Here is a 55,577-nt window from a genome sequence, read left to right as displayed (position 1 = left end):
GCAGCCGGACGATCTCCGTCTCGTCGTCCCGCGCTGTGGCGATGATCACCGGTACGTCGGTGATCCCGCGCAGCATCTTCAGCGCCTCGGCCCCGTCGAGATCGGGCAGACCGAGATCGAGGATGACCACGTCGAACGGGAAATGGGCGACCTCACGCAGCGCCTCCAGGGCCGTACCGACGCTCCGGACGGTGTGGGAGGCCTCGGTGAGATGCCTGATGAGGGCGGAGCGTACGAACTGGTCGTCCTCGACCACGAGCACACTGGGCATGGGCGGCACCGTACGCCATTCGGGTGAGGGCGGCAGGTGTCCCCCAGGACCGGAGCGGTCCCTCGGGACCGGTGCGGTACCAGGATCCACGGGACAGGTGGGGCGTGAGTGGTGCACTATGGCCCGGATGCGCAGAGGACTCGTACATGGCCTGGCCTGGTCGCTCGCCACGGGCTCGGCGGTCACGCTGGCGTGGTGGGGTGTCCAGACGGTCATGGCGGGCACGGCCTACGACCCGCCGCGCACCCTCCGGCTCCCCACGGACAGCGCGACGAAGCAGCGGCCCGACCCCGTCGCCTCCTCGACCCGGCGGCCCGAGAGCCCTACGGCGAAGCCGAGTTCGCCCTCACGCACGCCTTCGGCGGAGCCGAGCGAGACCCGCCGGCCGTCGCCGCGGCCGTCGGACGAAGCGCCCCCACCGGCCCCGGGCACCGGCACGGACGTGTCCGACACGGGCCGGATCAAGGGCTATACGGTCGAAGGCGGCCGGGTCGTCTTCGACCTCGGCGAGACCTCGGCGGAGCTGGTCTCGGCGACGCCGGACTCGGGCTGGCAGATGCAGGTGTGGAAGCAACCGTCCTGGATCCGGGTGACGTTCACCCAGGAGGGCCGGGAGGTCTCGGTGTTCTGCACCTGGAACGGCCGTCCGCCGACGGTGGAGTTCGACGAACGCTGAGCGGTCGGACGCCGAGCCGGTCGGACGCCGAGCCGGTCGCGGTCACGTGTGGAGCGCACCCGCCGTCAGGTGTTGAACGCACCGGCCGTCAGGTGTTGAACGCACCGGCCGGGGGCGCCGGTGACGGCTTGGCACTCACGTCGGTGACGGCGGCGGCTCCGCCGGTGAAGTCGGCCAGCGCGCGCCCGTGTTCCACCCGCCCGGGGTGCGGGTCGCTCGCGATCCGGCGGGTCAGCTCGGCGATGGGCAGCTCGCGGTCCGAGGCGAGCAGTACGGCGTTGCCGAAGCGCCGGCCGCGCAGCACGGTCGGGTCGGCGGCGAGCGCGAGGTGCGCGAAGACGGTGGCGGCGGTGGCGATCTGGCCGCGCAGATGCCCGAGCGGAGGCCCGTCGGCGAGGTTGGCGGCATAAGCCCCGCCCGGCTTCAGCACCCGGCGTACGTCACCGAGGAACTCCGCGCTGGTGAGATGCGCCGGAGTGCGCGCCCCGCCGAACACATCGGCGATCACCAGATCCGCCCACCCGTCCGGCACTTTCCCGAGCCCGGCCCGCGCGTCGGTGGAGCGGACGCGTATCCGCGCGTGGGGGTCCAGCGGAAGCCACTTCCGTACGAACTGGACGAGGGCGGCGTCCAGTTCGACGATCTGCTGGGTGGAACGGGGCCGGGTGGCGGCGACATAACGGGCGAGCGTGAAGGCGCCGCCGCCGAGGTGCACTACATGGAGGGGCTGGTTCGCCGGGGCGACGAGGTCGGCGACATGGCCGAGCCTGCGCTGGTACTCGAAGGAGAGGTACCCGGGATCGTCGAGGTCCACATGCGACTGTGGCGCACCGTCGACGAGCAGCGTCCAGGCGCGGGCCCGCTCCCGGTCGGGCACGAGTTCGGCGACCCCGCGATCGACGGTCTCGGTCACGGCCGTGTTCGATGCCCGGCGCTTGTTCTTTGCCACCCACCCATTATCGGCCGGTCACGGGACCGGCCGGAGGGCGGGTACGTCCGGGCCGGCAGGATCGGCCGGACAGGCCCTAATGGCAGCGGTCCGCCGCCTCGATCAGCCGCGCCGCCTCCCCCAGCGCTCTGCGCAGCACCGCCGGATCCGTCACCGCTCCCGCGCTCTCCGGCGGCAGCAGCCACCCCGAGCCGATCACCGGCGGCTCCGCCGGAATCCGCAGGCCCCGGCCGTTCGTCTGCGTACAGGCGCTGCCCGGCATGTCCCAGGCCGCCGCCGTGCCCGGTGGCACCAGGAAACCCAGGGTGTCGCACGGGCCGTCGTGGAGCACCGGACCCACCACGGGCGCCGCACCGGCGGGCGTCACACCGCGCCGCAGGATGTCCACCGCCTCGAGTCCCTGGCGGGCCGGAACCGTCACCAGGTCGCAGGGTTCACCGGCGTCTCCGGGCGCCGTGCTGAACTCCTGACCTGGCGGGTGTTGAGCAGTCGTCCGCGAGCTACCGCTGATCTCCATACCGACCTCCGACTCCAACAAGGGAAACCCTCCGAGGGGACCCCTCCTCGCCGAGCGCAGACGCGTTGAGCGTCTCCATAGGGTTCAACGCGGTGCCGAGTCAACAGCTACGGCGGCACGCCGCCGCAAAGGATGGCAGTTCATGGCAGATCGTGGGTGAGATATCCGGTTTGTAGGCAAACCCTGCGTAAATGCACCGTCACAGCCGGTACGTTCTTGCTTCGCCGGAACAACCGGAGTTGGGCACCACGGGCACCGGATGACCGGCGGCACGAACGGCTGTACCAGGAGAGGGCTCGGCCATGGCGTCGTCTCGGTCAGTTCCCAGCCTCGCGGTTCCCAATCACGTCTTCCGCCGGCTGCGCGCCCAGCGTTCGCCGGGGGAGTTCGCCGCCGCCGTGCGCAGGGCCGCACGGGAGATCGGCGAACAAGTCGCCTGCGACGCACGTTATATCGGACGGGTGGAGGCAGGCGAGATCCGCTGTCCCAACTACGCGTACGAACGGGTCTTCCTCCATATGTTCCCCGGGCTGACCTTGAAGGACCTGGGTTTCCTGCCACGTGAGCAAGTACGGGGCAGGGCGGCACGGTTCACGCCGCACGACCCACCGGTACCCACGCCGGCCACGGTCCCGGCTCCGGCCACGGTCCCCACGTCCCACCCCGCATCACCCCCTGATCCCCGCACGAAGAACCACAGCGACACCGGCAAGGAGAGCGATGTGCTGCGTCGCGCATTCATGACAAGCGGCCCCGTCACCCTCGTGGCAGCCTCCCTCGGTCTCGGCTCCGCGCCTGCCGCGGCCGTCCCCGGGCCGCGCCGGGTCGGCGAGGCCGAGGTGAGCGCGGTCGAGGAGGCCGTACGGCGGATCCGGGTGCTCGACGACCGGCACGGCGCCGACGGGCTGTACCGGCAGGCCGCCCAGCCGCTGCGGGCCGCGTACGCGCTGCTCGACTCCGGTACGGCCACCCGCCAGTCCACCGTCGACCGGCTGCACTCGGGCGCGGGCGAACTGTCGATCTCGGTGGGCTGGCTCGCCCATGACTCCGGACGTTTCGACGACGCCCGCTCGCACTACGCGGAGGCGCTGGCGACCGCCCGGGTCGCGAACGATCCGGCCGTGGAGGCGCACGCCTTCGCCAACACCTCGTTCCTGGCGCGGGATTCGGGCCGGTACCGGGAGGCGGTGCGCGCCGCGCAGGCGGGTCTGCGCGCGGCGGTGCAACTGGCCTCGCCCCGGCTGCTGTCGCTGCTCGCTCTGCGGGAGGCGGCCGGCTGGGCCAGGCTCGGCGACCGTACGAGCTGCGAACAGGCCCTGACCCAGGCCCACCGCTTCTTCGAGAACGGGCCTTCGGAGGCCGACCCCGAGTGGATGTCCTTCTTCGGCGAGCCGGAGCTGGAGGCGCAGGAGGCGCTGTGCCACTCGGCGCTGGGCGACTGGCACCGGGCGGCCCGGCACGCGTACCGCGCGACGATCCTCCAGGATCCGCACTTCGCCCGTAATCTCGCGCTCTACCGCGCGGAGTTGGCCACCAACCTGGCCCGCGCGGGTTCGCCCGACGAGGCGGCGGCGGCGGGCCAGCAGGCACTCGATCTGCTGGACCAGGTCCAGTCGTCGCGGATCCACACGAGGCTCGCGGCGACGGTCCGGGTCCTGCTGCCGCAGCGGCGGCTGCCGGCGGTGGGCGCGTTCCTGGACCGCCACGCCGCGACGGATCCGCGGGTGTAGGGCCTGTCCCGCGGGCCCCGGCACCGGGGTCCTCAGCCCTCCAGGTGCGCCGTGTCGTTCCAGACCTCGATCGTCGGGAGCCCGTACGCCCAGCCGAGCACCGACACGGATGTCGGCGCGAGCCGGATGCGGGCGGCGAACGAGATGTCCTCGCCCAGCCAGCGCGCGCCGATCGTGCGCAGGATGTGGCCGTGGGCGAAGACCAGTACGTCCCGGTCGGCGGAGCGCGCCCAGGCGACGACCTCGTCCGCGCGGGCGGAGACCTCCGCCAGGCTCTCGCCGTCCGGGACGCCGTCGCGCCAGATGAACCAGTCGGGCCGGTCGGCCTTGATCCGCTCCGGCGTCAGGCCCTCGTACACGCCGTAGTCGAACTCCATCAGCGCGTCCCACTCCGCGGCCCGGTCGGCGAAGCCCGCGAGCGCGCAGGTCTCGCTCGCGCGGACCAGCGGGCTGGTGCGGATCTCGGTGTCCGCGAGACCGGACCAGGGCGCGCGGTGCAGCCGCTCCCCCAGCAGCTTGGCGCCCCTGCGGCCCTCGTCGAGCAGCGGGATGTCCGTCCTGCCGGTGTGCTGACCGGACAGCGACCAGGCTGTCTGGCCGTGCCGGGCGAGCAGGATGCGCGGTGCCATGGGGGCTCTCCCTGGAAGTTCACATCGGTGCCGTTTGGTGCCCATCCATCATCACGCACCTGAACGAAGGGCAACCTCCAGGGGGACATCGGCGTCCCCCTGTTCGTTGAGGGGTGAGGTTGTCGAACGCGCTTCCGGGGCACACCCGGCCGAATCGCCCGATCGCCTGCACCGTACGGTTGAACGTCGGCGGAAAGCCGCATGAACAGACGATGGAGATCGCCCGGATGCCGTTGCCGTTGCCGTCCAGCGCCGGCGTGACACTGAAGCCGCGCCCCCGCTCCCGCTGGTGGGCGGAGCTGATGCTGGTCCTGGGGGTCTATGCCGCGTATTCGGTGTGCCGTCTGATGGCCCAGGGCGGCACGTCGACTGCCGTCGAGAACGGACTGACGATCCTCCGTGTGGAGAAGGCGCTCTTCCTCAACGCGGAGCACCCGCTCAACCGGCTCTTCACCAGCACACCGGCCATCGGCATACCCGCCGACTTCCTCTACGCCTCGCTGCACTACCTCGTCACACCGGCGGTTCTGGTCTGGTTCTTCCTGCGCCGCCCCGAAGCCTTCCGGGCCGCCCGCACCTGGCTGTTGCTCGTCACCCTCCTCGGTTTGGTCGGCTTCGTCCTCGTGCCCACCTGCCCGCCCCGGCTGCTGGAGGCCGGTCACGGCTTCGTCGACACGATGGCGCAGTACAGCGCGTACGGCTGGTGGGGCACCGACGCGAGCGCGCCGCGCGGCATGGGCGCGCTGACCAACCAGTACGCGGCGATGCCGAGCCTGCATGTCGCCTGGGCCGTGTGGTCCGGGCTGCTGCTGTGGCGGCACGCCCGTACGCCGCTGGTGAAGTGGCTGGGCGTGATCTATCCGCTGGTCATCACCGTGGTGGTGATGGGGACCGCGAACCACTACTTCCTGGACGCGGTCGCGGGCGTCGGCGTGGTCGTCGGCGGTGCGCTGCTGACCGGGCCGGTGACCCGTGCCGCCGACCGGATACGGACCGCGGCGACGGCCCGCCTCGGCACGTCCCGCACGCCGTCGACGGAGTCGGCGACCTCCTCGACCACCGCCCCCGGGACCCGTTCACCCGCGATTGTCAGCGGTGGGTGCGAGACTTCGGCGGGTGAGCGATTCCCTGGGCAGCGGACCCGCACCAGCACCACCGGCACCACCTCCGCAGACGACACTCCGGCGACGGCTCGCTGAGCTGCGCGGCCCGGCCGTAGCGCCGCAGCCGCTCGACGCCCGCGCGCTGGCCGCCCTCGCCGCCAACCCCGGCTGCCGGCGGCGCGCCCTGCTGGACGGCGCCGGGGTCGACAAGGCGGCGCTCGCGACGGCGCTCGGCTCCCCCGCCCCGTTCGGCCAGTCCCAGTTCGCGTTCATGCGGGGCAACGCGTTCGAGGCGAAGGTCAAGGCCGACGGCGGTACGGAGCTGATGCGGCTGCTGTCGGACCGGCTCGGCGACGGATCACCGCCGCCGGTGCCCGGCGAGGTCTCCGTACCGGACCTGTCGGCGGCGGGCCCCGAGGGCCGCGTGGCCCGTACGGCGCTGGCGCTGCGCGAGGCGACGGAGGCCGGGTCCTGGACGCTGCTGGACCATCCGCTGCTCGCCCTGGAGGTGGCGGGCTCGCCCGCGTATCTGGAGCCGGACGCGGTGGTGGTGCGTCCCGACGGGCGGTGGACGGTGGTCGAGATCAAGTCCTTCCCGATGATGGACGGTTCGGCGGACCCGGCGAAGGTGGGCGCGGCGGCCCGGCAGTCGGCGGTGTACGTCCTGGCGCTGGAGCGGACCGCCGCCCGTACGGCGGGCGCCGAGGTCAGCCACCGCGTCCTGCTGGTCTGCCCCAAGGACTTCTCCAACCTGCCGGACGCGTCGGTCGTCGACGTGCGCAAGCAGCTGTCGGTGACGCGCCGCCAGCTGACCCGGCTGACCCGGATCGAGGAGATCGCGGACACGCTGCCCGAGGGCACCACCTTCGACGTGGACCGGTGCTCGGGCGAGGAGCTGACCGCAGCGGTGGAGTCGGTCTCCGCCGCCTACGCCCCCGAGTGCCTGGCCGCCTGCGAACTGGCCTTCCACTGCCGCTCCGCCGCCCGCACGGCGGACGCGGTGGAGACGCTGGGCCGCGGTGTACGGGGTGAACTGGGCGCTCTGACCACGGTGACGGCGGTGCTGGCGGCGGCCCACGGCGAGTCGGGCGATCCGGGGGACCCGACGGTCGTGGCGCTGCGGAGGGCGGCGGCATTGCGGGCTCAGGCGCTGGCGGAGGCCGGAATGACGGGCACAGGGGCCATGGGTACGGGGATGACGCACCGCACGGAAGGTCCGGTCTGATGTCGCTGATCAATACGCTCGCCCGGCTGGAGGCCGTCGAGAGCGGCCGGGCCAGGCCGCTGGCCACCGTCCGGCACCGGCGCCTCTCCGAGCGGCCGCTCGTGCTCGTACCGCTGACCACCGCGGGCGAGGCCGGTGCTCCGCTCGGCGCGCTCGTCGGGACGGACCGGGACGCGCCCCGGCTGCTGACCGTGGCGCAGCCGCGCGACCGTGATCTGCGGTTCGCGTTCCTCGCCGAGCTGGCCGAGACCGTTCTGCCGTATCTCGACGCGTACGCCGACGTGGTCGAGCCCGCCGAGCGGGCCGAGACCGATCCGGAGACCGGGAAGCGGATCAAGGTCGAGGTCGAACTGTGCGCGGAAGCACCGCAGTTGATCGTGCCGAGCCGGCCCGGTGTCGACTTCGTACGGCTGCTGGGGCGGTCGATGCGGTTCCGTCGCACCGCCGAGGACGACCCGGACACGCCGTATCCCGCGCCGCCGCGCGTGCCGCTGCTCGGCCGCTGGCTCACGCACTACGGCGAGCGGGCCCGGGTGCCGGGCTCCTCGCTGCTGCTCGCGGCGACCGATCTGCTGAACCGGCACTGGGCGACCGGGCAGTCCGGTCTGGAGGACCAGCACCTCGGCGCGCTGCTCGGCTGGATCGATCCGCCCGGGACCCTCACCGGCGCCGAGGCGGCGCTCCGGGCGGAGCTGGACCGGGATCGGGACGGGCAGTTGGTGTGTCCGCCCGCCGGTCCCGCGACGGACCCGGCGTTCGACAACAGGCTGCTGGCGCCCGCCATCGAGGGGTACGACCGGGCCCGCCAGGCGCTCGCCGCCGCCGAGGACGGGCCCGAGGCGGAGGAGCAGCTGGCCCGGCTGACAGCGGCCGAACGGGAGATCCGCGAGCGGCTGGCGGACGTCATGCGGCCGACCTGGGACGCGGTGTGGCGCGGCCTCGACCTGCTGCGCGAGCTGCCGGAGGGGCCGCGCGTCACCGACCGCTGGACGCGTGACCGCTGGTCGTTCACCGGCCACCGCGACCGGGTGCGGGCCGGGGAGCCGCCGCAGCCCCGGCGCGACGACGCGGTGACGGCCGCGCGGAAACTCGCCTCGCGCGAGACGGCCCAGGGGCAGCTGGAGGCGCAGGAGGCGCTGGACGACCCGCTGGTGCTCGCGGGGCGGCGGCTGTCCGGCGAGGCGTTCGTGAGCGAGGTGACGGAGGTGGTGATGGCGTACAGCGAGAGCAAGCGCCCGAGCCCCCGCCCGCTGGTCACCGTCCGCACGGACGACCGGCCGCATCTGGGCGAGCGTACGAAGGTGTACCGCTCGCTGGACGGCAAGCCGCAGTCGGCGGAGTTCGTGGGGTACGAGGAGGACGGTTCGCCGGTGCTGCGGCTGACCGACCGGATGGGGCGGGGCAAGGAGCCCGCGCCGGGGTCCGTACCGGACAAGGGCGACCGGATCGCCTGGACGCTGTTCGAACACGACCAGCGCGGCGGTCCGAAGCTGCCGGACCCGGAGGAGACCCCGTGGACCCATGGCGGCCCGCCGGGTGCGGAGGGCTCGCCGGGTCCGGCGGGCGCTCAGGGTACGGAGGGCGCGCAGGGTGTGGCGCCGGACCCGGTGACCGGGGAGGACTTCCTGTGACCGGCGGCTGACGGTCGCCCCCTGCGGCCACGCCCCCGAGAAGACTCAGCCCCTCTCCCTCGATCCCCCGATCCCCCGACCCTCTCCGGAGCCGTCCGATGAACCGACCCGCCTTCGACCCCGGCGCCGCCGCCACCCGCGCCACCGACGCGATCCTGCGCGACACGCTCCACGGCGCCCACCGGGGCGTCGTGGTGGACTCGCCGCCCGGGGCGGGCAAGTCGACACTCGTCGTCCGGGCCGCCCGGGAACTGGCCGCGGCCGGGCGCCCGTTGATGGTCGTCGCGCAGACCAACGCGCAGGTGGACGACCTGGTCGCCCGGCTCGCCGAGAAGGAGCCGGAGCTGCCCGTCGGCCGGCTGCACAGCAATGACCCCGATCCGTACGACAAGGCGCTGGACGAGCTGCCGAACGTCCGCAAGTCGGCGAAGGCCGCGGACCTGGCGGGACTCGACGTCGTCATCTCCACGGCCGCGAAGTGGGCGCATGTGCAGGGCGTCGAGCCCTGGCGGCATGCCATCGTCGACGAGGCGTACCAGATGCGCTCGGACGCCCTGCTCGCCGTCGCCGGACTCTTCGAGCACGCGCTGTTCGTCGGCGACCCCGGCCAGCTGGACCCGTTCAGCGTGGTGGGCGCCGACCAGTGGGCGGGGCTGTCGTACGACCCGTCCGCGAGCGCGGTCTCCACGCTCCTCGCGCACAACCCCGAGCTGCCCCAGCACCGGCTGCCGGTCTCCTGGCGGCTGCCGGCGTCCGCCGCGCCGCTGGTGTCGGACGCGTTCTATCCGTACACCCCGTTCCGCAGCGGCACGGACCACGGCGACCGGCGGCTCGCGTTCGGGACGCCGTCCGACGGTTCGGGGCCCGACCGGGTGCTGGACGAGGCGGCCGCGTCGGGCTGGGGACTGCTGGAGCTGCCCGCGCGGCGTACGCCCCGTACGGACCCGGAGGCGGTACGGGCCGTGGCCCTGGTCGTCCGGCGGCTGCTGGACCGAGGGGGCGCGGCGACCAGCGAGCGTGCGCCGGACCCGGTGCCGGTGACGGCCGACCGGGTCGCGGTCGGCACCGCGCACCGCGACCAGGCGGCGGCGGTCCGCGCGGCCCTCGCGGAGCTGGGCGTGAGCGGGGTCGCCGTGGACACCGCGAACCGCCTCCAGGGACGTGAGTTCGATGTCACGGTGGTGCTCCACCCGCTCTCCGGCCGGCCGGACGCGACGGCCTTCCATCTGGAGACGGGCCGGCTGTGCGTCCTGGCCTCCCGGCACCGGCACGCCTGCGTCGTGGTGTGCCGCGCTGGTGTCGCGGAGCTGCTGGACGAGCATCCGTCGACGGAGCCGGTGCAGCTGGGGGTGACCGTGAAGTTCCCGGACGGCTGGGAGGCGATGCAGTCCACCTGGGCACAGTGGTCGAACCACCGTGTCTCCTGGCGGCCATGAGCCCGGGGACGCGGTGGTTCGACCGCTGTGCCCGCGGACGGCGCGCGTGCGCCGCTGACGTCCCGGCGCACGCGGGGCCTCGCACGCCCCCGGAGGCGCACTTGCGTCGAGCGGGACAATGGACGGTGGCCCGAGAGGCCCGTACACGCACGAGCAGGAGGAATCAGATGCCGGATCCCCAGCGGAGCGAGCGGCGGCTACGGCCCGCGCCGCTGCTCTTCGAGCCCGCGGAGGCGGCCTCCGACCCCGAGCACTTCTTCGACCTCGAATCCCTCGAAGACCCCGCGGAACTGCTGGGCAGGGCAACGGAACTGACCCTCGCGTTCCGCGCGGCCACCGACCGGGCCGTCGAGTTCCAGGCGATCGCCGCCGCCCAGCTCGCCGATCCGCGCCGGTTCGACCGGCTGACGACGGCGGACATCGCACGGCGCGCGGAGTGGACCGAGGACTATGCGAAGAAGATGGTCGAGTTCGGGCGGGACCTGCTGTACGGCAACGGCCTGGCGAGCCAGTAGCCAGGTCCTGTCCGGCCGATCTTGCCGGGGCATGGTTCCGGCACCGTGCTCTCCCGCGCACGCGCCGGCGCGCGGCGTAGCAGTGCGCGGCGGGTGTGCGTCAGGTATGCCCGCCGTCTCCACCCGCATGGCATATGCCGGAGGGAGGGTACTCCTCCTCGCCTGTCCTGTCCCGATTTCCGGGAACTCTCGGGAGTGGGAGGGTGACTCCCGGTAGACCTGACGGTCATGAGCGCATGGTTACGAGACGAATCCACGCTGAGCCCCGGAACGAGCGACAACGAACGCCGCACCGACATCTTCGGCCTCCCGCGCGACGAGGGCCGCCACCACACCGCACGGGTCACCCCGGCCGGCGCGGACTGGCTGGCCTCCGCGGGACCGTATCCCCGCTCCACGCTCTCGCACTGGGCCACCCGCCCGACCGCACCCGGCGTCCTGCCCTGCGGTTCCGTCTTCGATGTGGTGAGCGCCCCCGCGATATTCGGCAGGCGCATGCTGAACCGGCTGTGGTCCGAGGGGCCCGGCTCCGGCCCGGTCGCCGCCCACCGCGGCCGTACGCTGCTCTTCGCCGCGCCCGGCACCGCCCAGCGGCTGCCGTCCCTGCTGTCCTGGGAGGAGTGGGGCGACCCGGGACCCGACGGGCGGGGCGCGGCCCTGCCGCCACTGCTCTGTCACGGCGCCGGCGACGCCGTGACCGTACCGCCGCTGAAGCCCGGCGCCCCGTCGGGGCCGCGCTGGGTGGTCGCTCCCGACACCCGCCACCCCTGGCTGCCCGGCCCGGACGTCCTGCTCTGGGCCTGCGTACGAGCGGCCCGCGCCGAAGCCCGAGCCCAGGCCGCGGCCCGACCGCACGACGGACCCCTGTCCCACGCCGGACGACCGCACGACGGACCCCTGCCCCCGGCCGGGAGCCGGTCCCGGAGTGAGGGGCGCTCCCGCGCGGCCGCACCGGTCGGCGCGGCCGCCGTGGGGACGGCGGCGGCCCTGCCCCGGCTGCCGCAGCTGAGCCCCTGACCACCTGAAACACCCCCGGATCCGGCCTCCGGACATCGATTTTTCTCCGTGCCGATCCGGGTGCTAAGGTCTACGACGTCAGCAGGCGCCGCTAGCTCAGTTGGTTAGAGCAGCTGACTCTTAATCAGCGGGTCCGGGGTTCGAGTCCCTGGCGGCGCACAGACACGAAGGAGCCCCTCGCGAGAGCGAGGGGCTCCTTCGTTTTCTCCTCACACGACACGTTCACACCGCACGTTCCGCGCGTCACGTGCGTCACATGCGTCACACGGACGGGGTGATCTTGACCGTCCAGGCGCCCGTGGGTGTCCGGTCCGCGACCTCCACCCTCGTCCGCTCCCCCGGCACCGTGAAGGTCTCGCCGACCCCCAGCGGGGCGTCGGCCAGCGGCGGGTACACCGACCGGTCCCAGCAGGCCTGGCTGCGCGGATGGGTGTCCACCACCTCGACCGGGCCGCCGCCGGACTCGGTCCCGCCCCGCACCCGGTAGATCAGCACGCCCTCGGTACAGGTGTGCCGGTCGTTGCCGGTCGCTGAGCGCGCCTCGATGGCCAGCGCGGTGTCCGCGCCGGTCCTGACGACCGCGAGCCTCGTGCCCGTACGGCCGCCGACGGCCGGGGCGGCGGCGATCGGCTCCAGCGTGAGCAGACTCGTGCCCGACGGCTCCACACAGCGCACCTGACGCCGGTCCAGCCAGCCCAGCTTCCATTTGTGCCAGCCGAAGAGATCGGGCGCCATCCCGAACTGACTGCCCATCACGTCCCAGTCGCCGACGTAGGTGTCCCAGTCGCCCTTGCCGTCCATGGGCCGGTGGTAGAGGTCGGCCAGGTCGAAGACGTGCCCGGTCTCGTGGGCCAGCACATTGCGGTCGGGCGGGTGCTGTTCGAAGACGGTGACGATGCGTTTGATGTCCGTACCGTCCGCCCTCATCGGCCGCTCGAAGTTCACCACCTTGGTGGCGTCGGAGTCGACGCCCGGGGCGTCCGGGTCGGCGACCAGATAGACGACGTCGTAGCGGGAGAAGTCGACCAGCGGATCGGCGGCGGCCAGCGCGTCCCGCAGGTAGGCCGTGCGCCGCGCGGGATCCCAGTCGCGCCGTATCCCGTACGAGGTGGAGGTGCGCGGCATCGGGAGCCACCGGAGTTCGGGGTGCGCGCGCAGGGTGAACTTCCCGTACGAGGCCTTCTCGTAGAAGCGGCTGGTGGCCGGGAAATGATCGGCCGCCAGCTCGGCCGGGCCGGTCCGCGGCACGGAGTCCGGGAAGGACAGGAAGATCATGACCGCGTCGAGGGAGCGGTTGGGGCGCGGATAAGCGCGGTTCCAGGTGTCGAGGCCGAGGGAGTGGTGCGCCGGGGTGCGGGGCAGGGCGCAGGGCCCCTCGGAGGTCGCTTCCGCGCCGTGCCCGGCCACCAGTGACGTGGCGGCGAGCGCCATGAGGGAGGTGAAGGCGGCCGCGGTCCTGCGCAGCAGGGGCCGTTCCACTACCCCGGACGGCTGCGGACGCTCCACATCGACCTCCGGCTACGGAAAGGGGACACCTCACCCACCCTGTGCGGTTTTTGGGTGATACGCCCTGTTCCGGTGCCCCACACGAGTGAGGCGCCCGACAACGCGCCGAGCCGGAGAAGGCTTTGACGCACGCTCGGCAGGAGCCCGACGAGAGCCCGGCCAGGGCCCGACGAGAGGCCCGGAGACCGCTCGATGAGGGCCCGGCGACCGCTCTATGGGGGCCCGGCGACGGCTCGATGAGGCTCCGGGCGGGCGCGATGCCGGCCCGACACCCCGGTGAATGACGGAAAGTCACCACCGATCGCGACAGGGCCATCCGGGGCCACATACGCGCAGAAACGATCGTGCGAGGGCTGCCCGCGACGGTCGCGCCCCGGTTCGGGGCGGAGGAGCTGGAATGGCCGCCCGGCCTGCCTCTATGATCGGCACACTTTCTCTGGCCGACCGTTCCGACCACCCTGTACGACCCTGTACGACACGACTGCACCGCGGGAGCGAGCCGTGAGCGGAACCTCCGAAAGGCCGCACCCTGGGGCAGTCGCGGCGCCCCGCACCGTACAGTCTCCGGCCCTGTCGGCCCCCCTGATCCCACCGGCACCTCTGCCCTCTCCGACCCCTTCGGTCGCGGAGCGTCATACCATCAGCGGATCCGTCGGCATCACGGATGCCGCCACGCACACCACCGACGCCGGAGCCGCCGGGCCTGCCGCCGGAGCCGCGGGGCCCGTCGCCGGAGCCGCTTCCCGAGCCCTCGACGCCGAGCCGCGCGACTACCGGGCCGCGTTCCAGATCGCCCAGCTCGCCATGGCCGTCCTCGACCACGAGGGCGCCATCGTCAGCGCCAACCACACGCTCGCCACCCTTCTCGGCACCGAGCCCGCCGCGCTGTTCGATCAGGACGCGGCCGATCTCGTCGACCTCACCTCGGACAGCCGCACCTGGCACTCCTATCGCGAGGTGCTCGACCACCGCAGCTCCCGCTTCCGCTGCACCCGCCGCCTCAAGCACGCCGACGGGCGCACCCTCTGGGCGGAGGTCACCGTCTCGCGGCTGCCGGAGAGCGGCGGCGCGCTCCTGTCGGTCGCGGACATCAGCGACCAGCGCGAACTCCAGGCCCGGCTGCGCCACCTCCAGATGCACGATCCGGTGACCCGGCTGCCCAACCGCACCCTGTTCTTCGAGCGGCTCGCCTCGGCGCTGGAGACCTCGTCGTACGACCTGGATCCGCGGTCGTACGGGAATGGCGGAACAGGGCGGATCGGTCTCTGCTACCTCGATCTCGACGGTTTCAAGGCCGTCAACGACACACTCGGCCACCGCACCGGCGACCGGCTGCTCGCCGCTGTCGCGACCCGGCTCACCGAGTGCGCCGACCACGACGGCTACACGCGCAGCGGCGGCCATCTGGTCGCCCGGCTCGGTGGCGACGAGTTCGCGATCCTGGTCGAGGACTCGACCGGCACGGAGCAGCTCGTCGGCCTCGCCCGCTCCGTGCTCACCGCGCTCCAGCGCCCCTTCGACCTCGCGGGGCAGCGGCTCGCGGTCTCGGCCTCGATCGGGGTCGTGGAGCGGGCGGCCGAGGGCACCACCCCGACCGGGCTGATGCAGGCCGCCGACACGACGCTGTACTGGGCGAAGGCCGACGGGAAGGCCCGCTGGACGCTCTTCGACCCGGAGCGCAACGCGCACCGGATGACTCGGCAGGCGCTCGCCTCGACCCTGCGGCCGGCCGTCGAGCGGGAGGAGTTCGTACTCCAGTACCAGCCCCTGGTGGGGATGGCCGACGGAGTCGTACGGGGGGTGGAGGCGCTGGTGCGCTGGAATCACCCGCAGTTCGGCACGCTCGCGCCGAATCGGTTCATCGGGATCGCCGAGGAGGACGGTTCGATCGTCCAGCTCGGCCGGTGGGCCCTGCGGACGGCCTGCCGCCAGGCCAGGCAGTGGCAGCGCGACCACCCGCGCGCCGCACCGCTCTTCGTGAGCGTCAATGTCGCCGTACGGCAGGTCTGGGACTCCGATCTGGTCGCGGACGTCGCCGAGATCCTCGCCGAGACCGGGCTCGCGCCGTACCTGCTGCAACTGGAGCTGACGGAGTCCGCGGTGATGGGCTCGGCGGGCCGGCCCCTCCAGGCTCTCCAGGCGCTGAGCGACATGGGCGTACGGATCGCCATCGACGACTTCGGGACCGGCTACTCGAACCTCGCGTATCTCAGCAGGCTGCCGGTCTCGGTCCTCAAGCTGGACGGTTCGTTCGTCCACGGTTTCCGGTACGACGAGGGGGTCCACCCGAGCCCGGCCGACGAGACGATCGTCGAGGCGCTGGTGCAGCTCGCGCACCGGCTGGGGCTGACGGTCACCGCGGAGTGCGTGGAGACCTCGGGGCAGGCGGCGCGGTTGCAGCGGATCGGTTGTGACACGGGGCAGGGCTGGCTGTTCTCGCGGCCGGTGGCGCCGGAGCGGATCGCGGAAATGATCGCGGCCACCCCGCCGGACGCCTGACTCGCCGTACCCGTCCCCCGTCACCCGTCTTACTCCGCCGTTCCCGTCACACGTATCGCCGCGCCTCCTGCCCGTCTCACCTCGCCGAGGACTGCCAGAGGGTGAGCGCCAGCGCGGCGCACGAGATCACCGCTGCCAGCGACGGCAGCGGCCAGCGCGTGCGCTCCAGCGCGTCGAGGCGTTCCTCGTGCTCCCCGAGCGCCTTGTCACTCTGGTCGACGCGCTGGAGCAGCAGCGCCAAGTCGCCCCGGGTGGTGGCGAATCCGACGTCGACGGAGCGGTGCAGCCGCTCCAGCTCCCGGGCGATGGACTCGGATTCGGACTGGGTCACGCGGGCCCCCCTCCTCGGCCACGGTCTTTCCGTGCGGTCAGTTCAGCGGTCAGGTAACCGGTCAGGTCAGTGGAGTCACGGTCACGAAACGGTTGGTGAAGGTCGCGGTGTTGGTGGTGGCGGCCGACTTGTGGGCGGCGGTCGCGGTGCAGACGGCGCCGACCGTGAGCCCGCCGACCTGGAACTGGGTGGACGCGGAGCACTGGTTCGTACCGCTGACGATCGCCGCGCGGACATCGGCCGCGGCCAGGGTGAGCGTCGTACCGGTACGGATGTTCGCGGACATCAGACAGGCCACGGCCGCGCTGCCGCTGATGCGCGCGCCCACCGAGACGAGGACCGAACCGGAGGGCGGCGCGGTGAAGGTGACCGCCGCGAGGTCGCCGGTGGAACCGGTGAGTGTCTCGGTGTAGGCGGTCGAAGTGGTCGTGCCGGTACTGGTGTTGGCCTTGTGCCCGGCGCCCGGCGCGATGGGGTGCCACTGGGTCCCCGTGTAGTGGAAGTAGCGCCCGGGGTTCGCGAGCCAGACGAGCATGCCGGCGACCGGGGCCGTCACCTTGGTGTCCCTGGTGGCGACGTCGGCGAAGCGCAGGACGGTGCGGCCGTCGACGGCTTCGGCGAGGGACTGGATGTGGAGCGGGACATCGGCGGCGTCGGTGGGCTGGGGGTAGGGCAGGTTGCCGAGCTTGGTGAGCAGGGCCATGACGAAACCTCCTGGTGGTGAGGAAGAAGGGGACGGTTCTCAGCCTTCGGTGGAGGGCGGGAGGGTTCCCGGGCGTGTGCCCACGTCGCCCTCGTCGGCGCCGGGGCTGTCGACCGGTACCGGCAACGACGGGGGCAGGGGCGGCTCGGGGCCTTCCGACGGTGCGTCCGCCGGGCCTTCCGACGGTGCGTCCGCCGGGCCTTCCGCCGGTGCGTCCGTCGGTGCATCCGTCGGGCCTTCCGCCGGTGCGTCCGTCGATGCGTCCAGTGGTGTTCGTACCGAGCTGTTCGCCGGATCGCCCACCGGGCCGTCCGCCGGTGCTTCCGCGGAAGCCTCCGCCGGAGATCCCGCGGGCGGATCCACCGGCGGATACGCCCCCTGCCCACTCGGGGCCCGCTCGTTCACGTACTGCTCGTTCACATATCGCTCGCTCACGTACCGCTCGCTCACAGCGTCACCCTCGCCTTCAGCAGCGTCCGGTAGTCGCCCTCGCCCGCCAGCAGCTCCGCGAGCGTCCCGTACTGGGCCGTGGCCTGCGCATACGTGCGACGCGTGCCGTACAGCGGGTCGAGGGGCGCGTCGGGTGTCAGCCCCACGTCCCTCGGCACGCCGTTGAACGACGTGCCGCGCAGCGTGAGTGTCTGCTGCGGCGCGCTTCCGGCGGTGTAGGTCGTACGCATGCCGACCACCCACGCGAGCGTGTCCAGCCGCGCCCCCGCCGTGTCCACCACCCGTACGGCGTCGCCGAGTTGAATGCGCGGATCGTGCAGCACCTCGACCTCGCCCAGCACGGGTACGGGGTAGCGTCCCGCGCTCAGCATGGCCTGGGCCAGAGCACTGGCGTCGATGCTGTTCTGCACCCAGTCGGAGGCGGGGGCCGTGTACTGCTGCCGGCCGTAATACCCCTGGCTGGTCGTGTTCCACCAGGCCACCTGGCGCTGTTTCGGATCGGCGCTCGCCTTCTGGGAGACGATCCGTACCGAGGGCTTGCCGTCCTTGGTGACGGTCCACAGGGGCGCGGTCCCGGTGTTGGTGAAGCGCGCGATGTACGTGGGGCCCTCGCGGCGGCAGCTGACCGTGACCGCGCCCTTGACCGCCGTACCGCCGGTCGCCAGGGAGCCGAAGCGCACCCGGTGCCCGTTGTTGTCGACCGAGTCGTCGGCGACCACCAGCGGGCCGATGTCGAACTCCTCCTCGGCGACGGCGTAGGAGACCTCCACCGTCTCGGCCGGGCCGATCCTGCGTATCACCGTGTCGTCCATGGCCGCCACGTTCTCGTTTCTGACGCCGCCCCAGTCCACGTACGGCTGTTCGCAGTGGTTGCGGCAGGCGTCGATCTCCTCGCTGACGGTGAGCGAGGCGATGTCCCTGCGGGTGGTGACGGTGAGATCGGGCTCGGCCGGCACCGTGGTGAAGCGCGACGGGCCCCTCCAGTGGAAGACGCCCTGCTCGTCGAACTCGGCGGTGGACATGCTGACGCGGGCGAGCTCGGTGATCACGTCCCACTGCGAACCCGACACCTTGGGCATGTTGTAGATCGGCAGCGCCTCGTCGTCGAGTACCGCGCCCTTGGTCCACCTGCCCTTCTGTTCCCACTCGTCGCGGGGGTATGAGGGGATGTCGGGCCAGACGCGGTCGGTCACCTGGAGGCATTCCACCGCCATGTCGGTGACCAGGTCGACGCGGAAGAGTTCGGCGCGCGGCTGGTTCGCCGCTGCCTCGACGTAGACGCCCGGGGTTCCGACGAAATGCGAACCGTCGGGGCCGGTCAGCAGGGGCGTCACGGTCGGCAGTACGCCGCTCCCGGTGGACCTGGTGTCGCACAGGAAGCCGAGGTGCCAACGGCCCCTGAGAGCCGCCAGCTTGCTGATTGTCCACTGGAAGTACCAGGCCGCGCCTCCTTGCGTCCCGGAGTAGATCTGGAACGTCCCCGCCGCGATGTCGACGACCCCGCTCAGATAGCCGTACGCCCCGCCGCTGCGGTCGAGCACGGCCTTGATCTCGATCTTGCTTCCCCTGGCCAGCGCGGTGTTGACCCAGCATTCGAGCAGGAAGACCTTGCCCGGCACGACGAACCGCGAGCGCGGCATCCAGGAGGCCGCCAGCCCGGCGGCCCTCGGCATCAGGGCCATCTCGAAGGGCGCGCCCTCGCGGATCCAGTCGTAGTCGCCGTTCCAGGGCACGGTCTCGGGCTGGCCGTAGGTGGAGTTGACGCCACCGTGCAGCGAGGCGTACAGCGTGGTGAAGGGGGCGGTGTCGTCTGTGTCGGCCTGCGGCGCGCGGGGCGGCGGGCAGCTGTGGATGCCGCCCTGGCGCAGCAGTTCGTCCACGCACCAGGGTGCGGAGGCGATCCGCCGGCCGGTCATGACGCCGTGGTAGGGGCGGGGCAGCGAGGCCGGTCCGCGCAGCCGCTCCGCGCCGTCCAGGGCCTGGACGGTGACGGTGTCGCTGCCGGAGGCGGCGGTACGGGAGCGTACGGTGCCGCGGAAGGCGGGCAGCGTACGGCCGTTGACGCCGGTGGCGTGGACGACGGACTGTCCGGGGCGTACGGCGTCGCCCGTGGCGCGGTCCGCCCAGGCGGAGTACTGGCGCGGGGCGGGCCGGCCGCCCGCTCCCGCGAGCAGTGCCTCGAACTGCGCCGAGGCGCTGCCGCTGAAGGCCCGCATGGCTTCGGGGAGGTCGGTGTTGTAGGCCCGCTCGACCTTCCAGGACTGGACCTGGTCGCCGACTTCCTTTCCGCCGAGGCGGGTCGAGTGCACGGGGGTGCGTTCGGGCGCGCCGAGCGCGGCTCCGAGCTGCTCGTCAGAGGGCTGCACCGGTCACCTCCACGAGATCGATGCTGACGTTGCGGTACGGGAGACGGGACGCGGGCGTGTCGGTGCAGCCGGTGACCGCCATGGCCGGGCAGCCCTCGCCGAGCGCCAGGGCCACGGGGTCCTCGCCGATGGTGAGGCAGGCTCCGGCGAGCCCGGTCAGTCCGGTGGCGCCGGGTCCGGCGACGGGGGTGACGAAGGCGGCGTTGGCGGGAGCCGTGCCGGTGACCGTCACGCCGTTGGCGAACGAGGTGGTCAGATAGCCGCCGTCCACGTCCTTCCAGTCCAGCTGGGCGCTGCACAGCCCGGCGTTCCAGTCGGGCGGCACCAGCCAGGACACCCGCATGCCCGGCATCACCGGCCAGCCGGGCCAGACCGGGTGCCGCCAGCCGATCCGGGTGGCCGGATCGTCACAGCTGCCGAGCACGACGTCGTCGACGAACGGGCTGATGGTGATGGCCCCCTGCACCGTGAACCAGTGGTCCAGGCCGGCCGTCTCACCGCTCTGTCCGGCGGCCTGGTACGGGTCGAGGAGGTTGACGGAGGCGGGGTCGAGTACGACGACCGAGCCGCCCGCGTACACATTGCGCCCGAGCATTCCCGGGCCGTTGACGCGCCGGGCGAGCCGTGTCAGATGGTCGGCGTCCGCCGGCTCCAGCCAGTCCCAGGAGAACTTGAGCCTGCGGGCGGTACGGGCCGGAGCGACGGTGGTGATCTGCCCCTCCAGCGACTTGAACTCGGTGACGTTCAGTTCGGGGCTGCGGTCCCAGCTCTTCGCCGCCTGGGTGATCTCGCGCAGCAGTCCTGGCTTGCCTATCCACAGATTCCTGGCCATGTGGTGCCTCACCTCCGGGCGAGCTTGCGCTGTCCGACGAGGACGGCGCGGGCGATGGTCTGGGAGTCCACATCGATCTGTACGGGCCGTTCGGCGAGCCGCTCGACGGCCTGGGCGAGCCGGTGCAGCGCGGCGCCGCCGCCGGGGTGGTGGCCGAGCATGCTCTCCAGCCGGGAGAGCGGGATGACGGCCTCGGACTCGCCGCCCTCCCCGATGAGCGCGAGCCGGCCGCCCGCGCGGGCCTGGACGATGCCGCCCTTGGCGAGCTGCGGCACCGGGATCTTGGGGAGGTTGAAGGCGAAGCCCTTGCCGCCGATGACGGGCACCCAGTCGGGGACGCTGAACTTGACGTGGTTGAGCCCGCCGATGAGGACGTTGAGCCCGCGGACGAGCATGCGGGTGGGGGTCAGGAAGCCGTTGACGACGCCCTTGAACAGCGGCCCGATGAACTTCGCGGCGGACGAGGAAGAGTTCCTGATCGCGCTCCAGGCGGCCGTGAGCCCCTTCTTCACCAGGGCCGCGACCTTGTCCATGTTGACGAACTGGGCGATGAGCGGCGCAAGCAGCGTCATGACGAGCCCGAACGGGTTCGACGCCATGGCGAGGTTGAGCCCCTTCTGCGCGGTGGACGCGCCCTTGAGCCCCTTGCCGAGGCTGCCCATGGACTTCCCGCCCTTGTCGGCGTTCTTGCCGGCCTTCCCGACGGACTTCTCCACGGCGTCGGACTGCTTCTTGACGTCCTGGAGGGCCTTCTTGGTCTTGTCGGCGGAGCCCTTGAGCTTGTCGAGGGATGTCTTGAACTTGTCGGAGCCGGTACGGGCCTTGCCGAGGGAGCCGTCGGCGTCCCTGGCACCCGTCTTGATCTTGCCGAGCCCACCTCCGCTGCCGGTTGCCGAGGTCTTGAGCCGGCCCAGCGAGGTGTTCAGCTTGTCCGACCCGGCACGGATCTTGTCCAACGCGGGGTTGGCGCCGGCGGTCGAGGTCTGAAGCTGACGTACGGCCGTTGATGCCTGGGACACAGCGCCCCGGAAACGCGCTATGGATCCGGCCGCGGTGGTTGAACTTCGCGCGAGTGACATGAGGACTCCGTAGGGGTCAGGCGATCTGCTGCGCGGCTCGGCTCACTTCTTTGGTGAGATCGCTGAGGGATCGCGACAGGGCGATCGAGGAACTCCGCATGGCCTTCAACCGGTCCACGTCAACGCTGCTGACCGGCGCCTGGAGTGCGGGATCCACTCGCGGCTTGCGGCCGATTCCCGTGGCTTTCCCCGGTGTGGTCTGAAGGTTTACACGGGAAAGCAGGTGCTTTCCGATCACATCCCAGTTCAGGAATTTGAAGCCCAACAGGCTTATGGCCGCCAAGCCGAGAGGCACCCACTGCTGCTTGATGATATTGGAGATGATCTCCGGGGCCCCGGTCAGAGGAGCCAGCTGCTGAATGAGCCCGGGGTTGCTCGCCGCAGGATCCGCCGGAGCAGCGGTAGCCGCTTGGGGCAGCTTCTCGATTGCCCGGTCGAACTGATCTTTCGTGAGGCAGGCCTTCTGCCTCTCCGTCAGAAGAGTCTTTACTTCCAATACCTTTTGATAGACATCTTCGTTCGTTCGTTCACTCACCATTTCTCCCGGTGTGACATAGAGGTCCAGGACGGCCGCCCCGGGCCGCACTCTCCCGCCCAGGGCAGCCATGACGATCTTCGGAGCCATTGGGCACGAACCCCTCATTGCCGCCATACATCTGCAAAACGGTCGCGAGGATCATGGGCCACGCCTGCGGCTCTGTCCTCAATGGCGGCGGAGCGTTAGAGTTCGGAGGATTTACTCGCTGATCCGGCGACCTGGGGTGGGGCATGCTAGAAACACTGCGCGATTATTCTCCCGGAATCATGATATTGGGAATTCCGGCACTGGCCTTCGCGTTACTCTTCATCTGGCGCGATGGAAATCTCAGACGCCGAGGAGTGACCGTCCGGGCCGAATGCATTAATCACGGTCGCAATTCCGACGGGAACGTGTGTCTTCAGTTGCGATTCGTCGTCGACGGCACCGCCCACGCCTGCGAGACCACGTATTACAAATTCCCCCCCGTCCCCGTCGGCGGAAGGACCGATGTCGTGTACGACCCCAAGGACCCTCGTCAGGCGATGATGAAGACGGAACTCGGCCGCGGGGTGGGCGCGTGGGTGACCGCGTCGGTCGCGGCGGTGCTTCTGCTGGCTACCGCCGCCGCGTATCTCTGACCCTTTCGACGCGTCGTCACCCGAAGAACCGCGCGATCTCCGCGGAACTGGGCGAGGCGGCGGGCCGATCATGCACGGCCCGCTCCCCGGCGGGATCCCCTGGACGGACGACCGGCTCCGGATGGTCAAGGGTGTCGCTGTCCTCGTCACGGTTGACCGTGGCGAACATCCAGTTGGCTTCCTGGAGTTGGTCGACGGCATGCGCCAGCAGGTAGTCCGTCACCGACCAGTCGGCGGCCTCGCCGTGGAGTTGGCGCGCGAGTGCGCTGTCGCGTGGGAGGTGCTGGACCAGTACCGACAGCCGGCGGGAGGACAGCCTGCCCCGGTGCCAGTCCAGCAGGTCCACGCCGTAGTGGCGGAGCAGGTCCGCCTCAAGGGCCTCGGCGTGCTCTTCGACGAGCTCGCCGAGGCTCAGTCTTCCCCCAGGCCGAGCCCGGTCTCCTTGCCGTACGCCTCCAGGATCGCCCCGATGTCCTGCATCGTGACGTCGTGCCGCTCGAACCGCGTGAACTGCTGCTCGCCGAGGAGCAGTCGGAGCAGTCCGTCGACGTCGTTGTCGTCGAGGTCGCGCAGCTTGCGCGCGGTGGTGCGGGTGAGTTCCGTAGGCAGCTCGAACGAGTCCTCGTCGAGCTCGAAGGTCCAGGCCCGGCCGAGCGCTTCGAGGCGCTGGGCGCGGGCGGCGTTGACATTGAATCCGGCCATGTCGGGCTCCTGTTCGCCGTGTTGGGGTGCGGGGGGATGCGAGTGATGGGGGCGGGATGGGAGGGGCGGTGCCCGGCGTACGCCCGTGGGGCACGCCGGGCACCTGGACTGCCTCAACTGGGAGGGGGAGGCAGGGCTTACGCGTACGCGGCGTCCTTCATCAGCCAGGTGGCCAGCGGCAGCGTCGTGTCGTCCTGCGCGTAGGCCGTGAAGGTGACACCGAGCTTCATCGCGCCCGTACGGGTCATCGAGATCTCCTCGGTCTCGGTGACCTGACCGCGCGGGACGATGAAGCGGTACGTCACATCACCGGAGCCGTTGCTGTCGGTGAACTCGAAGCCCAGCTGGCGCTCGTCCGCCTTGGGGTTGGCGGAGAGGTCGTACTTGTAGGTACCGGCCGCGGCCGGGGACGCCAGCAGCGACGTGGTGCCACCGCCCATGAAGAACGGCAGCGTGTTCTTGTTGATCTGGAGGAGCTGGAACTTCACGGTCAGCTCACGGTCGGAGTAGATGTAGCGCAGCGCGCTCACCGACTGCCAGCCGTCCACCTGGTCGATCTTGTCCTTCTTGCTGAGCTTGATGCCGTCGGTGGTGGTGTAGCCGAGCTCGGTCCAGCCGGTCCACGCCACGGTGGTGTCGATCGGGGCGGCGGGTGCGCCGGTGGCTCCCGTCGGGGCCGCGACCAGGACCTTTCCGGTGCCTGCGACGCGGATTTCCTTGCTGCTGTTGGGGCCAGTAGCCACGTGAACTCCTCATGTAGGGGTAGGGCATCGCGTTGGGAAGAAGCAGGGCTCGCGGTTTACGCGGGCCGGATGGACAGCCGTACGGTGGCGAGGTAGCGGTTGCCGGCCGGGCGGTTGTAGTCCGGCAGCCAGCGGGGCCCGTCCGCCTCGGCGACATCGGTGACGGCGGCCGTGCCGTATCGCGTCCCGGTCAGCTCCAGGACACAGGCGCGGGCGGCGAGGGCCACGGTGTGTGCCGTGGTCTTGTCCGGGCCGTAGACCTCGAGGTCCAGCAACGGCTGGTCCACATGGAGGTCATCGACCCACGCACCGCCGACGCGAGAGATCAGGACGGCCTTCTGGGTGCCGTCGAACCCGGCGGGCGGGCGGTTGTCGACCGTGACGCCGGCCATTTCGGACCGGTCTTCGAGGAAGTCGACGACGAGCCGTTCCGCGTCGGGAAAGTTCAGGACGCTCACATGGACGCTCCCTTCTGATTCTGAGGGGCGAGTGGTTCTGAGGGGCGAGTGATTCTGAGGGGCGGGATGGATGTGCCGGACCCGGTCGCGATCTCGTGCCCCTCCCGGGAGGGGGATTCCGGGCAACACAAAGCGGCAGGTCCGCCGCCCCTGGGAAGGGGCGCAGCTCTGCCGCTGCCTCAAGTGTGATCGAGGGTCGCGAATCCCGCAACCGACCTGTTGTACGGGGGAGTTGAGGCCACCCGGGCGCCCCCTGGGCTCCCCCGGACACCACAGGGAGAGGGTCCCACCGGTGTCCGGTGGGACCCTCTCCGCCTCACACTCTCCCCCTCACGCTCCGCGCTCTCAGCCGCTCTCGCTCCCGGCCGATCGGGCCTTGCGGTGCACCGCCCGCTCGGCCGCGAACACGTCCTCCAGCCGGTAGAGCAGGCGCCTTCCCTGCCGCCCCGCCGCCTGGAGGTGCCCGAGCTGCACCCACTTGCGGATGGTCGCGGCCGACACCTGCACCTCCGCCGCCGCGAGGTCGCCCGAGATCAGCGTCGCGCTCATGAGGCGGCCTCCTCGCGCAGTGTGTGGCGGCAGACCGGGTTCACGCACATCACCGTCGCCCGCTCCGGAAAGGCCCGCAGCGATACGGAATCGCAGGCCGGGCACCGGCCCGCGACCCGTACCAGCTGCTCGGGGTCGCCGAGCGCCCGCGCACAACGGCGGGCCATCCGGCGGGTCTCGTCCTCCACGTGCGCCGCCAGGTCCGGCTGGTCGCCGATCCGCTCCAGCAGGCCGGCGATCCGCCGGAGCCGTACGGGCACCGGAGCGGGGGCGACCCGGCGCAGGCCGAGCCGTTCCCGTACCGCTTCCTCCAGTTCCACCACCCCGTCGGTGATGTCGCGGATGGCGTCCGAGACATAGAGCCGCGCCGGGGCGACGGTTCCGGCCGTCACCCCGCCCCCTCGGCGTTCTCGCAGGTCACGTCCGGTGCTGGGAGTGAGTTCCGTCAGGAGTTCGGGAAACCGCCGCACCAGCGAGGCGATCCACAGCGCGCTGCCTCCGCTCATCACGCTGCCCTCCCCACTTCGCGACCGTTACGCCACAAACGCCCGCCACTGACGCCGTCGAACCAAGTGCGCGCTGGGTCGACGACCGCCTCGCACTCCTTCCGGATGGGGCAGTGATTGCAGGCGCGCAATACCGGTTCGGCCTCCGAAAGGATCCTGGTGAATACGGAGTGCTGCGGCAGGTGGGCGCAGGCAGCTTCCCTGCGCCAGTCCAGCTCGTCGTCGGAATGAGAGAAACCCAAGGTCAAGGCGGTTGAGGACACTGTCGTAGATGCAGGCACGTGCAACCCCTCCCCGTGTATGGGAATATTTGTTCGACAATTGCGAACGCGCGATCAGACTTACACGGTGCGAGCGCGTGCGCAAGCGACTACCGCCCGTGGGACGGGGCATCGTCCGGCTCCCCCTTTCGCCAGGCCCTTGTGCGCCGCACAGCATCCCCACAACAACGCGCGAGCGCGCACACCTATGGGTGCGCGCGCGATCGGTACGCTGTCCCCCGCGATGAGGGGAGAGCGACAACATGGGTTCAAGCTCGTGGGCAGGCGCCCGCAACGACCCGGGTTTCCGCAGCGACGGCGTCAGGAACCGTGCGGACGGACTGGAGGAGTTCGCCGGCTGGGTCGAGTCACTGATGCGCCGCCGGGGTTACGACATCGACAGCCCACGCGGCGGCGGAAAATCGAAACTCGCCGACGACGCGGGGGTGCACCGGGCGGCGGTCAGCCGGCTGCTGCAACGGCAGAGCATGCCCGACCTGGAGACAATGCGCCGTCTGGCAGGGGTACTTGAGGTGCCCCTGCGGGACATGCTGATCCGGTCCGGCAAGCTGTCCGAGGACGACCTCCCGATCGTCACGCGGCAGCAGGCCGACACAGCGGAGGACGCCCCGTGGCTGACTCCGCAGGAGGCGGCACGGAAAATGGGAGTGCCCCCGGAACTGCGGGAGATTTTCGTGAAGGTGGCGACACAGTTCCTGTCGAAGGGCACTTAGGGGATCGGCGGCCCTGTGGGGGGCGTGAGGGAGTGCGCGAATGGACAACGAGGGGGGCGGCGCCGACGTTTCTTCCCAACAGGACGGCGTGGCAAGGCTGTTGGGGGCCCTGCTGATCGAACTGGGTCACAAGGTCCAGCAGGCGGGCGTCGATGGTGTCCACATCCTCAGCGACGAGGAGGTCGAACGGGACCGGCTGCGCTGGTACCGCACGGGCTGGGACGAACACGCCCACGCGGCCGACCCGCACCGCGCCGGGGCCGTGGGGCATCCCGACACGGAGCACTTACCCGTCCCGCCGGGCAGGCTGATCCGCTTCCCGGACCCACCGCCCGACGGCACTCCCCCGGCCCCGCGCACCCCGCCCCGGCCCCCGTCGTCCACCACGCCCGCGCCTTCCCGCTCAGCTTCCCCCTCCCCCTCCCCGTCACCCTCCCCGCCGCCCTCGCCCTCGGCACCGTCCGCCACCTCGTCCCAACCACTGCCGATCGTGGGCGCGGGCGAGGCGAACGTACGCGACCTGATGCCCCACCGCCCCCGGCACCGGACCCGCCCGGCGAGGGAGCGCGGCGACGAGAGATGAGGCCCGACGGCTCGCGGAGCCGTCCCCTCCCCGGGCCCGGCGAAGACCGGCCGGACAGGGCCGAGCACGTGGGCGAGGTGCTCGCCGATCACGTCAGAGCAGGCGCTTGATCTCGCCCCGCACCCGGTAGAAGCCGGACGTCGTGGGGTGCAGGGACTCGACCACGTAGCGGGTGCCCACCTCGCGTATTCCTCGGGGGAACTGGACGTTCCACGACGGCTCGTAGCCGTCCGAGACGACATGGACGCGCATCCGGCCGCCTTCCTGGACACACTCCACGACCACCCCGCCGGCCGGTGCCGAGGAGACCGCCTCCACGGTCCGGACCGTCGTCGCCGGGGTGTAGGTGGGCATCGCCGCCGCCAGCTTGACGTCCATCGCCACGGGGACCGTGCCCTGCTGGGCGGCCGTGACGGCGGTGGTGCTCGCGTCGACGCAGACGAGGGAGCCGTCCGTGGTGACCATGTACAGCTTGTCGTCGCGGTACTGCATGGACAGCGCCGAGCCGCCGCCCGTACCGAGCTTCCACAGGCGTGTGCCGTCCGCGTCGAAGCAGTACACCGACGAGGCGCTGTCGCCCGCGAAGACATAGCGGCCGCCCGGCGCCGTCGCGCAGGAGTAGACCGCGGTGTCGCAGCGGTACGTCGACTCGACCGCGCCGGTGGTCTTCGACAGGCGCTGTACGACGTGCTTGTGCGTTCCCGCGTACACCGACGCGTCCTCCTGCCAGCCGAACAGCACCCCGCCGTCCGTCGGGGTGTGCCACAGCTCCCGCGCCCCGCCCCGTTCGTACGCCGTCACCCCCCGGCCGTGCCCGTGGTAGACGGCCCGGTCGTCCGCTCGCACCATCCAGCCGTGTTCACCCGCGGACCTGCGGGCCCACTGGTGCTCGTCCTCGTGGTCGATGACCGTCAGACCGCCGTCGCGGTCCGACACGTTCAGCACGCCCTCGCGGATGTCCAGCCAGAAGATGTCGACCTCCGCCGCGATGTCGTACGCCGCGAACGGCAGCTTCGACGACAGGTCGTACACCTTGCCGTCGTCACACCCCGCGTAGATCCAGAAGTCGTCGGCGACCAGGCACTTGACGCCGTCGGGCAGGGAGTAGCGGGCGAGTACATCACCGCCGTGGCTGAGTGTGTAGACATCGCCCGCCTGGTTGCCCACCCAGCAGCGGTCCTCGTCTATGTGGATGCCGAACGCCGCGGATCCGGTGCGGAACCGCCACAGCACCGGCGCCACGGCGCGGGCCGTGGACGGCGTGGACGTGGCCTGACGGCGGGTCACCGCCCGTGCCTGGCGCTGCCCCTGGATGGCCGGGGCATACCCCTTGCGGATCTTCTCGCCGATCTTCTTCGACGCCGCCGCCTGCGCCTTCGCCTCGGTCGGGAAGGTCGAGGTCTGCGCCTGCCCGGCCGCGCCGATCCGTCCGTAGCGCACCGAGACGACCGTCCCCTCCACGGTCACCTCGTAGAACTTGTGCGCTCCGGCGCCGTCCTGAGACAACTCCAGATACGTCTTGGCGCACTGCATGGCAGACCCCTCCCCGGGATGGGCGCGGCATCCCTGTGCACCGCGCCCAACTGACGACCACGCTAGAAGACGGCACTGACAATCGGGCCGTTCGCGCCTCGTACCGAAGGGAAGGCCAGGTCAGGCCCGGTCAGCTCGGATCAGGCAGACCGTACGCGTCCGCGATCAGCCCGTAGCTGCGCAACCGGGCCCCGGCGCCATGGGCGTTGGCCGTGATCATCAACTCGTCGGCCCCCGTGCGCTTCTGGAGGCGGTCGAGACCGTCCCGTACCGCGTCCGGCGTGCCATGGACGATGTTGGTGAGCCAGGAGTCCACGAACTCCCGCTCCGCCGGGCTGTACGGATACGCCTCGGCCTCCTCCGGCGTCGGGACGAGACCCGGGCGGCCGGTGCGCAGGCGGAGCATCGAGAGGGCCCCGGTCAGCACCTGGCGGCGCGCCTCGCGTTCGTCCTCGCAGGCCAGCGCCGCGACCCCGATCAGGGCGTAGGGAGCGTCCAGCACCGCGGAGGGGCGGAAGGACTGACGGTAGAGATCGAGCGCCGGGACGGTGTTCTGCGCCGAGAAGTGGTGCGCGAAGGCGAAGGGCAGACCGAGCACGCCGGCCAGCCGCGCGCTGAAGCCCGAGGACCCCAGCAGCCAGACCGGCGGGCGCCCGGCGGGCCCCTGGACCGGTCCGGGGACCGCGTGGATACGGGAGTACGGGTGGCCGTCCGGGAAGTCGTCGTCCAGGAAGCGGACCAGCTCGGCGAGCTGCTCCGGGAAGTCGTCGGCGCCCTCGTTCAGCCGGTCGGAACGGCGCAGCGCCGCCGCCGTCGCCCCGTCGGTACCGGGCGCGCGGCCCAGCCCCAGGTCGACCCGGCCCGGGGCGAGCGCCTCCAGGGTGCCGAACTGTTCGGCGATCACCAGCGGCGCGTGGTTGGGCAGCATCACACCGCCCGAGCCGAGCCGGATGCGCTCGGTGTGGGCGGCCAGGTGGGCGAGGATCACGGCCGGGGAGGACGAAGCGACGCCGGGCATGGAGTGGTGCTCGGCGACCCAGTGCCGGTGGTAGCCCCTGCGCTCGGCGAGCCGCGCGATCTCGACGCTGGTCCGCAGGGACGTGGTGGCGGTGGAGCCGCTGCCCACCGTCACCAGGTCCAGTACGGACAGGGGTACGGGCGCGGTTCCGTACGCCGTGCCCCGGATCCCGTCACCCGCACCGGCGCGCGTATCCGGGTCCACATCCGTACCAGCGTCCCGGACCGCGTCCGTCGTTCCTCGGCTCTCGTCGTCCACCGGTTGACCCTCCTGCGCGTGAAGTACGTTCGACCACGCGACAACAGGAGGGCCTCTCCGGTTATTCCCGGCAGCCCCGGGCGGGCTTCTCCCGGGCCGGCTTCTCCCGGGCCGGCTTCTCCCGGGCCGGCTTCTCCCGGGCCGGCTTCTCCCGGGCCGGCTTCTCCCGGGCCGGCTTTCCCCGGGTGGGCTTCTCCCGGGGAAAGCCGGCCCGGAACGCGCCCGTTGTTCCCGGTCCGACGTTCCCGACCGGCGACGTCACTCCCGGCCGGCGAACAACGTGCCCAGTTTCGGCGCCCACGCCCGGCGCTCCGCCAGCCGCAGGCCTTCCCACACCGTCACCTGGTTCGCCGTGAGCACCGGTTTCCCGAGCGCCTCCTCCAGTTCGGGCAGGTACGCCGCCGTGTGCAGGGCCGTGTCCGGCATCAGCACGACCTCCGCGTCCGGATGGTCACCCGCGCGGGCCAGCGCCAGTACCTGGTCCCATTCCCAGGTCCCGACCTCGGCCGCCGTGATGATCCCGCTCGCCCGGTCCGCGACCACCTGGAACCCGGCCGCCTTGAGGAAGGCCGTGAAGTGCGCGGTGACATCCTCCGGATAGGTGGCGGCGACGGCGACCCGCTCGGCCCCCAGCGCCCTGATGGCATGGGCGAAGGCGAACGACGTACTCGACGCGGGCAGCCCGGCCGCACCCGCCAGGGCGCGCGTCTGCTCGTGCGCGCCCTCCCAGCCGTACACGAAGCTGCCGCTGGTGCAGGCCCAGACCACGGACTCGGCACCGGCCAGCCGCAGCTCCTCCACCCCCTCGGCCAGCCGCTCGTCCGCGCCCATTTTGAGCAGCGCGTCCACGCGGTGGGCGTCCTCGCCGATATCGGTGTGGACGACGGGCAGCCTGATGTCGCTGCCGAAGAGCATCTCGATGCGCGGGTAGTCATCCTCGGCGGAATGCCCGGGATAGAGGAAACCGACGGTCGTCATGTCCATCCTTCCGTGTCTTCCGGCAACGGTTCCGTCGGCAGGAGCTGCCCCGGCGGGACGTGTCCCGCCGCGGGCCCGACCGGAGCCACTGGCGGCAGTGCCTGCACCGACGGAACCGGCTCGTCCGGCGGACTCAGCTGCCCCGGCAGCACCGACGGCAGTACCGGCGGCACCTCCCGCCCGGTGGGCTGGTCGAGCAGCAGCGCCTGGTACGGGCCGACGGCATGCGCGCCGATCCTGCGCAGTGCCGCCCACATCGTCACCTGGTTGGCGGACAGCACCGGCATTCTCAGCTCGGCCTCCAGCTGCGGAATCGCGTCGTACGTCGGCAGATTCGTACAGCTGATGAAGAGCGCGTCGGCCGCCCCGACGACGGCCTGCCGCGCCATGTCCACGACCGACCGGTACGGCACCTTCCAGATGTGCCGGGTCAGCCCCAGAAAAGCGCGACCCGTGACCGTTACCCCGACTTCCCCCAGATACTCCTCCAGTGACTGGGTGACCGACTCCGTATAGGGCGTGACCAGCGCGATTCGACTGGCTCCCAGCTCCTGCAACGCTTCGACCAAGGCACCCGACGTGGTCAGCGAGGGCACCTCGCCGGCCCGGGTCATCGCCTCGACCATCGCCCGTTCCCCGGCCGCGCCGCCGACGAAACTGCCCGATGTGCAGGCATACGCGATGACCTCGGGCTCGGAGGCGCCGAGCGCCCGCACCGCCTCACCCAGAGTCTCGTGCTCGCTGACCAGCCGGGCGAGGTCAAGAGAGACCTCGACCGGCACATAAGGCGTTCTGGTCACACGCAGCGAGATTTCGTCGGGCACCCATCGCCATAGCTCGCGATCGAGTGCGAAATCGAACGGAGCGACCACGCCGACACCACGCTGCGGCTGTGGTCCACCCAGAAAGGAGACTTGCATGTCTGGCCCCCTTATAAAGCTCTTGTTGACGACGGTAGGAGCCAGATGCGAGCGTGGTCAATCCGCCCTGGTCGACGTTGCAAGGAATTTTCCCGGGGGAAATCCCCCGACACTTCCGGACCGGCAGATTTCGCGCCGCGGACGGGCTGAATAGCATCGGCAGTCCGGCAGATCCACTCCGGCAGATCCGGTAGATCCACTCCGGCAGAAGGGCCTCTCCTCATGCCTGCACCCATCCTTCTCGTCCTGGAGGCAGACCCTCCGCCACGGCTCGGCCGGCTCACGGGCCGCGCCGACATCCGGTACGCCGACGAGCAGAGCCTCGCGGCCCAACTCCCCCTAGCGGACGCCTTGCTGGTCTGGGACTTCACCTCGGACGCGGTACGGAACGCCTGGCCCGGCGACGGGCCGCGGCCCCGCTGGGTGCACACCGCCAGCGCGGGTGTGGACCGGCTGCTCTGCCCCGAGCTGGTCGAATCCGAAACGATCGTCACCAACGCCCGCGGCATCTTCGAGGAACCGATCGCCGAATATGTCGCGGGGCTGATTCTCGCCATGGCGAAAGACCTTCCCGGGACTCTGGAACTCCAGCGTCAGCGCCGCTGGCGACATCGCGAAGGGCTGAGTGTCGCGGGCAGCCGGGCGGTCGTGGTGGGCGCCGGCCCGATCGGCCGGGCCGTGGCCGCCACACTGCGGGCGCTGGGCCTGACGGTGGCCGTCACCGGCCGTACGGCACGCCCCGGGGTGCACGGCCCCGACCAGCTCGACCGGCTGCTGACCCGGGCCGACTGGGTGATCTGCGCGGCGCCGCTGACCGACGCCACCCGCGACATGTTCGACGCACGGCTCTTCGGCCTGATGCAGCCTTCCGCGCGCTTCATCAATGTGGGCCGGGGCCAACTCGTCGTGGAGAACGACCTGATGGACGCCGTGTCGAAGCGGTGGATCGCGGGCGCGGTGCTCGATGTGTTCGACCAGGAGCCGCTGGATCCGGAGAGCCGGCTGTGGGACATCCCCGGCCTGATCGTGTCTCCGCACATGAGCGGCGACACGGTCGGCTGGCGCGACCGGCTGGGCTCGCAATTCGTCGACCTGTACGAACTCTGGTCGGACGGAAAGCCGCTGCCCAACGTGGTGGACAAGAAACGTGGGTACGTCCCCATGAACGACTGATCGCATGCCCGATCACAGGACCGATCGCATGGCTCATCTCAATGGCTCATCGCATGACTGTCGCATGACGGATAGCGAGATCATCACATGGCAGATCACACGTTCCTGACGGACCTGACCGCACGGCAACTGCTGTCCGGTTACGAAAAGGGCGATTTCTCGCCCCTCGACGCGACCCGCGCCGTGCTGGACCGGATCGAGACGGTCCAGCCGCTGGTCAACGCCTTCGTACGGGTGGACGCCGAAGAGGCGCTCGCCCAGGCGGAGGCGTCGACCGCGCGGTGGCACCGGAAAGAACCCCGGGGGCTGCTCGACGGCGTCCCGGTCTCGGTGAAGGACATCTTCCTCCAGCGCGGCGGCCCCACCCTGCGCGGTTCCCGGGCCGTGTCCGCCGAGGGCGCCTGGGACGAGGACGCGCCGGCCGTGGCGCGGATGCGCGAGCACGGCGCGGTGTTCGTCGGCAAGACGACCACGCCGGAGTTCGGCTGGAAGGGCGTGACGGACTCCCCGCTGAACGGGGTGACCCGTAACCCGTACGACTTCTCCCGGACATCGGGCGGGTCCAGCGGCGGCAGTGCGGCGGCGGTGGCACTCGGCGCTGCCCCGCTGTCGATCGGCACGGACGGCGGCGGCTCGGTCCGTATCCCGGCCTCCTTCTGCGGGATCTTCGGGATCAAACCGACGTACGGCCGGGTCCCGCTGTACCCGTCGAGCCCCTTCGGCACGCTGGCGCACGCCGGCCCCATGACACGGGACGTGGCGGACGCCGCGCTGCTGCTGGACGTGATCAGCGGCGCCGACTGGCGGGACTGGTCGGAGCTGGCCCCGGCGCCGGGCGTCACCGAAGCGCTGGCGGGGGGCGAGGACGGGGTCCGGGGGCTGCGGATCGCGTACTCCCCCTCCTTCGGCGGCCAGGTCGCCGTGCGCCCCGAGGTGGCCTCGGCCGTGCGGAGCGCGGTGATCCGCCTCTCCGAGCTGGGGGCGTACATCGAGGAGGCCGACCCGGACGTCCCGGATCCGGTGGAGGCCTTCCACACCCTGTGGTTCAGCGGTGCGGCACGGGTGGCGCAGCCGTTCGGCCCGGAGCAGCGGGAGCTGCTCGACCCGGGGCTGCGGGAGATCATCGAGGCCGGTGAGCGCTCCAGCGCGCTGGACTATCTGGCCGCGGTGGACGCGCGGATGGCGCTGGGGCGGCGCCTGGGCCACTTCCACGCCACGTACGACCTGCTGGTTATGCCGACGCTGCCGATCACCGCGTTCGAGGCGGGGATGGAGGTGCCGAAGGGCTCGGGCCACCATCGCTGGACGGGGTGGACGCCGTTCACGTACCCGTTCAATCTGACGCAGCAGCCGGCCGCGACCGTGCCGTGCGGGGTGGACGGGAACGGGCTGCCCATCGGGCTCCAGATCGTCGGCGCCCGGCATCAGGACGCGCTGGTGATGAGCGCGGCGCACGCGCTGTACGAGTCGGGCGCGGCACGGATCCCGGCACCGGCCGGGAGCTGACCGTATGGCGGTGAGCCGTATGGCGGTGAGCCGTATGGCCGTAACGGGTCCGTCGGCCCCGGGGCGAATCCCCCGGGGCCGACGGACCCTTACTACGCCGCGCGCGACGCCCGGATACGTCTCCCTACGCCCGCCGGAAGCTGAGCGTCTCGCCGACGGCGCCCGCCCGCCACAGGTCCTGGCACGCCTCGGCCATCTCGTCGAGGCCCTCGACCACCGAGCCCCAGACGATGCCGGGGATCCAGCCCATGTCCCCGTTGATCAGCAGGTTGTTGCGCTCGTAGAAGAGGGCGAGGTCGACGACCGTACGGCGGCCGCGTACGGCCTTCTCGTCATAGCCGTAGGACGACGTGCCCAGCTCCGTGTCGGAGAAAGTGAAATAGCACAGATCTCCGGGGATCGGGGTCACGGTCGGATTTTCCAGTGGCGGCTCCTCGGCCGCGAAGGCCGGAAACAGTGCGTAGATCTCATTGCGTGCGTACTTCGCGTGATACACGTCCGAACCCAGCGGCAGCGCCTCCCACACCGCCGCGCAGGTGACCGGAGCCCGGTCATCCAGCAGTTTCGCGGTGCACCGCACTCCGCGCTTGTCCAGCGACACAGTCACAAATCGGTCGGCCATGCCCTCATGATCCTCGTCTGGTCCACCGAGTCAAGGGCACCCGGGCGAGCACATGATCGGCTCAAAATGATGCGCATAACCTGACTGGAGTCGGGTAGCCGCGCGCCCATGGCTCCACCACCAGAGCACCATAAGAAAAGAACAATAAAACTACCCAAACCACCAATACGACGACGCTCACTGCTCCTGGGCACGGCTGTGCTGGGCGCCGCGGGGGCACTCGGAACCGCCGGATGCAGCAAAGTTCCCACCGGTGACACACTCGCCCGGCTGAAATCACAGCGCACGGTACGGCTCGGCATCGCGGGCGAGTCACCGTACGGGTTCATCAACGACCAGGGCGATTTCACCGGCGAGGCCGTGGAACTCGCCAAAGTGATCTTCAAGCGCCTGGGCATCGGCAACGTACAGCCCGTGGCGACCGACTTCTCCTCGCTGATCCCCGGGCTGAACGCGCAGCAGTTCGATGTCGTCTCGGCCGGGATGTACATCAACAAGGAACGCTGCCAGCAGGTCATCTTCGCCGACCCCGAGTACCAGATGCTCGACTCGTTCATCGTGCGCAAGGGCAACCCCAAGGGGCTCCACTCGTACCAGGACGTGGTGAAGACCAAGGCGAAGATCGCCACCGGCTCCGGCTACGCGGAGATCGACTACGCGGTGGCCGCCGGGGTCCCCGAGAAGGAACTCGTCATCCTCCAGGATCCCGTCGCGGGTCTGAACGCCGTCGAGTCCGGCCGGGTCGATGTCTTCGCCGGGACCGCGCTCACGGGTCGTGACGTGGTGAAGAAGAGCCGCAAGGCCGAGGCGACCAAGCCCTTCGCACCGCTGGTGGACGGCAAGAAGAAGGTCGACGGCGGCGGCTTCGCCTTCCGCCCCACCGACAGCGAACTCCGGGACGCCTTCAATGTCGAGATCCACAAGATGAAGAAGAGCGGCGAACTGTTCCGCATCCTGAAGCCGTTCGGCTTCACCCAGGCGGAGATGACCACCCTGACCGCAGAGGAGCTGTGCAAATGACAGCCGGCCTCTGGACCCACTGGGTACTCCCCGGTATCTGGATAACCCTCCAACTCACCCTGTTCAGCGCCCTGCTGGCCGCCGCCGTCGCCTTCGGCATAGGGATGGCCCGCACCCACCGGTCGCGCTTCGTCCGCTTCCTGGCGGGCTTCTACACCGAGATCTTCCGCGGCACGTCGGCGCTGGTGCTGATGTTCTGGCTGTTCTTCGTCATGCCGAGCCTCTTCGGCTGGGCCCTGGTCCCGATGTGGGCGGCCGTGCTGGCCCTCGGACTGTCGTACGGGGCGTACGGAGCCGAAGTCGTGCGCGGCGCGCTGAACTCCGTGACACCGGCGCAGCGCGAGGCGGGCATCGCCCTGAACTTCACGCCCTGGCAGCGCATGCGGCTGATCATGCTGCCCCAGGCGATACCCGAGATGATCCCGCCGTTCAGCAATCTGCTGATCGAGCTGGTGAAGGGCACCGCGCTGGTCTCCCTGATCGGCGTGGCCGATGTGTCGTTCGCCGCCTACCTGGTGCGCCTCGCCACCCAGGAGAGCGCCCAGATCTACTCGGTGACACTGGTGATCTACTTCGTGATCGCGTTCATCCTCGCTCGCGGCATGCGGGCTCTTGAGGTCAGGACCAAGGCCGGGATCGGCATCACCGCGACGCCGGGAGGTGCCCAGTGAACGGATGGGACTGGTCCGCCGTCGCGGACTTCATGCCACGCTTCTACGAGGGGCTGCTCCTCACCCTTCAGGTGCTGGTGCTCGGCTCGCTCCTCTCCTTCACCCTCGGCCTGGTCTGGGCGATCGGATTCCGGGCGACGACCCGCTTCGTCCGCTGGCCGGTCCACGCCGTCACGGAGTTCATCCGCAACACCCCGCTGCTGGTGCAGCTGTTCTTCTTCTTTTTCGTGCTCCCCGAGTGGGGCGTGCAGTTCTCCGGACTGGCGACCGGCACGATCGCGATCGGCCTGCACTACTCGACGTACACCGCGCAGGTCTACCGGGCCGGCATCGACGCCGTACCGGTCGGACAGTGGGAGGCGGCGACGGCCCTCAGCCTGCCGACCGGGCGGACCTGGGTGGCCGTGATCCTGCCCCAGGCGATCCGCCGGATCGTGCCGGCGCTGGGCAACTACGTCATCGCGATGCTGAAGGACACTCCGCTGCTCGCCGGGATCAGCGTGCTGGAGATGCTCCAGCAGTCCCGGCTGGAGAGCGCGGCGACCTTCCAGTACACGGAGCCGCTGACCGTGGTCGGAATCGCCTTCATCCTCATCGCCTACCCGGCTTCACTTCTCATGCGAGCCCTGGAGCGTCGTCTTGTCCGCTGACACCCCCACCCCAGCCAGTTCCCCCCTCTCCCCGGGCGCCGCCGGAGCCACGGCCACCGCCGGTGCCCGGGAGCTGATCCGCTTCGACAACGTGACGAAGCGCTTCGGCAAGAACACCGTCCTGGACAACCTCTGTTTCTCGGCGCGGCCGGGCAAGCACGTCACCCTGATCGGCCCGTCCGGCTCCGGCAAGACGACGATCCTGCGGCTGCTGATGACGCTGATGAAGCCGGACGAGGGCACGATCACCGTCAATGGTGAGCGGCTGTTCCCCGCCGACGACAAGCACGTACGCGAAGTACGCAAGAACATCGGCATGGTCTTCCAGCAGTTCAACCTCTTCCCCAACATGACCGTGCTGCGCAACATCACCGAGGCGCCGGTGCGGGTGCTCGGCCTGAGCAGGGACGAGGCCGAGGAGCGCGGCCGCGAGCTGCTCGACCTGGTCGGCCTCGGCGACCGCCACGGCGCGAAGCCGACCCAGCTCTCGGGCGGCCAGCAGCAGCGGGTGGCGATCGCCCGCGCGCTGGCGATGCGGCCGCAGATCCTGCTGCTGGACGAGGTCACCTCGGCGCTCGACCCCGAGCTGGTCGCCGGAGTGCTGGACGTGCTGCGGGACATCGCGCACTCCACGGACATCACCATGCTCTGCGTCACCCACGAGATGAACTTCGCCCGGGACATCTCCGACGATGTCCTGATGTTCGATTCCGGCAAAGTCATCGAGTCGGGGCCGCCCGAGAAAATCTTCTCGGCCCCGGAGCACGAACGTACCCGCGAGTTCCTCGGTGCGGTGCTCTGACCTCACGCTCCATGAAAAAGTTTGCCCATGGCACATGCCGAAGCGGTGCGGCCCAGCGCAGGCCCCCTGGGCCGCACCGTTTCCGTGTTCGGCAGCCACCCCGGACCAGGCATTTGGCGGCTATCGTGGTGTGTGAGCGTGCGGTCACAACCTGCTGGGGGGAACCGTGGTGCTGAGGCCGGAACCCACCGCGCCATTTCACTCGGTGCGTTATGTGCTGCGTGTCCTGGAAGTCGTGTCCAGGTACGAAGGCGGAGTGACCGATGTACAGATAGCCCGCGAGAGCGGGCTGCCGGCCGGACATCTGGCGCCCCTGCTGTCGATGCTGCGCCGCGAGGGGTACGTGGAGCGGATCCCGGACGGGGCGTATGTGCCCGGAGACTCCCTGACGCTTCTCGGCTCGGGACCGGGGACGGCCGCCGGCGCTCCCGGCTCCGGCTCTCGTTCCGGCCCGGACCCCGGCTCTCGTTCCGGCCCGGACCCCGGCTCTCGTTCCGGCCCGGACCCCGGCTCCGGCTCTCGTTCCGGCTCCGGCTCGGCCGCGGTCGCCCGTCGGCAGGCCCTGGAGGCCAGGCTTCAGGACACCCTTCACGAGCTGCGCGACTCCGTCGGCGCGGCCGTCTACATCAGCCGGTACATCGACGGTGAGATCAGGGTCACCCAGGTCGCCGACAGCCCGCTCACGCCCGCGGTCAACGAGTACGTGGACTTCCGCTCCACGGCCCACGCCAGCGCGATCGGCAAGTGCCTGCTGAACCAGCTGGACCAGAACGGCCGCCGGGACCACCTGGCCCGGCACAAGATCGCCCGCTTCACCTCCCGGACGATCACCAGCGAGCGCCTGCTGTTCTCCCGGCTGGACAGCCAGCCGCCGACGGTCCCGGTGCTCGACCTCCAGGAGTACGCGGTGGGCACGGTCTGCGCGGCGGTCCCGCTGACGGCCGGGTCCTCGGTGGGCTGCCTGGCCCTGTCCCTCCCGGTCGAGCACGCGCACCGGCTGCGCTCGGCGGCGGAGACCCTGAACCGCAGGGCCGCCCCGATGGCCATCTCACTGACGATCTAGGTCGGGCCCGGGGGCCGACCACCATGGTCCGCCGTGGTCCCGCCGTGGTCCGGAGCACCCCGGAGCAGCGGGTATTATTTTCGAGTCAGCAGGCGCCGCTAGCTCAGTTGGTTAGAGCAGCTGACTCTTAATCAGCGGGTCCGGGGTTCGAGTCCCTGGCGGCGCACCGACACGGAAAGGTCCCCTCGCACCAGCGGGGGGACCTTCTCGCGTGCGCGTTACTCGTGTCAGGCGACAGACCTCGAACCGTCCACCATCGGAGTCACGCCGAAGATGTCGACCGCGTGGTAGTACGTCCACGCCGTGGCGTCGCAGGACGTCTTCGACGCGCCGGAGTAGCCCGAGCAGACCCGCTTGAGGTCGGCGTAGAAGGCGGAGTCCACCCGTGCCTTGTTCGCGTCGAACTGGCCGGCCGCCTTGTAGTTGCGGTAGCCGAAGTCATGGCGGGCGCAGGCGGTCTGGAAGGGGAAGCCGAACGGGTTGTCCGGCGACGACGAGCAGTAGTCCGTGGTCCAGTCGAAGCCGTAGGCCGACCAGGAGCCCTGGTTGCCCCGGGCGGCGACCCAGGAGTTGTAGCTGGCGGCGGACTCCTGCGTCCAGCCGCTGAGGACCTGCGGCTTGTCGGCGGGGGCGGCGACCGCCTGACCGCTCGTCAACAGGGCGGCGGGGAGGGCGAGTACAGCGGCTATGAGCGGGAGTGCCAGACGTCTGCGCATGACCAAAAACCTCCGGTTGGAGTGGTGGGGGGAGACGCTCCCGGCCCGGGGTGGCACGGAGCGCCCTTAGCCTGAACTGCCTTGCTGTCGCAGGGGTCTACGCGCGATGACCCTTGCGGGAATGGTCCCCAACATCCAGGCGTCCGGAAACCCCTCCGGCGTGAACAGACAGCCGAAAACCACCACTTGACACTGTCGCGCGGAGGCCCGCCGCATATCTCCGGAGTATCTTCACGGTCCGTCTTCCCACGATCAGGGGAAGCACGTGTAAGGGACCCGGGCCGAACGAACGAACCCGCCCCGCCGGCGGAGCCGGCGGGGCGGGCGGTGGAACGCGGGACTGGCCCCCTGAGGAGCGCGGCCCGGCGGTGCGCCGCGCCCCCCAAGGGTCGTATCGCCACTGACGAGACGTCAGCGGATCGGCCACGTCAGCGGACCAGAACGGTCCGCGGAGTCAGAACTGGACGTCGGAGCACGAGTAGAACGCGTTCGACGTGTCGGCGATGGTCCACACCGCCACGATCATGTGCCGGCCGGACTTCGACGGGAGCGTCCCCGAGTGCGACAGCGTGCTCGGCGGCCGCTGCCCGTTGTACGGCACCGTCAGGAACGGCTGGGAGTCCAGAGCCGAGCGGGTCAGCGGCTGGGAGGGGTTCCAGCCGCTCCTGGTGATGTAGTACTTGAAGTCCGTCGTGGCGTGCGAGGCGGTGAACTGCCAGCGGAACGAGAAGTTCTGGCCCGACGAGAGCCTGGTGGTGGGCCAGGTGCCGCCGCGCGGGTCGTCGAGTTGCGCGAACTGGCTGAGGCCGCCCGAGCAGATCTTCCCGTCGGCGGGCCCCGCAGCCGGGAAGCCCTTCGGCCCTTCGACGCTCTGCGGCTCCCACTGAATGTTGCCGCAGTTCGCCACCGTGCCGTTGGCACAGAGCTTCTGGCGGCTGATGGGTGAGTCGGTGTAGCCGTGACTGCTGGCGCTGCCGGTCCCGAGCAGAGATACACCGGCGATCGCGAGGCCGACCACGGCCGCGCTTATCTTCTTTCGCATGCTTCGCTCCAGAGAACGTGGGGAGTTCGGTGAACCGTGCTGCACGCGTGCGGGGAGAGCGAGCGATCTGTGGTCTGGACCAACTCCTAGAATATGGACGGAACTTGACCGTGTCCATAACAAATTCAGCTCAGGTCCAGACCACTTAGAGCCGCTCCCCCGCTCCCTGCCGACCGTTGTAGAAGGCGACTGTCAGATCCTTGACCAGTGCCTTGCGCTCGTAGTCGTCCAGTTCCACCAGTCCGCGCGAGGTCAGGCGGTGCACGGTGTCGTCCACCGCGTCCACCACCGCGGTGAGCACGCTGTCCCGGTGCTTGGCGTCGATCGCCGCGATCCGGCGGCGCTGCATCGCCGCGGCGATCTCGGGCGCGTACTCGATCCGTGTCGGCTGCGCCGAGAACACGTCGATACCGACGGGCCGGCACTCCGCCGACAGCATCCGGGTCAGCGCGTCCCCGACCGCCTCGGCGTCGCGCAGCGTCGGCGCCTCGTCGTGGAAGGCGTCGGCGGGCAGTTGCGAGAGCACCCGCGCCATCGCCGCCTCCACCTGCTCCCGCAGATACTCCTCATGGTCCTCGACCCCGAGGGCCGCGCGCACCGTGTCCTTCACCCGCCAGATCACCAGGACCACGACGCGCAGCTCGGTGCCGTTGGAGTCGACCACCGGCATCGGCTCACTGCGCCAGTGCCGCAGCCGTACGTCCACCCAGCGGCGCACCAGCAGCGGGCTCATCCAGAGCAGTCCCGTACGGCGCACGCTCCCCCGGTAGTCGCCGAACAGCGTCAGCACCCATGCCTGCCCGACCTCGCCGCGGCCGAGCCCGCCGAAGGCGAGGAACATGACCGTCACACCGAGCACGAGCAGGCTCCAGCCACCGACGCCGAGACCGTGGTACGGACGCGAGGGCAGCCGGAGCGGCTCGGTCACGACGTCCGGCAGGACCCCGGCCCACCAGAGCACCGCCGCGCACGCGAGGAACGCCGCGAGCCCGACGATCGCGGCAGCGGAGCCGGGCAGTACGGGACCGGGCCGCTCGGCGAGCCGGGGATCGCCCGACGGCGCTCCGCGCGACGGCACGGAGGGTACGGGAGCGGGGGCCGGCACCCGTCGGACCCGGGGCTGCTCACCGGTCCCCCACCGCCGTCCGACCACGGTGGGACCGGCGGAACTCCCTTCCGCCCCACGGACGTCGGCCTCGTCGCGGAAGAGGAGATGCACGGGGATCTCCTGGGTGCTCTCGCCCACGATGAGCGGACTCCACCGAGGGCCCTGAGCACCGACGGCCGCGGTACGGAGAGGCGCCCCGGTACCTGCCACCCCGACGCCCGCCACCGCGGCGCCCGCGACCCCGGCGGGCACGCTCATGCCCGCACCCGCACCCGCACCCGCGCTCTCGCTCCCGCTCCCGCTCCCGCTCAGGCGAACCCGTTCCACAGCCTCGTCCTGCGCGGTCCCGTCGTGGGGGGCCTCCGGTGCGGGCCAGGTGTCACGTGACGGCTCATGCGGCGGCTCGTGTGGCGCCTCATGCGTGTCGTGTGCGCCAGGCACGTCATCGGACGTCCCGGACATCGGCTCCTCCGGCGGCCGCACCACCCCGGCCCCGGGCTTGTCCCAGGCCTCGGGGTAGGTGAGGGGCGCCAGTGCGTCCTCGTACGGCCCGTCGCCGTACGGCCGGTCCTCGTACGACGACACCGGCCGCTCGCGTTCGTACCGCGGCCCCTGCCCGGCGCCACCGGGTGCGCGCTCGCCGTCGTCCGGTTGCGAGGTGGTCGTCGTCATCCTTGCCTCCGTCATGCGAAGAGTCGCCGCCAGGTCTGGGGGCCGGGGTAGCCGTCGGCCTCGGTGCCGCGCCAGCCCTGGGCGCGCTGGAAGGCCTCGACATTGCGCCGGTCGGCCTCGGTCCAGTGGCGCTCCGGGCCCGAGACGTAGTGCTTGCCGAAGCCCTTGCGCACCAGCTGCTTGCCGAGTTGCTCGACGTAAGCACCGGACCGGCCGGGCCGGAAGTGCTCGGCCCCCGGGTACGCCGGCACACTCCCGGCGCTCGTACCGGCGCTCCCGCCCGCACCGGCACTCCCCGCGCCCGTACCGGCTCCTCCGCCCGACCCGGCATTCCCGGCGCCCGTACCGGCTCCCCCGCTCGTGCTGTCGGCTCCGTCCGTACCCAGCGACGGGATGTCGTTGCCCAGGCCGTTCACCAGGTACCGCCAGGTCTCGGGCCCCGGCAACCCGTCCGCGTCCGTACCGCGCCAGCCCTGCGCGAGCTGGAACGCCTCGGTGGCCAGCCGGTCCGCCTCGGTCCACCGCGGACCGGGGCCCACGCCGTAGAAACGCTTGCCGCCGCGCTTCACGAGCATCTCGCCCAGCTGCGTGACGTACTTGTTGTCGGCGCCGGGCCCGAAGAACCCCGCCCCCGGGAACGCGGCCGCCGCTCCGGTACCCGGCTCCGCGTCCGGCCCCTTGCCGTCGGTTTCTTCGATCAGGCCCTTGTAGCGGTAGGGCACATAGCGGTCGGAGTTGTTCCAGTACGCCATCGGCGTGGACTGCGTACGCGTGTGCGGCTTCGTCTGCTCGTAGGCCACGTAGTGCGAGTGCGCGCTGTCGGTCCAGCCGCCGAAGAGCGTGACGTGCGAACCCTTCTCCGGGTTGGACGGATTGTGGAAGAGCAGCATGTCGCCGGGCTCCAACTCCTCCCGCTCGATCCGCACACCGAACGCGTCCAGGCTGCCCGTCCACTCGTTGCCGTCGAGGTTCCAGGCCATGGAGACATAGCCGGAGCAGTCCTGGCGGTATCCGTCCGACCAGTACTTCTCCATGCTGTACGGCACCTTCTCGGCCACCCACCGCTTGGCGCGGTTGATGATCTCGGTCCGGGTGGACTTGCGCAGCCCGGACGGCTGGCTGGGCCCGGGACCCGGCAGGGGACGCCCGTACAGCGGAGCGCTCCCGCCCTGCGGGCTCGTCGGGTCGGGGCCGAAGGCCGGGGCTCCCGCCGTCGCCCCGTTCAGTGAGCCGCTCGGCAGACCGGCCGCGTGTGCCGTTGTCGTACCCGCCGCACTCACCGCGTCCGCGGCACCCGCCACACCCGGAGCACCGAGCGCGACGCCCGCCGCGGTGAACAGCACCATCGCCCGCCGGGCGCCGTGCGCGGCCGGATGGCCACCCGCCTTCACCGACAGCCCTCTGGCCAGATCGCGTCGCCGCTCGGCGCAGCCGGCGCAGGCGCAGTCGAGAGCGGGCTCGTACTCCTCGAAAACCGGGACGGTCATGTGATCCCTCCACACTCATCAGATGGTTGGGCGCATCCGTACGGGCGCCGCTTCCTCAACTGTCAGAACAAATCACACTTTGACGGATCAAAGGTACGAAAAGACAATGCGACAGGCCGCAACAGCCATCAAATGGTCGGAGCCACCCACCCCGATCGGGTAGAGTTCTCCAGGTCAGCAGGCGCCGCTAGCTCAGTTGGTTAGAGCAGCTGACTCTTAATCAGCGGGTCCGGGGTTCGAGTCCCTGGCGGCGCACGCACAGTAGAAGCCCTCTCACATCACGTGAGGGGGCTTCTCTCGTTTCCGCAACCGACCGACAACCGGCTTGCGGCCAGCCCTCGATCACCTGGAAGCCGCCCCGGAGGCGGCCTCTTCATGACTTCACATAATCCTAATATTCCCCGCCAAATCACTCACTCCGACGCGCGAAGGGCAGCACTCGCGCACTGACATCTCCCCCACATGTCACCAACATCTCCGTCACACCAGCCACTCAATTCCCGTAGATAAACGACAAACAGTCCATTTCTTCCTTGCGGTGGCGACGGCGGTCGGACAACCTATCCTGGAGCCGTTGACTCCAATTGGGCGTGTGACCCGAACAGTTGGACGCGGCGCGAGGAAATGTAGGGATGTCCCGACGGGTGGGCCCGGCGGGCAGGGGGCCCCGTTCACGCGTCGCGACCGTCGCCGGCTGCATGCAACCGGGCGGCCTTGTTTCCTGTCTTCAGAGGGCGGAGGCCGCATTTGACGCGTCCGGCCGATGGTCGAGGGGGCCATTCCGGATGAACCGATCAATAAGTCACGCAGCAAGCGTGCGTGCGGGGGGATGACTCATGACGTCAACGCCAGATGGCACCCGGCAGAACAGCGACGCGTCCCGGACCACCCAACTCCGGATTCCCTCGCAGCTCAGAAGCGGCGGACCGAGGCCACGGCCGCGGAAAGCGGCCCTGCCGAAGTACGACTACGAGCACTACAGCCGGCTCGCCGGCCCGCTCACCAAGCCGGACCCGGACAAGCCGTACAAGGTCCAGTACCGCTCGCTGCTCTCGCAGGAGCCGCACCGCGTCCGGGCCGCCCTGCTGCTCGGCGCGGCGCCGCTGCTCTCGATCGGTCTCTTCGCCTGGCTGATGCAGCCCCAGCACTGGACGGAGCGCGACCCGAACCTCAAGAACGACACGCTCCTCGTCCTCGACATCGTCATGCTGGTCTCGATCGGGCTGATCGAGCTGTTCCGTACGATGAACGTCCTCTCGAACGCGCACGCCACGCTGGTGGCACGTGACCCCGTCCCCGTCGTGCCGCAGAGCGGCACCCGGGTCGCCTTCCTCACCTCCTTCGTACCGGGCAAGGAGCCCCTCGAAATGGTGACGAAGACGCTGGAGGCGGCGGTACGGATCAGGCATCGCGGGCTGATGCACGTCTGGTTGCTCGACGAGGGCGACGACCCGGCCGTGAAGGAGGTCTGCGCCCGCCTCGGTGTGCACCACTTCTCCCGCAAGGGCATAGCCAAGTGGAACCAGGCCACGGGCGCGCACCGCGCCAAGACGAAGCACGGCAACTACAACGCCTGGCTCGAGGCGCACGGCGACGACTACGACTACTTCGCCTCCGTGGACACCGACCACGTACCGATGCCCAACTACCTGGAGCGGATGCTCGGTTACTTCCGCGACCCGGACATCGGCTTTGTCATCGGCCCGCAGGTCTACGGCAACTACGACACCTTCGTCACCAAGGCCGCCGAGTCGCAGCAGTTCCTCTTCCACGCCCTGATCCAGCGCGCGGGCAACCGCTACGGCGCGCCCATGTTCGTCGGTACGAGCAACGCCGTAAGGATCAAGGCGCTCAAGCAGATCGGCGGCCTGTACGACTCGATCACCGAGGACATGGCGACCGGCTTCGAGATGCACCGCCACCGCAACCCCGAGTCGGGCAACAAGTGGCGCTCGGTCTACACCCCGGACGTGCTGGCCGTGGGCGAGGGCCCGAGCGCCTGGACCGACTTCTTCACCCAGCAACTGCGCTGGTCCAGGGGCACCTACGAGACGATCCTCAAGCAGTACTGGAAGGGCTTCTCCTCGCTGCCGCCCGGCAAGCTCTTCAACTACACGATGATGATCATCTTCTACCCGATGTCGGCCCTCAACTGGATCCTGGCGGCGCTGAGTTGTGCGCTGTTCCTGGGCATGGGCGCCTCGGGTGTGCAGATCGACCCGACGATCTGGATGATGCTGTACGGCAATGCCTCGGCCCTCCAGATCGGCCTCTACATCTGGAACCGCCGCCACAACGTCTCGCCACACGAGCCCGAGGGTTCCGGCGGGCTGGCCGGTATGGCGATGTCCGCGATGTCCGCGCCGCTCTACGCCCGTTCACTGATGGACGCGGTGCTGCGCCGCAAGAGTTCGTTCGTGGTGACGCCCAAGGGCGACTCGTCCAGCCCGGACACGCTGTTCGGTACGTTCCGGATCCACCTCTTCTTCATTCTGGTCTTCGGCGGCTCCATGGTCGCCGCCTTCATCCTCGGGCACGACCATCCGGCGATGATCACCTGGGCGACGCTGGCCCTGCTGATCACGGCGGCGCCGATCTTCGCCTGGCGCTGGGGAATGCGCGAGGAGAAGAAGAAGCGGCGGCACAAGCGGGGGGCGCGGCCGGCTCCGCAGTGGGCGGACACCCCGCAGACGGCTCCGAACGCGCAGACCGCTCAATTCCCGCAGTCGGCGCAGACGACCCGGCTTCCCCAGACCGTACAGACCGCGCAGACGGCGCCGACCGCACACCTTCCGCAGGCGGCCCAGACAGCTCAGACCGCGCAGCTTCCGGCCCAGACAGCCCAGCTTCCGGCCCAGACCGCGCGGCTTCCGCAGGCGACGATGCCCGGCACCACCGATCAGGCACAGCAGATTTCCCTTGGGGGACGTAAGAAATGAGCGCGATTCCCGTCCGGCAGAACCACCGCAGGAACCGCGCCCGTCGCCTGGCGATAGGTTCCGCGGTGGTCGTCGCGGTGGCCGGCTTCAACGGACCCGCGCTCTACCGGTTCAGCTCGGAGCAGTACCACGAGTACAAGATCAACCGCCCTGACTACAAGGCGGCGAACGGCCATTGGAGCTTCCTCGACGTCCCGGCCGAGTTCAAGATCAATTCGATTCACGCCTCGCTCCTGCACACCGGCAAGGTGCTGCTGATCGCGGGCTCCGGGAACAACCAGAAGAACTTCGACGCGGGCAAGTTCGAGTCGGTGCTCTGGGACCCGGCGACCGACAAGTACACGAAGATCCCGACGCCCAAGGACATGTTCTGCTCCGGGCACACCCAACTGCCCGACGGAAACCTGCTGGTGGCGGGCGGTACGAAGCGGTACGAGAAGCTGAAGGGCGACATCACCAAGGCCGGTGGCCTGATGGTCGTCCACAACGAGGACCCGGACAAGCCGATCACGCTGCCCGCGGGCACGATGTTCACGGGCAAGGAGAACGGCAAGACGTTCGTCTCCAAGGACCCGGTCCTGGTCGAGAAGGCCAGGAAGATCTTCGACAAGAACACGGGCGCGTTCCTGCGGACCGAGGCCGGCCTGGGCCGTATCTACGTCGAGGCGCGCAAGTCGGGTAAGAAGTACGAGACCGGCACCGAGGACAACTACCGCGTGCAGGGCGCGAAGGGCACCGACGCCCGCAACGTCTACGGCATCGCGCAGAAGCTCGCGCTCGACAAGAAGGACTTCCAGGGCATCAAGGAGGCCTTCGAGTTCGACCCGGTGGCGGAGAAGTACATCAAGGTCGACCCGATGAACGAGGCCCGCTGGTATCCCACGCTGACCACGCTCGAGGACGGCAAGGTCCTGGCGATGTCCGGGCTGGACGAGATCGGCCAGATCGTCCCCGGCAAGGACGAGATCTACGATCCTGAGACCAGGAGCTGGGAGTACACCGGGATCATCCGGAAGTTCCCCACGTACCCGGCGGTCTTCCTGATGGACAACGGCAAGCTCTTCTACAGCGGTTCCAACGCCGGCTACGGACCGGCCGACGTCGGCCGTGACCCGGGCATCTGGGATCTCGCCACGAACACGTTCGACAAGATCCCGGGCCTGAGCGACCCCAAGCTGATGGAGACGTCCGCGACGGTCATGCTGCCGCCCGCCCAGGACCAGAAGTTCATGGTCATCGGCGGTGGCGGCGTCGGCGAGTCCGACAAGTCCAGCGAGAAGTCCCGGCTGGTCGACCTCAAGGACCCCAACCCCCGCTTCAAGGACGGCGCGTCACTGGAGAAGGGCACCCGCTACCCGAGTGCCTCCCTGATGCCCGACGACAGCGTGCTGGTCACGGGCGGCTCGCAGGACTACCGGGGGCGCGGCGGCTCCGATGTCCTCCAGGCCCGGATGTACGACCCGAAGTCCGGCCGGTACACCCGGGTCGCGGACCCGGCGGTGGGCCGCAACTACCACTCGGGCTCGCTCCTGCTGCCCGACGGCCGGGTCATGATCTTCGGCTCGGACTCGCTCTACTCCGACAAGGCCAATACCAAGCCGGGCGTCTTCGAGCAGCGGATCGAGATCTACACCCCGCCGTACCTCTACCGGAGCGAGCGGCCCCTGCTCACGGACGGCCCCAAGTCCATCGAGCGCGGCGACACGGCGACGTTCAAGACGAAGAACCCCGCGTCGATCAGGACGGCGAAGCTGATACGCCCGAGCGCGGTCACCCATGTCACCGATGTCGAACAGCGCTCGATCGCGCTGGACATGAAGAAGACGGCGGACGGCATCGAGGTCACGGTCCCGAAGAACAGCGCGCTGGTCCCGTCGGGCTGGTACATGGTCTTCGTGACGGACGACAAGGGGACGCCGTCGAAGGGCGTGTGGGTGGACGTGCCGTAATACGGCCCTGCGTCCTGGTTCCACCACCTTCCCCCGAGCCCTTCCGTTCCCGCCCCGGTGCGCGCCTGCGCCGGGGCGGTGAACGTCGAGGCGGCCCGCGCTACCGGGCGTTCCGGGCCAGGCCCAGGGCGTACTCCGCATACCAGTCGCCCGCCTTGGGGCCGCCCTTGCAGTCGCCGTCCGACTCTCCCGGACGCTTGATCCACAGGTAGGCCTTGACCAGCGGGTCGCCGGTCTTGGTGGTGGGCCGTTCACCGAGGGCGCGGCCCGGGGGGTTGCACCAGTTCTCGCTGGGATCGCCCTTGGTGTAAGGGCCGTTGCCGTTGCGGCTGGTGTCGATCACGAAGGGCTTGTTGCCGACCTTCGCGGAGAGCCTCTTGCCGAAGTCCGTGCTGGCGGCAGTCGGATAGAAGTTGGATACGTTGACCGAGAAGCCGTCCGCCTCGGCGATGCCCGCCCGCTGGAGCGGTTCGAAGAGCGCGTCCGGGGTCTGCCAGCCGGCGTTGCCCGCGTCCAGGTGGACCGTGGTGGCCGGCTGCTGCTTGAGCCGCTGGACGGCTCCCCTGAGCAGGTCGTACCGCTCCTCGTGGAACTGGTCGGGGGTGCAGCCGTCCACCAGGTGCAGTACGGCGTCGGGCTCCAGGATCACCGTGGTCCGGCGGTCGCCGATGCCCTTGGCGACCTTGTCGATCCACTCCCGGTAGGCGTTGCCGTCCGAGGCGCCGCCCTTGGAGAACTGGTCGCAGTCGCGGTGCGGGATGTTGTAGAGGACCAGCAGCGCGTCCCGGTCGGCCTTCGCGGCCGCTTCGGTGAAGCCCTTGGTCTGCTCTTCGGGGGTGTCGGGGCCGATCCATTCGGCGACGGGCTGTTCGGCGATCTTTCTGATCAGGGCGGCGTTCTTGTCGTCGCCCTTGTCCACGTACGCGGCGACCTGCCGGGCGGCCCGGCCGTCTGGATTGACCCAGTACGGGTCCTCGGCCTTGGGCCGCTGGCCTATGGAGGCCGACACGCCTCCGCCGTCGCTGTCACGATCGCCGTCGCCGTCGGACGAACAGCCCGACAGCAGCAGCGCCGCCCCCGCCGCGATCGCGCCCGCCCGGACCCGGCCCGTAACCCTGAAACGACCGCGGCCGGAATAACTGCCGTACATCCACTCCCCCTTGGCGCGCTGCCTGCCGCGACCGCGCACTGTGCCTGAGACCGCCCCCTGGCGCCCCGCCCTGAACTGATCGGTTGAGCCAATCCTGGCACACCGGTTCCGGCGGCCAGGGGCATAACCGAACTCGTCGGCCGAACTCGCGAGCCGGGCCCGTCAGCCCAACTCGCGTGCCCGGCTCGCGAACCGGAACCCGTCAGTTGGCGCGCGGTTCGGTCACGCCCGTCAGATACGCCGACACCACCACGTTCGCCGTATACACGCCCGCCTGCCGGTCGAACGTTCCGCCGCAGGTGATCAGCCGCAGCTCGGCGCGCGACTTCACATGGGAGCCGTACACCTTCGCCGCGTCGAAGCGGTCCCGGTCGAAGACCTGCACATCGTCGATGGTGAACTCGGCGACCGAGCGGTCCGCCCTGGTCACCCGGACCTTGCCGCCCGGCTTGGCGGAGCTCAGCCCGTAGAAGACGGCGGGCTTCGTCTCGGTGTCGACATGGGCGACGAAGAGGGCGGCGCCCATCGCTCCCGGCTTGACGCCGTCGCCGTACCAGCCGACGGTGTGCGGCGCCGAGTACGGGGGCGGGTCGACCGCCCCCGTACTGTCCAGGCCGCGCGGCTCGACCGGGGCCGAGATCCCTATGGACGGGATGTCCACCCGCCGCGGGTCCGCCGGCTGGGCCGGTGTGCGAGGTGGCGGCAGCGGACCCGCCAGCGGGCGGCCGACGGCGGCCACATCGCCGGTGGTGGGGGCCGAGTTGGCGCCGGGGCCGTTGGCGTCGCGGCCCCAGAGCCACAGCCCGAGCAGCAGTACGGCCCAGGCCACCCCGGTCATCAGCCTGCCGCCGCCCGGCGCACTCGTCGCAGCCGGGGCTCGTTTCGCGCCCCGGGCACCCGCCGCGCTCCTCATACCGTCCCCGAAGGACATGTCAGTCCGAGTCCCGTGCGCCCGTACGGTTGCGGCGCACGCTCCTGACGGCCACGGCGACCGCCGCGACGCCCGCCAGAACCAGGCCGATCACCGCGTGCTGGGTGCCGGGTCCGGCCTTCTGGCCCGAGTCCGCGGCGAGTTGTGCCGTACCGCCGCCTCCGGCCCGTACCGGCGCGGTGGGCCTGGTGTGGTGGCCGGGCTGTGAGTGGTGATCGGACCGCGAGTGGTGATCGGACCGCGACCGCTGGACGATGTCGAAGCCACCGGAGTCCGGGTGACCGTGGCCGTCACAGCTGATGTCGATCCTGTGCCGTCCCTCGCTCGCGGACGATCTGATCCGGGCGTGACCGGAGAGCGGCGTGGCGCGGTTCCGGTCCCTGCTCGACGCGGCCTGGTCGCGGTTCCAGTCCTCGCCCCAGGCACGGCGGGAGAGCGCCGCATCGGTGTCGAAGGCCCGGGACCTGGCCACGGCCGTGCGGCTCTTGCAGCCCTCGACCCGGACCTCGATCGTGCCGCCCGGGGCGACGGTGGACGGGATGACCGTGACCCGCACGGAGTCATGGGCTTGCGCTGCGGTGGTGCCGAGGACCGGCGCGACCACCAGTGCGGTGGCAGCACACGTGGCACGGAGAGCGATCAGCGATGGACGCATGGTGAACCTCCTGGTGCATAGAAGACTCACCCTCGTGGCGGCTTCTCGCATCCGCAGCGGCCCGATTGCCCGCCCCCAGCGGCTCGGCCGGCTACCGCGGGCGGTCCGGTCACCTGTCCCCGAACGTGCCCCCGAACCTCGCTGACGTGCTCAGACGCGGTCGACGAGATCGGCGATCGAGTTGACGACCGTGGAGGGGCGGAAGGGGTAACGGTCGACATCACCCGGTGTCGTCACCCCGGTCAGGACCAGGAAGGTCTCCATCCCCGCCTCCAGACCGGCCAGCACGTCGGTGTCCATCCGGTCGCCGATCATCGCGCTGGTCTCGGAGTGCGCGCCGATGGCGTTGAGGCCGGTCCGCATCATCAGCGGGTTCGGCTTGCCCGCGAAGTACGGGTCCTTGCCGGTGGCCTTCGTGATCAGCGCGGCGACCGCCCCGGTGGCGGGCAGCGGGCCCTCGGTCGAGGGCCCGGTCTCGTCGGGGTTGGTGCAGATGAACCGCGCACCGCCGTTGATCAGCCGGATCGCCCTGGTCAGGGCCTCGAAGCTGTACGTACGGGTCTCGCCGAGCACCACGTAGTCGGGCTCGTGGTCGGTCAGGATGTAGCCGATGTCGTGCAGGGCGGTGGTCATCCCGGCCTCGCCGATGACATACGCCGTACCGCCGGGCCGCTGGTCCTCCAGGAACTTGGCGGTGGCGAGCGCCGAGGTCCAGATGTTCTCCACGGGCACGTCGAGACCCATCCGGGCGAGCCGGGCCTGGAGGTCGCGCGGGGTGTAGATCGAGTTGTTCGTGAGCACCAGGAAGGGCTTGCCCGAATCCCGCAGACGCTTGATGAACTCGGCGGCGCCGGGGATCGGAACGCCCTCGTGGATGAGGACACCGTCCATGTCGGTGAGCCAGGACTCGATCGGCTTGCGCTCTGCCACGGGACTGTTCTCCGCTCTGCGGTGGCCAATAATCCACTGTCCGACACGCTCAGCCTAACCATGGCGTTTGAGGGGCGGTGCGGGTGTCCACCGCTCGGTCGGGACGGAGAAGGGCAGGGCAAGGCGGACAGCGGGTGGGATAGGCAGGCGGTCAGGCGGTCGGGCGGGATCGGGGCACCGGGATGCGCCGGGCCGCGCCAGGGTGTCCGGGTATCAGAAGCGTTCGGTCCGCAGTCTCCGGATACCCGCGAACAAGATGGCTCCGGCGACGAACAGCGCCAAGGCGGCGGTGATATGGCCCAGGGGGTCGTCATCGGTGCGGGCGCCCGCGACTTCCCTGTGTTCTCCGGAACGGTGGGGGCCGGGGGTGCCGGAGGCATGGGGGTTGCCCGGGGCACCGGGATTGCCGGAGGCGTGCGGGTTGTCGGAGGCGTGCGGGTTGTCGGACGCGTGGGCACCCGTATCGGCGTCGCCGTCGCGGTTCCTGGCGCCCTCACCCTCGCTCCCCGGCTCGCCGTCGACCCCGGCCTCACCGACCTCGAAACGGTATGCGTCGGACTCGCCCACCCAGTCGCCGTCGTCACCGCGCCGCTGGACGCTCGCGGCCGTCATCACGACCTCGTTCGGGCTCGTGTCCGCCGCGAAGGCCAGCCGCGCGCGAACGGTGACGGTCCGGCCCGCCGGTACGTCGAATCCGGGGGAACCGTCGTCGAGGACGCCGATGATCTCGTCCTGGTCGGACTTCTCCAACGACAGAATCCGCCAGCGCTTGTGGTCGTCGCGGGTCTCCAGCGTGACCTGGGGGTTGCCGAGCGTCCGGTCCCGGTCGACCAGGACGATGACCGGGTGGATGTCACCGCAGGGCTGGTCGGTGGTATTGGTCAGATCGAGATACCAGGTCCCGGCGTCGCCCCCGGGCCGGTAGGAGGAGGGCCCGCCATGGATACGGGTCTCGATCGGGAAGTCGCGGCCGGACGCCTTCGCGCACGCCGGACGGCGGTCGACCGTCCCCGCGCCGTCGGGCGCGACTGCTGATGCTGATCCTGGTGCTGGTGCCGCCCATGCGGTCGGCGTGAACACGGGCAGTACCGCGAACGAGACCGTCACAGCCGCGGTGACTCCGGTGGCGAGGGCATGACGCAGACGCATGAGTGGCGTGGCCTTTGCTGATCGCGAAGCGGTCGGGGTGTCGGAACACAGGCGCCCGGCAGGCCGGTTCGGCCGCCGCCAGGCTCGCAATTCGGACTTTTCGACGTTGCCATGCCCCGGCGTCCCGCTCCGGGCGCCATGACCCCGAACGGCCGGACCCTCACACGAATGCACCTCATCGGCCCAGCCGCGGGGTTACGAGCGGCGGCCCAGGCCGTGGCCGAACAGCGGCGCGAGGACGAGTTGCGCCGCGCCTTCCGCCACCGGGTGCGCGCCTCCCTCCGCCAGGGTGACGGGGACGGCCGACCCCCGGGTGCGGTCGGCGACGACGGCGCCCACGCCCCGTACGAAGCACTCCTCGTGCGCGACGATCGTCCGGCCGCCGAGCAGTACGCGGTCGATGTCGAGCAGCTCGACCAGGTTCGCCGCCCCGGCGCCGAGCACTCGCGCCGCCTGGGCCGGCTCGCCGCGCGCGACCGCCGCGAGACAGAGCGCCTCGATGCAGCCACGGCGGCCACAGCAGCACAGGGGCCCGTCGAGCTGGATGACCTGGTGGCCGAACTCGCCCGCCCTGGTGTGTCCGCCGCGGTAGAGCGCGCCGCCGAGGACGAGGCCGGCGCCCAGCCCCGTACCGAGATGGAGGTACGCGAAGGAGTCGCCGGGCCCGCGCAGGGTGAGGCCGAGGGCGGCGGCGTTGGTGTCCTTGTCGAGGACGACGGGCAGCTGGAGTCGGGCGGCGAGGGCGTCACGCAGCGGGAACCCCTCCCACTGCGGGAACCCGGTGACGCTCCGGGGGACGCCGGTGGTGTGGTCGAGCGGTCCCGGCATCGCGACGCCGACACCCAGCACGTCCCGCGCGCCCGGCGCCGTATCCGTACGGGTACGCGCTCCGGTTTCCGTACGGGTACGCGCGCCGGTATCCATACGGGTACGCGCTCCGGTTTCCATACGGGTACGCGCTCCGGTATCCGTAACCGCTCCGGCGTCCAGCCGTACCGCGTCCGCCCGTACCGCCTCCACCTGCTCCGCCGCCGTCTCGACCACCCGCTCCGCCCCCGCTCCGAGGTCGAACGGGACGGTCCGTACGGCGACCGGCGTGCCGGCCAGGTCCATCAGGACCGCCGTGAGTTCGTCGCGGTCCAGGTGGAGACCCACGGCGTGCGCGGCGGACGGCACGAGCCGCAGCACGGTCCGGGGCTTGCCGCCCGTCGAGGCACGGCGGCCGGCCTCCTCCGCCATGCCCTCCGTACGCAGCCGTGCCGTGATCTTGCTGACCGCTTGCGGGGTGAGCCGGGTGCGTTCGGCGAGTTCCAGCCGGCTGATGCCGCCCTCTCCGGCGGCCCGGAGCAGGTCGAGGACCAGCGCCGCGTTGTGGCCGCGCAGCATCAGCAGATTGGCGCCCCAGCCGGCCGCGTTCGCCACCTCCTCGGCGCCCGCTGCCGGGTCGGAGCCCGCTTCCGCCTGGCCCGCGCCCGTG

At 70.6% G+C, this 55,577-nt stretch carries 54 protein-coding genes and 3 tRNA genes (1 of these 57 only partly in view); 24 read left to right on the top strand and 33 right to left on the bottom strand.

Translation table 11 applies throughout. The features are described 5' to 3' along the window. Positions 1 to 271, bottom strand: partial view of a response regulator transcription factor gene (locus tag ACIOJD_RS07710; protein WP_401909521.1) — the start only. 452 nt of this gene lie to the left of the window's left edge; only the first 271 of its 723 coding nucleotides appear in the window; its start codon is at positions 269 to 271; its stop codon lies beyond the left edge, outside the window. A gap of 127 nt (positions 272 to 398) precedes the next feature. Between ACIOJD_RS07710 and ACIOJD_RS07705 the strand changes: the two genes are divergently transcribed. Next, positions 399 to 947 carry a hypothetical protein gene (locus ACIOJD_RS07705; RefSeq protein ID WP_401909518.1) on the top strand — a complete coding sequence of 183 codons (549 nt, stop codon included), beginning with the start codon at positions 399 to 401 and terminating at the stop codon, positions 945 to 947. Positions 948 to 1,035: 88 nt separating this feature from the next. Here ACIOJD_RS07705 and ACIOJD_RS07700 read toward each other — a convergent pair whose 3' ends face one another. After that, positions 1,036 to 1,896: a spermidine synthase gene (locus tag ACIOJD_RS07700; protein WP_401909515.1), complete on the bottom strand. Its 861-nt coding sequence runs from the start codon at positions 1,894 to 1,896 to the stop codon at positions 1,036 to 1,038. 76 nt (positions 1,897 to 1,972) lie between these two features. Next, the gene (locus ACIOJD_RS07695; RefSeq protein WP_401909513.1) at positions 1,973 to 2,413 is read right to left on the bottom strand and encodes a hypothetical protein; all 441 of its coding nucleotides are present in this window, start codon (positions 2,411 to 2,413) and stop codon (positions 1,973 to 1,975) included. A 302-nt stretch (positions 2,414 to 2,715) separates the two neighbouring features. On the opposite strand from ACIOJD_RS07695, the gene ACIOJD_RS07690 reads away from it, so the two are divergent. Next, a complete protein-coding gene (locus tag ACIOJD_RS07690; protein ID WP_401909511.1) occupies positions 2,716 to 4,143 on the top strand; it encodes a tetratricopeptide repeat protein in 1,428 nt (475 codons plus the stop codon). Between the two features lie 32 nt (positions 4,144 to 4,175). Here ACIOJD_RS07690 and ACIOJD_RS07685 read toward each other — a convergent pair whose 3' ends face one another. Beyond that, positions 4,176 to 4,772 (bottom strand): histidine phosphatase family protein, encoded by a 597-nt coding sequence (locus tag ACIOJD_RS07685; protein WP_401909509.1) that lies wholly within the window; start codon positions 4,770 to 4,772, stop codon positions 4,176 to 4,178. 212 nt (positions 4,773 to 4,984) lie between these two features. On the opposite strand from ACIOJD_RS07685, the gene ACIOJD_RS07680 reads away from it, so the two are divergent. The 7 genes from ACIOJD_RS07680 to ACIOJD_RS07650 all read left to right on the top strand — a co-directional run bounded on the left by ACIOJD_RS07680 (position 4,985) and on the right by ACIOJD_RS07650 (position 11,858). Further along, a complete protein-coding gene (locus tag ACIOJD_RS07680) occupies positions 4,985 to 5,971 on the top strand; it encodes a phosphatase PAP2 family protein (RefSeq protein ID WP_401909507.1) in 987 nt (328 codons plus the stop codon). Beyond that, complete coding sequence (locus tag ACIOJD_RS07675; RefSeq protein ID WP_401909504.1) at positions 5,889 to 7,100, top strand: hypothetical protein; 1,212 nt, start codon at positions 5,889 to 5,891, stop codon at positions 7,098 to 7,100. Before ACIOJD_RS07680 ends, ACIOJD_RS07675 begins: the two co-directional genes overlap by 83 nt. Then, entirely contained in the window at positions 7,100 to 8,731 is a 1,632-nt protein-coding gene (locus ACIOJD_RS07670) for a hypothetical protein (protein ID WP_401909502.1), read from the top strand. Before ACIOJD_RS07675 ends, ACIOJD_RS07670 begins: the two co-directional genes overlap by 1 nt. A 98-nt stretch (positions 8,732 to 8,829) precedes the next feature. Beyond that, a complete protein-coding gene (locus ACIOJD_RS07665; RefSeq protein WP_401909500.1) occupies positions 8,830 to 10,167 on the top strand; it encodes an AAA domain-containing protein in 1,338 nt (445 codons plus the stop codon). A gap of 167 nt (positions 10,168 to 10,334) precedes the next feature. Beyond that, positions 10,335 to 10,682: a hypothetical protein gene (locus ACIOJD_RS07660; protein ID WP_401909497.1), complete on the top strand. Its 348-nt coding sequence runs from the start codon at positions 10,335 to 10,337 to the stop codon at positions 10,680 to 10,682. Positions 10,683 to 10,910: 228 nt separating this feature from the next. Continuing rightward, the gene (locus ACIOJD_RS07655) at positions 10,911 to 11,699 is read left to right on the top strand and encodes a hypothetical protein (RefSeq protein WP_401909495.1); all 789 of its coding nucleotides are present in this window, start codon (positions 10,911 to 10,913) and stop codon (positions 11,697 to 11,699) included. An 85-nt stretch (positions 11,700 to 11,784) separates the two neighbouring features. Next, positions 11,785 to 11,858 (top strand) — tRNA-Lys (locus tag ACIOJD_RS07650). Between the two features lie 102 nt (positions 11,859 to 11,960). On the opposite strand, the gene ACIOJD_RS07645 is transcribed toward ACIOJD_RS07650, so the two are convergent. Continuing rightward, positions 11,961 to 13,205 carry a M6 family metalloprotease domain-containing protein gene (locus ACIOJD_RS07645; RefSeq protein ID WP_401909493.1) on the bottom strand — a complete coding sequence of 415 codons (1,245 nt, stop codon included), beginning with the start codon at positions 13,203 to 13,205 and terminating at the stop codon, positions 11,961 to 11,963. Between the two features lie 501 nt (positions 13,206 to 13,706). Between ACIOJD_RS07645 and ACIOJD_RS07640 the strand changes: the two genes are divergently transcribed. Further along, complete coding sequence (locus ACIOJD_RS07640; protein WP_401909491.1) at positions 13,707 to 15,704, top strand: putative bifunctional diguanylate cyclase/phosphodiesterase; 1,998 nt, start codon at positions 13,707 to 13,709, stop codon at positions 15,702 to 15,704. A 76-nt stretch (positions 15,705 to 15,780) separates the two neighbouring features. Here the strand turns inward: ACIOJD_RS07640 and ACIOJD_RS07635 are convergent, their stop codons facing one another. From ACIOJD_RS07635 to ACIOJD_RS07605, 7 genes are all read right to left on the bottom strand, one after another. Further along, positions 15,781 to 16,035, bottom strand: coding sequence for a hypothetical protein (locus ACIOJD_RS07635; RefSeq protein ID WP_401909490.1), 255 nt, complete (start codon positions 16,033 to 16,035; stop codon positions 15,781 to 15,783). Positions 16,036 to 16,096: 61 nt separating this feature from the next. Continuing rightward, a complete protein-coding gene (locus tag ACIOJD_RS07630; RefSeq protein ID WP_401909488.1) occupies positions 16,097 to 16,738 on the bottom strand; it encodes a hypothetical protein in 642 nt (213 codons plus the stop codon). Between the two features lie 39 nt (positions 16,739 to 16,777). Next, positions 16,778 to 17,188 carry a PT domain-containing protein gene (locus tag ACIOJD_RS07625; RefSeq protein WP_401909487.1) on the bottom strand — a complete coding sequence of 137 codons (411 nt, stop codon included), beginning with the start codon at positions 17,186 to 17,188 and terminating at the stop codon, positions 16,778 to 16,780. Next, positions 17,185 to 19,554 (bottom strand): hypothetical protein, encoded by a 2,370-nt coding sequence (locus ACIOJD_RS07620; RefSeq protein WP_401909484.1) that lies wholly within the window; start codon positions 19,552 to 19,554, stop codon positions 17,185 to 17,187. The genes ACIOJD_RS07625 and ACIOJD_RS07620 overlap by 4 nt, the downstream gene beginning before the upstream one ends. Further along, positions 19,541 to 20,386 carry a hypothetical protein gene (locus ACIOJD_RS07615; RefSeq protein WP_401909481.1) on the bottom strand — a complete coding sequence of 282 codons (846 nt, stop codon included), beginning with the start codon at positions 20,384 to 20,386 and terminating at the stop codon, positions 19,541 to 19,543. Before ACIOJD_RS07615 ends, ACIOJD_RS07620 begins: the two co-directional genes overlap by 14 nt. A gap of 8 nt (positions 20,387 to 20,394) precedes the next feature. Next, positions 20,395 to 21,465 carry a hypothetical protein gene (locus ACIOJD_RS07610; protein ID WP_401909479.1) on the bottom strand — a complete coding sequence of 357 codons (1,071 nt, stop codon included), beginning with the start codon at positions 21,463 to 21,465 and terminating at the stop codon, positions 20,395 to 20,397. A gap of 16 nt (positions 21,466 to 21,481) precedes the next feature. Further along, positions 21,482 to 22,090 carry a hypothetical protein gene (locus ACIOJD_RS07605; protein WP_401909476.1) on the bottom strand — a complete coding sequence of 203 codons (609 nt, stop codon included), beginning with the start codon at positions 22,088 to 22,090 and terminating at the stop codon, positions 21,482 to 21,484. A 143-nt stretch (positions 22,091 to 22,233) separates the two neighbouring features. Between ACIOJD_RS07605 and ACIOJD_RS07600 the strand changes: the two genes are divergently transcribed. Beyond that, positions 22,234 to 22,623 carry a DUF3592 domain-containing protein gene (locus tag ACIOJD_RS07600; RefSeq protein WP_401909474.1) on the top strand — a complete coding sequence of 130 codons (390 nt, stop codon included), beginning with the start codon at positions 22,234 to 22,236 and terminating at the stop codon, positions 22,621 to 22,623. Positions 22,624 to 22,639: 16 nt separating this feature from the next. Here ACIOJD_RS07600 and ACIOJD_RS07595 read toward each other — a convergent pair whose 3' ends face one another. The 6 genes from ACIOJD_RS07595 to ACIOJD_RS07570 all read right to left on the bottom strand — a co-directional run bounded on the left by ACIOJD_RS07595 (position 22,640) and on the right by ACIOJD_RS07570 (position 25,581). Next, a complete protein-coding gene (locus tag ACIOJD_RS07595; protein ID WP_401909472.1) occupies positions 22,640 to 22,969 on the bottom strand; it encodes a hypothetical protein in 330 nt (109 codons plus the stop codon). A 65-nt stretch (positions 22,970 to 23,034) separates the two neighbouring features. After that, positions 23,035 to 23,325: a hypothetical protein gene (locus ACIOJD_RS07590; protein ID WP_401909469.1), complete on the bottom strand. Its 291-nt coding sequence runs from the start codon at positions 23,323 to 23,325 to the stop codon at positions 23,035 to 23,037. A gap of 137 nt (positions 23,326 to 23,462) precedes the next feature. After that, the gene (locus ACIOJD_RS07585) at positions 23,463 to 24,068 is read right to left on the bottom strand and encodes a phage tail protein (protein WP_401885287.1); all 606 of its coding nucleotides are present in this window, start codon (positions 24,066 to 24,068) and stop codon (positions 23,463 to 23,465) included. A 56-nt stretch (positions 24,069 to 24,124) separates the two neighbouring features. Continuing rightward, positions 24,125 to 24,460, bottom strand: coding sequence for a hypothetical protein (locus ACIOJD_RS07580; RefSeq protein WP_401911619.1), 336 nt, complete (start codon positions 24,458 to 24,460; stop codon positions 24,125 to 24,127). A gap of 411 nt (positions 24,461 to 24,871) precedes the next feature. Next, entirely contained in the window at positions 24,872 to 25,075 is a 204-nt protein-coding gene (locus ACIOJD_RS07575) for a helix-turn-helix domain-containing protein (protein WP_401909466.1), read from the bottom strand. Then, positions 25,072 to 25,581 (bottom strand): hypothetical protein, encoded by a 510-nt coding sequence (locus ACIOJD_RS07570; RefSeq protein ID WP_401909464.1) that lies wholly within the window; start codon positions 25,579 to 25,581, stop codon positions 25,072 to 25,074. Before ACIOJD_RS07570 ends, ACIOJD_RS07575 begins: the two co-directional genes overlap by 4 nt. Positions 25,582 to 26,215: 634 nt before the next feature. On the opposite strand from ACIOJD_RS07570, the gene ACIOJD_RS07565 reads away from it, so the two are divergent. Next, positions 26,216 to 26,575: a helix-turn-helix domain-containing protein gene (locus tag ACIOJD_RS07565; protein WP_401911616.1), complete on the top strand. Its 360-nt coding sequence runs from the start codon at positions 26,216 to 26,218 to the stop codon at positions 26,573 to 26,575. A 40-nt stretch (positions 26,576 to 26,615) separates the two neighbouring features. Further along, entirely contained in the window at positions 26,616 to 27,158 is a 543-nt protein-coding gene (locus ACIOJD_RS07560; RefSeq protein ID WP_401909461.1) for a hypothetical protein, read from the top strand. Positions 27,159 to 27,251: 93 nt separating this feature from the next. Here ACIOJD_RS07560 and ACIOJD_RS07555 read toward each other — a convergent pair whose 3' ends face one another. The 4 genes from ACIOJD_RS07555 to ACIOJD_RS07540 form a co-directional block, all read right to left on the bottom strand. After that, a complete protein-coding gene (locus ACIOJD_RS07555; RefSeq protein ID WP_401909458.1) occupies positions 27,252 to 28,691 on the bottom strand; it encodes a WGR domain-containing protein in 1,440 nt (479 codons plus the stop codon). Between the two features lie 130 nt (positions 28,692 to 28,821). Then, positions 28,822 to 29,913, bottom strand: a complete 1,092-nt coding sequence (locus ACIOJD_RS07550) for an LLM class flavin-dependent oxidoreductase (protein WP_401911613.1) — start codon at positions 29,911 to 29,913, stop codon at positions 28,822 to 28,824. 312 nt (positions 29,914 to 30,225) lie between these two features. Further along, positions 30,226 to 30,945, bottom strand: a complete 720-nt coding sequence (locus ACIOJD_RS07545) for a decarboxylase (RefSeq protein WP_401885273.1) — start codon at positions 30,943 to 30,945, stop codon at positions 30,226 to 30,228. After that, positions 30,942 to 31,865 carry a decarboxylase gene (locus ACIOJD_RS07540; RefSeq protein ID WP_401909456.1) on the bottom strand — a complete coding sequence of 308 codons (924 nt, stop codon included), beginning with the start codon at positions 31,863 to 31,865 and terminating at the stop codon, positions 30,942 to 30,944. The genes ACIOJD_RS07545 and ACIOJD_RS07540 overlap by 4 nt, the downstream gene beginning before the upstream one ends. Positions 31,866 to 32,087: 222 nt before the next feature. Here ACIOJD_RS07540 and ACIOJD_RS07535 point away from each other — a divergent pair, with 222 nt between their 5' ends. Both ACIOJD_RS07535 and ACIOJD_RS07530 read left to right on the top strand, forming a co-directional pair. Next, positions 32,088 to 33,038: a D-2-hydroxyacid dehydrogenase gene (locus ACIOJD_RS07535; RefSeq protein WP_401909454.1), complete on the top strand. Its 951-nt coding sequence runs from the start codon at positions 32,088 to 32,090 to the stop codon at positions 33,036 to 33,038. A gap of 87 nt (positions 33,039 to 33,125) precedes the next feature. Beyond that, positions 33,126 to 34,544 (top strand): amidase, encoded by a 1,419-nt coding sequence (locus tag ACIOJD_RS07530; RefSeq protein ID WP_401909451.1) that lies wholly within the window; start codon positions 33,126 to 33,128, stop codon positions 34,542 to 34,544. A 124-nt stretch (positions 34,545 to 34,668) separates the two neighbouring features. Here the strand turns inward: ACIOJD_RS07530 and ACIOJD_RS07525 are convergent, their stop codons facing one another. Continuing rightward, entirely contained in the window at positions 34,669 to 35,166 is a 498-nt protein-coding gene (locus tag ACIOJD_RS07525) for a DUF3830 family protein (protein WP_401885265.1), read from the bottom strand. A gap of 108 nt (positions 35,167 to 35,274) precedes the next feature. Here ACIOJD_RS07525 and ehuB point away from each other — a divergent pair, with 108 nt between their 5' ends. From ehuB to ACIOJD_RS07495, 6 genes are all read left to right on the top strand, one after another. Further along, positions 35,275 to 36,186 (top strand): ectoine/hydroxyectoine ABC transporter substrate-binding protein EhuB, encoded by a 912-nt coding sequence (gene ehuB / locus ACIOJD_RS07520; RefSeq protein WP_401909449.1) that lies wholly within the window; start codon positions 35,275 to 35,277, stop codon positions 36,184 to 36,186. Then, the gene (ehuC, locus tag ACIOJD_RS07515; RefSeq protein WP_401909446.1) at positions 36,183 to 36,857 is read left to right on the top strand and encodes an ectoine/hydroxyectoine ABC transporter permease subunit EhuC; all 675 of its coding nucleotides are present in this window, start codon (positions 36,183 to 36,185) and stop codon (positions 36,855 to 36,857) included. Before ehuB ends, ehuC begins: the two co-directional genes overlap by 4 nt. Before the next feature lie 32 nt (positions 36,858 to 36,889). Further along, entirely contained in the window at positions 36,890 to 37,507 is a 618-nt protein-coding gene (gene ehuD / locus ACIOJD_RS07510; protein ID WP_401911611.1) for an ectoine/hydroxyectoine ABC transporter permease subunit EhuD, read from the top strand. Beyond that, on the top strand, positions 37,497 to 38,309 hold the full coding sequence (ehuA, locus tag ACIOJD_RS07505) for an ectoine/hydroxyectoine ABC transporter ATP-binding protein EhuA (RefSeq protein ID WP_401909444.1): 813 nt from the start codon (positions 37,497 to 37,499) through the stop codon (positions 38,307 to 38,309). Before ehuD ends, ehuA begins: the two co-directional genes overlap by 11 nt. A gap of 166 nt (positions 38,310 to 38,475) precedes the next feature. Continuing rightward, the gene (locus ACIOJD_RS07500) at positions 38,476 to 39,372 is read left to right on the top strand and encodes an IclR family transcriptional regulator C-terminal domain-containing protein (protein ID WP_401909441.1); all 897 of its coding nucleotides are present in this window, start codon (positions 38,476 to 38,478) and stop codon (positions 39,370 to 39,372) included. A 92-nt stretch (positions 39,373 to 39,464) separates the two neighbouring features. Further along, a tRNA-Lys gene (locus ACIOJD_RS07495) sits at positions 39,465 to 39,538 on the top strand. Between the two features lie 61 nt (positions 39,539 to 39,599). Here the strand turns inward: ACIOJD_RS07495 and ACIOJD_RS07490 are convergent. From ACIOJD_RS07490 to ACIOJD_RS07475, 4 genes are all read right to left on the bottom strand, one after another. Next, a complete protein-coding gene (locus ACIOJD_RS07490; protein ID WP_401909439.1) occupies positions 39,600 to 40,088 on the bottom strand; it encodes a phospholipase in 489 nt (162 codons plus the stop codon). Positions 40,089 to 40,542: 454 nt separating this feature from the next. Continuing rightward, a complete protein-coding gene (locus ACIOJD_RS07485) occupies positions 40,543 to 41,130 on the bottom strand; it encodes a lytic polysaccharide monooxygenase (RefSeq protein WP_401909436.1) in 588 nt (195 codons plus the stop codon). 145 nt (positions 41,131 to 41,275) lie between these two features. After that, positions 41,276 to 42,910 (bottom strand): SPFH domain-containing protein, encoded by a 1,635-nt coding sequence (locus ACIOJD_RS07480; RefSeq protein WP_401909433.1) that lies wholly within the window; start codon positions 42,908 to 42,910, stop codon positions 41,276 to 41,278. 11 nt (positions 42,911 to 42,921) lie between these two features. Beyond that, positions 42,922 to 44,397 carry a peptidoglycan-binding protein gene (locus ACIOJD_RS07475; RefSeq protein WP_401909431.1) on the bottom strand — a complete coding sequence of 492 codons (1,476 nt, stop codon included), beginning with the start codon at positions 44,395 to 44,397 and terminating at the stop codon, positions 42,922 to 42,924. A 181-nt stretch (positions 44,398 to 44,578) separates the two neighbouring features. Here ACIOJD_RS07475 and ACIOJD_RS07470 point away from each other — a divergent pair. From ACIOJD_RS07470 to ACIOJD_RS07460, 3 genes are all read left to right on the top strand, one after another. Beyond that, positions 44,579 to 44,652, top strand: a tRNA-Lys gene (locus tag ACIOJD_RS07470). 581 nt (positions 44,653 to 45,233) lie between these two features. After that, a complete protein-coding gene (locus tag ACIOJD_RS07465) occupies positions 45,234 to 47,336 on the top strand; it encodes a glycosyltransferase family 2 protein (protein ID WP_401909428.1) in 2,103 nt (700 codons plus the stop codon). Further along, positions 47,333 to 49,285 (top strand): galactose oxidase-like domain-containing protein, encoded by a 1,953-nt coding sequence (locus ACIOJD_RS07460; protein WP_401909425.1) that lies wholly within the window; start codon positions 47,333 to 47,335, stop codon positions 49,283 to 49,285. Before ACIOJD_RS07465 ends, ACIOJD_RS07460 begins: the two co-directional genes overlap by 4 nt. A 100-nt stretch (positions 49,286 to 49,385) precedes the next feature. On the opposite strand, the gene ACIOJD_RS07455 is transcribed toward ACIOJD_RS07460, so the two are convergent. The 6 genes from ACIOJD_RS07455 to ACIOJD_RS07430 form a co-directional block, all read right to left on the bottom strand. Further along, the gene (locus ACIOJD_RS07455; protein WP_401909422.1) at positions 49,386 to 50,435 is read right to left on the bottom strand and encodes a glycoside hydrolase family 6 protein; all 1,050 of its coding nucleotides are present in this window, start codon (positions 50,433 to 50,435) and stop codon (positions 49,386 to 49,388) included. 202 nt (positions 50,436 to 50,637) lie between these two features. Continuing rightward, positions 50,638 to 51,348, bottom strand: a complete 711-nt coding sequence (locus ACIOJD_RS07450) for a class F sortase (protein ID WP_401911608.1) — start codon at positions 51,346 to 51,348, stop codon at positions 50,638 to 50,640. Between the two features lie 19 nt (positions 51,349 to 51,367). Next, on the bottom strand, positions 51,368 to 52,021 hold the full coding sequence (locus ACIOJD_RS07445; RefSeq protein WP_401909419.1) for a hypothetical protein: 654 nt from the start codon (positions 52,019 to 52,021) through the stop codon (positions 51,368 to 51,370). Positions 52,022 to 52,171: 150 nt separating this feature from the next. Continuing rightward, complete coding sequence (locus ACIOJD_RS07440) at positions 52,172 to 52,951, bottom strand: HAD-IIA family hydrolase (protein ID WP_401909416.1); 780 nt, start codon at positions 52,949 to 52,951, stop codon at positions 52,172 to 52,174. Between the two features lie 213 nt (positions 52,952 to 53,164). Continuing rightward, positions 53,165 to 54,100, bottom strand: coding sequence for a cell wall protein (locus ACIOJD_RS07435; protein ID WP_401909414.1), 936 nt, complete (start codon positions 54,098 to 54,100; stop codon positions 53,165 to 53,167). Positions 54,101 to 54,295: 195 nt separating this feature from the next. Beyond that, entirely contained in the window at positions 54,296 to 55,486 is a 1,191-nt protein-coding gene (locus tag ACIOJD_RS07430; RefSeq protein ID WP_401911606.1) for an ROK family protein, read from the bottom strand. Between the last annotated feature and the right edge of the window lie 91 nt (positions 55,487 to 55,577).

It is taken from the genome of Streptomyces sp. NPDC088116, from assembly GCF_044741745.1.
Classification (GTDB): Bacteria; Actinomycetota; Actinomycetes; order Streptomycetales; family Streptomycetaceae; genus Streptomyces.
This window is presented reverse-complemented; position numbering and strand designations above follow the sequence as displayed.

Coding starts and splice junctions, on each gene's coding strand:
- ACIOJD_RS07705 (WP_401909518.1), top strand. CDS start 399: ATGCGCAGAGGACTCGTACATGGCCTGGCCTGGTCGCTCGCCACGGGC.
- ACIOJD_RS07695 (WP_401909513.1), bottom strand. CDS start 2,413: ATGGAGATCAGCGGTAGCTCGCGGACGACTGCTCAACACCCGCCAGGT.
- ACIOJD_RS07690 (WP_401909511.1), top strand. CDS start 2,716: ATGGCGTCGTCTCGGTCAGTTCCCAGCCTCGCGGTTCCCAATCACGTC.
- ACIOJD_RS07685 (WP_401909509.1), bottom strand. CDS start 4,772: ATGGCACCGCGCATCCTGCTCGCCCGGCACGGCCAGACAGCCTGGTCG.
- ACIOJD_RS07680 (WP_401909507.1), top strand. CDS start 4,985: ATGGAGATCGCCCGGATGCCGTTGCCGTTGCCGTCCAGCGCCGGCGTG.
- ACIOJD_RS07670 (WP_401909502.1), top strand. CDS start 7,100: ATGTCGCTGATCAATACGCTCGCCCGGCTGGAGGCCGTCGAGAGCGGC.
- ACIOJD_RS07665 (WP_401909500.1), top strand. CDS start 8,830: ATGAACCGACCCGCCTTCGACCCCGGCGCCGCCGCCACCCGCGCCACC.
- ACIOJD_RS07660 (WP_401909497.1), top strand. CDS start 10,335: ATGCCGGATCCCCAGCGGAGCGAGCGGCGGCTACGGCCCGCGCCGCTG.
- ACIOJD_RS07655 (WP_401909495.1), top strand. CDS start 10,911: ATGAGCGCATGGTTACGAGACGAATCCACGCTGAGCCCCGGAACGAGC.
- ACIOJD_RS07630 (WP_401909488.1), bottom strand. CDS start 16,738: ATGGCCCTGCTCACCAAGCTCGGCAACCTGCCCTACCCCCAGCCCACC.
- ACIOJD_RS07615 (WP_401909481.1), bottom strand. CDS start 20,386: ATGGCCAGGAATCTGTGGATAGGCAAGCCAGGACTGCTGCGCGAGATC.
- ACIOJD_RS07610 (WP_401909479.1), bottom strand. CDS start 21,465: ATGTCACTCGCGCGAAGTTCAACCACCGCGGCCGGATCCATAGCGCGT.
- ACIOJD_RS07605 (WP_401909476.1), bottom strand. CDS start 22,090: ATGGCTCCGAAGATCGTCATGGCTGCCCTGGGCGGGAGAGTGCGGCCC.
- ACIOJD_RS07600 (WP_401909474.1), top strand. CDS start 22,234: ATGCTAGAAACACTGCGCGATTATTCTCCCGGAATCATGATATTGGGA.
- ACIOJD_RS07590 (WP_401909469.1), bottom strand. CDS start 23,325: ATGGCCGGATTCAATGTCAACGCCGCCCGCGCCCAGCGCCTCGAAGCG.
- ACIOJD_RS07580 (WP_401911619.1), bottom strand. CDS start 24,460: ATGGCCGGCGTCACGGTCGACAACCGCCCGCCCGCCGGGTTCGACGGC.
- ACIOJD_RS07575 (WP_401909466.1), bottom strand. CDS start 25,075: ATGAGCGCGACGCTGATCTCGGGCGACCTCGCGGCGGCGGAGGTGCAG.
- ACIOJD_RS07570 (WP_401909464.1), bottom strand. CDS start 25,581: ATGAGCGGAGGCAGCGCGCTGTGGATCGCCTCGCTGGTGCGGCGGTTT.
- ACIOJD_RS07565 (WP_401911616.1), top strand. CDS start 26,216: ATGCGCCGCCGGGGTTACGACATCGACAGCCCACGCGGCGGCGGAAAA.
- ACIOJD_RS07560 (WP_401909461.1), top strand. CDS start 26,616: ATGGACAACGAGGGGGGCGGCGCCGACGTTTCTTCCCAACAGGACGGC.
- ACIOJD_RS07555 (WP_401909458.1), bottom strand. CDS start 28,691: ATGCAGTGCGCCAAGACGTATCTGGAGTTGTCTCAGGACGGCGCCGGA.
- ACIOJD_RS07545 (WP_401885273.1), bottom strand. CDS start 30,945: ATGACGACCGTCGGTTTCCTCTATCCCGGGCATTCCGCCGAGGATGAC.
- ACIOJD_RS07540 (WP_401909456.1), bottom strand. CDS start 31,865: ATGCAAGTCTCCTTTCTGGGTGGACCACAGCCGCAGCGTGGTGTCGGC.
- ACIOJD_RS07535 (WP_401909454.1), top strand. CDS start 32,088: ATGCCTGCACCCATCCTTCTCGTCCTGGAGGCAGACCCTCCGCCACGG.
- ACIOJD_RS07530 (WP_401909451.1), top strand. CDS start 33,126: ATGGCAGATCACACGTTCCTGACGGACCTGACCGCACGGCAACTGCTG.
- ACIOJD_RS07525 (WP_401885265.1), bottom strand. CDS start 35,166: ATGGCCGACCGATTTGTGACTGTGTCGCTGGACAAGCGCGGAGTGCGG.
- ehuB (WP_401909449.1), top strand. CDS start 35,275: ATGGCTCCACCACCAGAGCACCATAAGAAAAGAACAATAAAACTACCC.
- ehuC (WP_401909446.1), top strand. CDS start 36,183: ATGACAGCCGGCCTCTGGACCCACTGGGTACTCCCCGGTATCTGGATA.
- ehuD (WP_401911611.1), top strand. CDS start 36,890: ATGCCACGCTTCTACGAGGGGCTGCTCCTCACCCTTCAGGTGCTGGTG.
- ACIOJD_RS07490 (WP_401909439.1), bottom strand. CDS start 40,088: ATGCGCAGACGTCTGGCACTCCCGCTCATAGCCGCTGTACTCGCCCTC.
- ACIOJD_RS07485 (WP_401909436.1), bottom strand. CDS start 41,130: ATGCGAAAGAAGATAAGCGCGGCCGTGGTCGGCCTCGCGATCGCCGGT.
- ACIOJD_RS07480 (WP_401909433.1), bottom strand. CDS start 42,910: ATGACGACGACCACCTCGCAACCGGACGACGGCGAGCGCGCACCCGGT.
- ACIOJD_RS07475 (WP_401909431.1), bottom strand. CDS start 44,397: ATGACCGTCCCGGTTTTCGAGGAGTACGAGCCCGCTCTCGACTGCGCC.
- ACIOJD_RS07465 (WP_401909428.1), top strand. CDS start 45,234: ATGACGTCAACGCCAGATGGCACCCGGCAGAACAGCGACGCGTCCCGG.
- ACIOJD_RS07460 (WP_401909425.1), top strand. CDS start 47,333: ATGAGCGCGATTCCCGTCCGGCAGAACCACCGCAGGAACCGCGCCCGT.
- ACIOJD_RS07455 (WP_401909422.1), bottom strand. CDS start 50,435: ATGTACGGCAGTTATTCCGGCCGCGGTCGTTTCAGGGTTACGGGCCGG.
- ACIOJD_RS07450 (WP_401911608.1), bottom strand. CDS start 51,348: ATGAGGAGCGCGGCGGGTGCCCGGGGCGCGAAACGAGCCCCGGCTGCG.
- ACIOJD_RS07445 (WP_401909419.1), bottom strand. CDS start 52,021: ATGCGTCCATCGCTGATCGCTCTCCGTGCCACGTGTGCTGCCACCGCA.
- ACIOJD_RS07435 (WP_401909414.1), bottom strand. CDS start 54,100: ATGCGTCTGCGTCATGCCCTCGCCACCGGAGTCACCGCGGCTGTGACG.
- ACIOJD_RS07430 (WP_401911606.1), bottom strand. CDS start 55,486: ATGCTGCGCGGCCACAACGCGGCGCTGGTCCTCGACCTGCTCCGGGCC.